At 56.0% G+C, this 57671-nt stretch carries 48 protein-coding genes and 1 rRNA gene (1 of these 49 running past the window's edge); 24 read left to right on the top strand and 25 right to left on the bottom strand.

Annotated elements, in window-relative coordinates; genetic code table 11:
- The 4 genes from FHR99_RS00245 to aceK all read left to right on the top strand — a co-directional run.
- Positions 1-853: the 3' portion of an isocitrate lyase gene (locus tag FHR99_RS00245; RefSeq protein WP_183408539.1), read on the top strand. It extends 746 nt beyond the left edge of the window; only the last 853 of its 1599 coding nucleotides appear in the window; its start codon lies beyond the left edge, outside the window; it ends in the stop codon at positions 851-853.
- 190 nt (positions 854-1043) lie between these two features.
- Positions 1044-1550, top strand: coding sequence for a ribonuclease E activity regulator RraA (gene rraA, locus FHR99_RS00240; protein ID WP_183408538.1), 507 nt, complete (start codon positions 1044-1046; stop codon positions 1548-1550).
- Between the two features lie 37 nt (positions 1551-1587).
- Positions 1588-2622, top strand: a complete 1035-nt coding sequence (locus FHR99_RS00235) for an LLM class F420-dependent oxidoreductase (protein ID WP_183408537.1) — start codon at positions 1588-1590, stop codon at positions 2620-2622.
- A 230-nt stretch (positions 2623-2852) separates the two neighbouring features.
- Positions 2853-4571, top strand: a complete 1719-nt coding sequence (gene aceK / locus FHR99_RS00230) for a bifunctional isocitrate dehydrogenase kinase/phosphatase (RefSeq protein WP_183408536.1) — start codon at positions 2853-2855, stop codon at positions 4569-4571.
- A gap of 85 nt (positions 4572-4656) precedes the next feature.
- On the opposite strand, the gene aceF is transcribed toward aceK, so the two are convergent.
- From aceF to FHR99_RS00205, 5 genes are all read right to left on the bottom strand, one after another.
- On the bottom strand, positions 4657-6297 hold the full coding sequence (gene aceF / locus FHR99_RS00225; RefSeq protein ID WP_183408535.1) for a dihydrolipoyllysine-residue acetyltransferase: 1641 nt from the start codon (positions 6295-6297) through the stop codon (positions 4657-4659).
- 17 nt (positions 6298-6314) lie between these two features.
- Positions 6315-8990 carry a pyruvate dehydrogenase (acetyl-transferring), homodimeric type gene (gene aceE / locus FHR99_RS00220; RefSeq protein WP_425488587.1) on the bottom strand — a complete coding sequence of 892 codons (2676 nt, stop codon included), beginning with the start codon at positions 8988-8990 and terminating at the stop codon, positions 6315-6317.
- Positions 8991-9391: 401 nt separating this feature from the next.
- Positions 9392-12241 (bottom strand): insulinase family protein, encoded by a 2850-nt coding sequence (locus FHR99_RS00215; protein ID WP_183408534.1) that lies wholly within the window; start codon positions 12239-12241, stop codon positions 9392-9394.
- On the bottom strand, positions 12238-13314 hold the full coding sequence (locus FHR99_RS00210; RefSeq protein WP_183408533.1) for an AI-2E family transporter: 1077 nt from the start codon (positions 13312-13314) through the stop codon (positions 12238-12240). The genes FHR99_RS00215 and FHR99_RS00210 overlap by 4 nt, the downstream gene beginning before the upstream one ends.
- 14 nt (positions 13315-13328) lie before the next feature.
- Positions 13329-13562, bottom strand: coding sequence for a sulfurtransferase TusA family protein (locus tag FHR99_RS00205; protein ID WP_183408532.1), 234 nt, complete (start codon positions 13560-13562; stop codon positions 13329-13331).
- Positions 13563-13758: 196 nt separating this feature from the next.
- On the opposite strand from FHR99_RS00205, the gene FHR99_RS00200 reads away from it, so the two are divergent.
- A complete protein-coding gene (locus FHR99_RS00200; protein WP_183408531.1) occupies positions 13759-15237 on the top strand; it encodes a M48 family metalloprotease in 1479 nt (492 codons plus the stop codon).
- A gap of 306 nt (positions 15238-15543) precedes the next feature.
- On the opposite strand, the gene nadA is transcribed toward FHR99_RS00200, so the two are convergent.
- The 3 genes from nadA to FHR99_RS00185 form a co-directional block, all read right to left on the bottom strand.
- On the bottom strand, positions 15544-16590 hold the full coding sequence (gene nadA, locus FHR99_RS00195) for a quinolinate synthase NadA (protein ID WP_183408530.1): 1047 nt from the start codon (positions 16588-16590) through the stop codon (positions 15544-15546).
- A 94-nt stretch (positions 16591-16684) separates the two neighbouring features.
- Positions 16685-18280 (bottom strand): DUF1501 domain-containing protein, encoded by a 1596-nt coding sequence (locus FHR99_RS00190; RefSeq protein ID WP_183408529.1) that lies wholly within the window; start codon positions 18278-18280, stop codon positions 16685-16687.
- Between the two features lie 2 nt (positions 18281-18282).
- Positions 18283-20232, bottom strand: a complete 1950-nt coding sequence (locus tag FHR99_RS00185) for a DUF1800 domain-containing protein (RefSeq protein WP_183408528.1) — start codon at positions 20230-20232, stop codon at positions 18283-18285.
- Positions 20233-20530: 298 nt separating this feature from the next.
- Here FHR99_RS00185 and FHR99_RS00180 point away from each other — a divergent pair, with 298 nt between their 5' ends.
- Positions 20531-21172, top strand: a complete 642-nt coding sequence (locus FHR99_RS00180) for a MarC family protein (protein WP_183408527.1) — start codon at positions 20531-20533, stop codon at positions 21170-21172.
- The gene (locus FHR99_RS00175) at positions 21169-21633 is read left to right on the top strand and encodes an acyl-CoA thioesterase (RefSeq protein WP_183408526.1); all 465 of its coding nucleotides are present in this window, start codon (positions 21169-21171) and stop codon (positions 21631-21633) included. Before FHR99_RS00180 ends, FHR99_RS00175 begins: the two co-directional genes overlap by 4 nt.
- On the opposite strand, the gene FHR99_RS00170 is transcribed toward FHR99_RS00175, so the two are convergent.
- Positions 21608-22399 (bottom strand): sterol desaturase family protein, encoded by a 792-nt coding sequence (locus FHR99_RS00170; RefSeq protein ID WP_183408525.1) that lies wholly within the window; start codon positions 22397-22399, stop codon positions 21608-21610. The two genes, FHR99_RS00175 and FHR99_RS00170, sit on opposite strands and share 26 nt — an antisense overlap.
- On the bottom strand, positions 22386-22595 hold the full coding sequence (locus FHR99_RS00165; protein ID WP_183408524.1) for a hypothetical protein: 210 nt from the start codon (positions 22593-22595) through the stop codon (positions 22386-22388). Before FHR99_RS00165 ends, FHR99_RS00170 begins: the two co-directional genes overlap by 14 nt.
- Before the next feature lie 102 nt (positions 22596-22697).
- On the opposite strand from FHR99_RS00165, the gene FHR99_RS00160 reads away from it, so the two are divergent.
- The 4 genes from FHR99_RS00160 (at position 22698) to FHR99_RS00145 (ending at position 27504) form a co-directional block, all read left to right on the top strand.
- Positions 22698-23651, top strand: coding sequence for a M23 family metallopeptidase (locus FHR99_RS00160; RefSeq protein WP_183408523.1), 954 nt, complete (start codon positions 22698-22700; stop codon positions 23649-23651).
- The gene (locus FHR99_RS00155; protein WP_183408522.1) at positions 23555-24037 is read left to right on the top strand and encodes a bactofilin family protein; all 483 of its coding nucleotides are present in this window, start codon (positions 23555-23557) and stop codon (positions 24035-24037) included. The genes FHR99_RS00160 and FHR99_RS00155 overlap by 97 nt, the downstream gene beginning before the upstream one ends.
- Before the next feature lie 153 nt (positions 24038-24190).
- Entirely contained in the window at positions 24191-26803 is a 2613-nt protein-coding gene (locus tag FHR99_RS00150; protein ID WP_183408521.1) for a TonB-dependent receptor, read from the top strand.
- Between the two features lie 194 nt (positions 26804-26997).
- A complete protein-coding gene (locus FHR99_RS00145) occupies positions 26998-27504 on the top strand; it encodes a porin family protein (protein WP_183408520.1) in 507 nt (168 codons plus the stop codon).
- Between the two features lie 26 nt (positions 27505-27530).
- On the opposite strand, the gene FHR99_RS00140 is transcribed toward FHR99_RS00145, so the two are convergent.
- Complete coding sequence (locus tag FHR99_RS00140; RefSeq protein WP_183408519.1) at positions 27531-28691, bottom strand: iron-containing alcohol dehydrogenase; 1161 nt, start codon at positions 28689-28691, stop codon at positions 27531-27533.
- A gap of 141 nt (positions 28692-28832) precedes the next feature.
- Between FHR99_RS00140 and FHR99_RS00135 the strand changes: the two genes are divergently transcribed.
- The 5 genes from FHR99_RS00135 to FHR99_RS00115 all read left to right on the top strand — a co-directional run bounded on the left by FHR99_RS00135 (position 28833) and on the right by FHR99_RS00115 (position 32123).
- Positions 28833-29144: a DUF2789 domain-containing protein gene (locus FHR99_RS00135; protein WP_183408518.1), complete on the top strand. Its 312-nt coding sequence runs from the start codon at positions 28833-28835 to the stop codon at positions 29142-29144.
- Between the two features lie 95 nt (positions 29145-29239).
- Positions 29240-30178, top strand: coding sequence for an alpha/beta fold hydrolase (locus tag FHR99_RS00130; protein ID WP_183408517.1), 939 nt, complete (start codon positions 29240-29242; stop codon positions 30176-30178).
- The gene (locus tag FHR99_RS00125; protein ID WP_183408516.1) at positions 30179-30877 is read left to right on the top strand and encodes a class I SAM-dependent methyltransferase; all 699 of its coding nucleotides are present in this window, start codon (positions 30179-30181) and stop codon (positions 30875-30877) included. It begins immediately after the preceding gene.
- Positions 30878-30940: 63 nt separating this feature from the next.
- A complete protein-coding gene (locus tag FHR99_RS00120) occupies positions 30941-31399 on the top strand; it encodes a VOC family protein (RefSeq protein WP_183408515.1) in 459 nt (152 codons plus the stop codon).
- Positions 31400-31436: 37 nt separating this feature from the next.
- Entirely contained in the window at positions 31437-32123 is a 687-nt protein-coding gene (locus FHR99_RS00115; protein WP_183408514.1) for a PaaI family thioesterase, read from the top strand.
- Here the strand turns inward: FHR99_RS00115 and FHR99_RS00110 are convergent.
- Entirely contained in the window at positions 32120-33943 is a 1824-nt protein-coding gene (locus FHR99_RS00110) for a DUF3604 domain-containing protein (RefSeq protein ID WP_246386421.1), read from the bottom strand. The genes FHR99_RS00115 and FHR99_RS00110 overlap by 4 nt on opposite strands.
- Before the next feature lie 139 nt (positions 33944-34082).
- Here FHR99_RS00110 and FHR99_RS00105 point away from each other — a divergent pair, with 139 nt between their 5' ends.
- On the top strand, positions 34083-34745 hold the full coding sequence (locus FHR99_RS00105; RefSeq protein WP_183408512.1) for a hypothetical protein: 663 nt from the start codon (positions 34083-34085) through the stop codon (positions 34743-34745).
- Here the strand turns inward: FHR99_RS00105 and FHR99_RS00100 are convergent.
- Together FHR99_RS00100 and FHR99_RS00095 are read right to left on the bottom strand one after the other, a co-directional pair.
- Positions 34671-35774: an SDR family oxidoreductase gene (locus tag FHR99_RS00100; RefSeq protein WP_183408511.1), complete on the bottom strand. Its 1104-nt coding sequence runs from the start codon at positions 35772-35774 to the stop codon at positions 34671-34673. The genes FHR99_RS00105 and FHR99_RS00100 overlap by 75 nt on opposite strands.
- 138 nt (positions 35775-35912) lie before the next feature.
- Positions 35913-36431, bottom strand: a complete 519-nt coding sequence (locus FHR99_RS00095) for a DUF411 domain-containing protein (protein WP_183408510.1) — start codon at positions 36429-36431, stop codon at positions 35913-35915.
- 186 nt (positions 36432-36617) lie between these two features.
- Between FHR99_RS00095 and FHR99_RS00090 the strand changes: the two genes are divergently transcribed.
- Positions 36618-38402 carry a DEAD/DEAH box helicase gene (locus FHR99_RS00090; protein ID WP_183408509.1) on the top strand — a complete coding sequence of 595 codons (1785 nt, stop codon included), beginning with the start codon at positions 36618-36620 and terminating at the stop codon, positions 38400-38402.
- 45 nt (positions 38403-38447) lie between these two features.
- Here the strand turns inward: FHR99_RS00090 and acnA are convergent, their stop codons facing one another.
- Positions 38448-41087 (bottom strand): aconitate hydratase AcnA, encoded by a 2640-nt coding sequence (gene acnA, locus FHR99_RS00085; RefSeq protein ID WP_183408508.1) that lies wholly within the window; start codon positions 41085-41087, stop codon positions 38448-38450.
- Positions 41088-41211: 124 nt separating this feature from the next.
- On the opposite strand from acnA, the gene FHR99_RS00080 reads away from it, so the two are divergent.
- Complete coding sequence (locus tag FHR99_RS00080) at positions 41212-42423, top strand: methyltransferase (RefSeq protein WP_183408507.1); 1212 nt, start codon at positions 41212-41214, stop codon at positions 42421-42423.
- 8 nt (positions 42424-42431) lie between these two features.
- Here the strand turns inward: FHR99_RS00080 and dmpG are convergent, their stop codons facing one another.
- The 6 genes from dmpG to FHR99_RS00050 all read right to left on the bottom strand — a co-directional run bounded on the left by dmpG (position 42432) and on the right by FHR99_RS00050 (position 48820).
- On the bottom strand, positions 42432-43460 hold the full coding sequence (gene dmpG / locus FHR99_RS00075; protein WP_183408506.1) for a 4-hydroxy-2-oxovalerate aldolase: 1029 nt from the start codon (positions 43458-43460) through the stop codon (positions 42432-42434).
- A gap of 17 nt (positions 43461-43477) precedes the next feature.
- The gene (locus tag FHR99_RS00070; RefSeq protein WP_183408505.1) at positions 43478-44392 is read right to left on the bottom strand and encodes an acetaldehyde dehydrogenase (acetylating); all 915 of its coding nucleotides are present in this window, start codon (positions 44390-44392) and stop codon (positions 43478-43480) included.
- A 126-nt stretch (positions 44393-44518) separates the two neighbouring features.
- Positions 44519-45304, bottom strand: coding sequence for a fumarylacetoacetate hydrolase family protein (locus FHR99_RS00065; protein WP_183408504.1), 786 nt, complete (start codon positions 45302-45304; stop codon positions 44519-44521).
- The gene (locus FHR99_RS00060; protein WP_183408503.1) at positions 45297-46127 is read right to left on the bottom strand and encodes an alpha/beta fold hydrolase; all 831 of its coding nucleotides are present in this window, start codon (positions 46125-46127) and stop codon (positions 45297-45299) included. The genes FHR99_RS00065 and FHR99_RS00060 overlap by 8 nt, the downstream gene beginning before the upstream one ends.
- A gap of 11 nt (positions 46128-46138) precedes the next feature.
- Positions 46139-47350, bottom strand: coding sequence for an acyl-CoA dehydrogenase family protein (locus tag FHR99_RS00055; protein WP_183408502.1), 1212 nt, complete (start codon positions 47348-47350; stop codon positions 46139-46141).
- 162 nt (positions 47351-47512) lie between these two features.
- Entirely contained in the window at positions 47513-48820 is a 1308-nt protein-coding gene (locus FHR99_RS00050; protein ID WP_183408501.1) for an AmpG family muropeptide MFS transporter, read from the bottom strand.
- A 74-nt stretch (positions 48821-48894) separates the two neighbouring features.
- Between FHR99_RS00050 and FHR99_RS00045 the strand changes: the two genes are divergently transcribed.
- The 3 genes from FHR99_RS00045 to FHR99_RS00035 are packed head-to-tail and all read left to right on the top strand — an operon-like array spanning position 48895 to position 52096.
- Positions 48895-49785 (top strand): ABC transporter ATP-binding protein, encoded by an 891-nt coding sequence (locus tag FHR99_RS00045; RefSeq protein WP_221200395.1) that lies wholly within the window; start codon positions 48895-48897, stop codon positions 49783-49785.
- 4 nt (positions 49786-49789) lie between these two features.
- Entirely contained in the window at positions 49790-50803 is a 1014-nt protein-coding gene (locus FHR99_RS00040; protein ID WP_183408500.1) for an ABC transporter permease, read from the top strand.
- A gap of 45 nt (positions 50804-50848) precedes the next feature.
- Positions 50849-52096 carry a DsbA family protein gene (locus tag FHR99_RS00035; RefSeq protein WP_183408499.1) on the top strand — a complete coding sequence of 416 codons (1248 nt, stop codon included), beginning with the start codon at positions 50849-50851 and terminating at the stop codon, positions 52094-52096.
- A 64-nt stretch (positions 52097-52160) separates the two neighbouring features.
- Here the strand turns inward: FHR99_RS00035 and FHR99_RS00030 are convergent, their stop codons facing one another.
- Both FHR99_RS00030 and FHR99_RS00025 read right to left on the bottom strand, forming a co-directional pair.
- Positions 52161-52574: a PaaI family thioesterase gene (locus FHR99_RS00030; protein WP_183408498.1), complete on the bottom strand. Its 414-nt coding sequence runs from the start codon at positions 52572-52574 to the stop codon at positions 52161-52163.
- 9 nt (positions 52575-52583) lie between these two features.
- Complete coding sequence (locus tag FHR99_RS00025) at positions 52584-53609, bottom strand: AraC family transcriptional regulator (protein ID WP_281388499.1); 1026 nt, start codon at positions 53607-53609, stop codon at positions 52584-52586.
- 98 nt (positions 53610-53707) lie between these two features.
- Here FHR99_RS00025 and FHR99_RS00020 point away from each other — a divergent pair, with 98 nt between their 5' ends.
- The gene (locus FHR99_RS00020; protein WP_183408496.1) at positions 53708-54877 is read left to right on the top strand and encodes an alkane 1-monooxygenase; all 1170 of its coding nucleotides are present in this window, start codon (positions 53708-53710) and stop codon (positions 54875-54877) included.
- A gap of 121 nt (positions 54878-54998) precedes the next feature.
- Entirely contained in the window at positions 54999-55889 is an 891-nt protein-coding gene (locus tag FHR99_RS00015) for an LLM class flavin-dependent oxidoreductase (RefSeq protein WP_183408495.1), read from the top strand.
- Between the two features lie 40 nt (positions 55890-55929).
- Here FHR99_RS00015 and FHR99_RS00010 read toward each other — a convergent pair whose 3' ends face one another.
- Positions 55930-56970 carry a 1-acyl-sn-glycerol-3-phosphate acyltransferase gene (locus FHR99_RS00010; RefSeq protein WP_183408494.1) on the bottom strand — a complete coding sequence of 347 codons (1041 nt, stop codon included), beginning with the start codon at positions 56968-56970 and terminating at the stop codon, positions 55930-55932.
- Positions 56971-57429: 459 nt separating this feature from the next.
- Positions 57430-57545, bottom strand: a 5S ribosomal RNA gene (gene rrf / locus FHR99_RS00005).
- Positions 57546-57671 lie beyond the last annotated feature (126 nt).

Genomic DNA, 57671 nt, shown 5'->3' with positions numbered 1-57671 from the left:
GCTGGGCATCGACGACGGCGTTATCGTTGCTCGTACCGACTCTCTTGGTGCTGGCCTGACCAAGCAAATCGCGGTAACCAATGAGCCGGGCGATCTGGGCGACCAGTACAACAGCTTCCTCGATGGCGAGTACATCGACGACGCATCTCAAATCAACAACGGCGACGTTGTGATTAAGTCTAACGGCAAGCTGCTCAAGCCGAAGCGTCTGCCTTCTGGCCTGTTCCAGTTCAAGCCGGGCACTGGCGAAGACCGCGTTGTTCTGGACTGTATCACCAGCCTGCAGAACGGTGCCGACCTGCTGTGGATCGAGACCGAGAAGCCCCACGTTGGTCAGATCGCTGGCATGGTAAACCGCATCAAAGAAGTGGTTCCCAACGCCAAGCTGGTTTACAACAACAGCCCGTCCTTCAACTGGACCCTGAACTTCCGCCAGCAGGTATTCGATGCTTGGGAAAAAGAAGGCAAAGACGTTTCTGCCTACGATCGCGCCAAGCTGATGAGCGAAGAGTACGACAACACCGAGCTGGGCCAACTGGCCGACGAGTGGTGTCAGAACTTCCAGCGCGACGCGTCGCGTGAAGCTGGTGTATTCCACCACCTGATCACTCTGCCGACTTACCACACTGCGGCCCTGTCTACCGACAACCTGGCCAAAGGTTACTTCGGCGACGAAGGCATGCTGGCCTACGTAGCAGGTGTTCAGCGTAAGGAAATCCGTCAGGGCATCGCCACTGTTAAGCACCAGGATATGGCTGGTTCTAACATCGGTGACGACCACAAAGAGTACTTCGCTGGCGAAGCTGCTCTGAAAGCCGGCGGTAAAGACAACACCATGAACCAATTCGGTTAATGGTGTACGCTACACCGTAAGGTCTGAAAGGGGTGACATTTGTCGCCCCTTTTTTGTTTCGGGCTTTTTAAACCCCCCGTCATTGCGAGCAAAGCGAAGCAATCTCTCTGGACTTGTGCCACATTCAACAGATTGCTTCGCTTTGCTCGCAATGACGAGTCTCTAACTACCCAACGCGTTTGGAGGTTTTATGACAACCATCTCTACCCCCGATCTCTGCGATGCCTATGGCGAAAAGGTGCAGGTTGCCGAGCCGGTATTTCGCCACTACGGCGGCTGCGAAAATTTCTACGGCGAAATAGCCACTGTTAAATGTTTTGAAGACAACTCCAAAGTCGGTGAATCCCTGCGCACCAATGGCGAGGGCAAGGTGCTGGTGGTTGACGGTGGTGCCTCACCCCGTCGTTCACTGCTGGGCGACAAGTTGGCGCGCATGGCGCTGGACAATGGCTGGAAAGGCATTATCGTGTACGGCTATATTCGCGATCTGGAAGAGATCGCAGATATGAATATTGGCGTGATGGCGCTGGGCAGTATTCCGCGCAAAACCGAAAAGCGCGGCGAAGGTCGCACGGGCGTGAATCTGCAATTTGCTGGCCTCACAGTGCAACCCGGCAATTTCATCTATGCGGATCGCACCGGTGTTATTGTTGCTGACGAATCACTGAAACTGACCGATCTGGGTGATGAGGGCTGAAGCCCAGCCCGAATATAACAAGTCGCAAGGAGTGAGTATGAAACTGGGAATGATGCTGGGTTACTCCGGCAAGAAACTGACTATCCCGATGGATCTGATCAAGAAAGCTGAATCCCTCGGTTTTGACTCTGTATGGACAGCGGAAGCCTATGGCTCCGACGCCGTCAGCCCCGCCGCCTGGATTCTGGCCCAGACCACCAAGATTAAAGTGGGCACCTGCATCATGCAGATGCCGGCGCGCACCCCTGCCATGGCGGCGATGACTGCCAATACGCTGGATCACCTGTCTGATGGCCGTTTTCTGGTGGGCCTAGGTGCTTCCGGCCCGCAGGTGGTTGAAGGTTGGCACGGCGTGCCTTACGGCAAACCCGTCACCCGCGCCAAGGAATACATCCAGATCATGCGCAAGATCTTCGAGCGCGATGCACCGGTTGAGTTTGACGGCAAGATGTATCAAATGCCGGTGAAAGGTGAAGGCACTACCGGCCTCGGCAAGCCGCTGAAATCCATCCTGCACGGCAACACGAATATCCCTATCTATCTGGCGTCTATTACGCCAGCCGGTCTGGCCAACTCTGCGGAAGTGGCTGACGGTGTGTTCCCGGTGTTTATGATTCCCGAGAAATTCGACGTACTGAAGAAAGATCTGGACCGTGGCTTTGCCAAAAGCGGCCGCAGCATGGACAACTTCGACGTTGCTCCCACCGTGGGTGTGGTAATGGACGACAATCTCGACGGTTGCCGCTACTTCATCAAAGACTTCCTGTCCCTGTACATCGGTGGCATGGGTGCCAAGGGCAAGAACTTCTACACCGATTACGCTACCCGTCTGGGTTACGGCGATGCGGCGGAGAAGATTCAGGATCTGTATCTGGCTGGCAAGAAAGACGAGGCCCGCAATGCAGTACCAGACCAGCTTGTTGATGAAATCGCGCTGGTCGGCCCGGAAGCCCGCATTCGTGAGCGCGCTCAGGACTGGAAGGCCGCCGGCGCGCGAGGCGAGGTCGGCACTTTGCTGATCAATGCCCAGCAGCCAGAAGTGTTGCCTATTTTGGCAGATGCTCTGCTGTAAGGGCTAGATCCCACCGTCATTGCGTACCCACAACGCTTCGCGGGGCATGCTAAGCGCTAGCGAAGCAACCTCAACCAGTCTCTGCCAGATCCAAGAGATTGCTTCGTTCCTCGCAATGACGGAGTGTTTTGTCGGCGTAAGGCCCGGGAGATTGCTTCACTGACGTTCGCAATGACGGATCGCGCCACCTTCGCTATCATCCCCTTTTAGCTTTCGGAGCCCTTCCTCCAGTGACTACCGTAACTCGTCGCCTAGCACTCGCTATTCTCAATGGCTTTGACGCCTTCTTCGCGGAATACAAGAACATCACCCTCGGCGCCCAGGCACGTTTTGAAGCCGCTGACTGGCAGGCTGCCCAGATTGCCATGCGTGACCGACTGGAGCTGTGGAAGCAAAAACGTAAAATCGTCGCCGAGGCGGTCACGACGATTACCGCTGGCTGTATTTATGATCGCGAGAACTGGGAAATTGCCAAAGCGGAGTTCTCAGAGCTTATCCAACACCATCCGAACTTTGAAATTGCCCAATCTTTTTTCAATTCCATCTACTGCTATATCTTCGAGCACGAAAAGGTGCGTGATCAGCACGCCTTCGTCTCTGCGCCACAAGGCTATAAACCCGAAGGCAGCGAGCGCATAATTCATGTGTACCCATTTCGCGGTGACGGTCGCGATGTGGTTCGCGAAATGCTCGAGAACTGCCACTTCAATATTCCCTGGGAAGATCAGGAACGCGATATTGGCTACATCATGGATGTGGTCGAACGCGAATTGCTGCCCAAGCTCGACACCGAAAATTATCGGGCGCGCGCAGAAACCCTCGAGTCCCTGTTCTTCCGCAATAAGGCGGCCTATCTGGTTGGCCGAGTGGTCTGCGGCGACCAAAGCATTCCGTTTGTACTGCCCATTCAAAACAGTGGCGAGGGCTCGGTCTATGTCGACACCCTGCTCTATGATCCCGACGATATCAGTATCGTGTTCAGTTTTGCCCGCAGCTACTTTATGGTCGACGCCTCGATCCCCTCAGAATACGTGGCCTTCCTGCACAAGCTGATGCCGCACAAGGAGGTGTTCGAACTCTATAACGCCATGGGTATGCCGAAGCACGGCAAGACGGAATTCTTCCGCTTTGCGGTGGATGATACCTTGAGCAGCGATGCGCCTTACATCATCGCACCGGGTATCAAGGGTATGGTGATGCTGGTATTTACCCGCCCGGATTTCGACTACGTCTACAAGGTCATCAAGGATCGTTTTACCCCGCCCAAGGAAATGACACAGGAGCACGTAAAAGCCTGCTACAGCCTGGTAAAACGCTGGGACCGGGGCGGTCGCATGGCCGATACCCAAGAGTTCAACAACCTGGCGTTTGACCGTCGTCGTTTTTCTGACGAACTGATGGCCGAGCTGATCAAGGAAGCGCCATCAAAAATCGAAGAAAGCGGCAACGCGCTGGTGTTAAAGCACGTCTATATCGAGCGCAAGATGACGCCTCTCAACCTCTACCTGAAAGAGTGCGATGACGATCAGCTCTACAGCGTAATGGATGAATACGGCAACGCGATCAAGCAACTTGCCTCAAACAATATCTTCCCCGGCGATATGCTGCTGAAAAACTTCGGGGTAACCCGTCACGGTCGCGTCGTATTCTACGATTACGACGAAATTTGCCCGCTGCTGGACTGCAATTTCCGCTCGCTGCCGGAACCGCAAAACGACGAACAGGCCATGGCGACCCAGCCCTGGTATGAAGTTAAACCGGAAGATGTTTTTCCGGAAGAATTCCGGCTGTTTTTCTCGGGTAACCAGCGGGCCAAGAAGGTTTTTGACGAGCTGCACAGCGATCTGTACGACCCGGAGTGGTGGCAGGACTTGCAGGACAAGATTCGCAATGGTTTTGTGCCGGATCTGTTCCCTTACCGAAGAAAGCAGCGTTTTCAGCAACGCTGACATACCCTCACCCCAGCCCTCTCCCAGAGGGAGAGGGAGAGGGAGAGGGAGAGGGAGAGGGTGAGGGTGAGGGTGAGGGGGCTCCTTACAGAAGCAAGCGCCGAATATCTCCCAACACCTCATTCAAAGTGCTGAAGAATCGCCCGGCATCGGCGCCATTGATAGCGCGATGGTCATAAGAGAGCGACAAGGGCAGCATTTCCCGCGGCACAAACTCCGAACCATTCCATACCGGCTTCACCGTCAGTTTTGACACACCGAGAATCCCTACTTCCGGGGTATTCACAATGGGCGTAAAGCCGAGACCACCGATATTGCCGAGACTGGAAATGGTAAAGCAACCGCCCTGCATTTCCTGAGGCTTGAGTTTGCGATCCTTGGCCTTCGCTGCAAGTTGAGCGGTTTCTTCAGCCAACTCCCACAGGGATTTTTTGTCGACGTCGCGCACGACCGGCACCACGAGACCGGCGGGCGTATCCACCGCGATACCGATATGAACATACTGTTTAAAGACAAGCGTCTCGCCGTTGTCCGCCAGAGAAGCGTTGAACTTCGGATTGGCTTTCAATGCAGCCGCGCAGGCTTTCAGTAGGAAAGGCAGAGGAGTCATTTTCACCCCTTTCTTTTCTGCTTCCGCCTTAAGCCCCTTGCGAAAGGCTTCGAGCTCGGTGATGTCTGCGTCATCCCATTGGGTAACGTGCGGCACATTAAGCCAACTGCGATGCATATTAGCCGCAGTGAGCTTGTGCAACTTGCTAGCCGGCTCGGTAACTACGTCACCAAACTGCGCAAAATCCACTTCAGGTACCGCAGGAATACCAGCTCCGGCACTACCGTTGGCGGCAGGTGATTTGTTTTCCACCAGATTTTTGACGTAAGCCTGCAAGTCTTCTTTCAGCACGCGCCCTTTGGGACCGCTGCCAGTGACGGCTTTAATGTCGATGGAAAACTCGCGCGCCAATTTACGCACCGCCGGGCCTGCATAGACTTCGCCGCCTGGGGCCTTACTGGCCTTCTCAGCCAGAGCGGGCGTTTCCGATTTAGGCTTTTCTGCGGATTTTGGAGCGTCAGCTTTGCTGTCAGGCTCAGGCTTTGGTGCTGGCTTTTCTTCTGCTGCAGGCTTTTCTGAAGTCACACTACCCGCCACCTGCATCACCAGCAGATCATCACCCTTCTTCGCTTTCTCACCAACGCTTAAGGCAATGGATTCAACTTTTCCGCTATAGGGCGAGGGGATTTCCATGGACGCCTTGTCGGACTCCAGCACCACCAGCGAATCACCTTCGCTGATCTCATCGCCTTCCGCCACACAGACTTCAATCACATCCACTTCGTCATCGGTGCCGATATCGGGTACTGTGACGGTTTGCGAAGCGCCACTACTTTCCGCATCCGAGGCACTTTCAGGTTGAGCCTCTTCAGCGGCAGGCTTGTCCTCGGTTTTTGATTCAGCGGCAGCCGGCTCCGGTTCTGCCGATTCGTCGCTTTCGCCGGTAAGCTCGATCTCAACCAGATCATCGCCCTCGCTGATGCTCTGCCCTTCCTTCACCAAAATAGCCGTGATCTTGCCAGCCTTCGGGCAAGGCACTTCCATTGAGGCTTTATCGGATTCCAGCACCACCAGCGAGTCTTCAGCCGCAACCTCGTCACCCACGGCCACGCTGATTTCAATGACTTCCGCGCTCTCGGAACCGATATCGGGAATCTTGATAGTTTCTTTACTCACGATTCTGTCCTTAACGCTCACGCGTAGAGTGGGTTGGGTTTATCCGGGTTGATGCCCAGCTTCTGAATCGCCTTGCTGACGACAGATCTTTCAATCTCGCCCTCATCAGCCAGCGCCTTCAAGGCTGCCAAGGCAACAAAACTGCGATCAACCTCAAAGTGATGACGCAGTTTGGAGCGCGTGTCAGAACGCCCAAAGCCATCGGTCCCCAAGACCACAAAGCGCTTGTTGATATAGGGGCGAATCTGCTCACCGTAGGATTTGATGTAATCCGTCGCGCAGATTACCGGCCCATCGCGGCCGTCCAACATCTGCGACACATAAGGCACCTGTGCCTCTTCATCCGGATGCATCAGGTTAAAGCGCTCGCAATTCGCGCCATCGCGCTGTAGCTGGTTAATGCTGGTTGCACTCCACACATCAGCGGCTACGCCGTAGTCGGCGAGGATTTCAACCGCCGCTTCCACTTCGCGCAAAATCGTGCCGGAGCCCATCAACTGAACTTTGTGCTTGGCCTTCTTCTGCTTGCTTTCGCTGAGCAGATAGAGCCCCTTGATAATGCCCTCTTCACAACCCTTTGGCATTTCCGGGTGATGATAGTTTTCATTCATCAGCGTGACGTAATAGAACACGTTTTCCTTGTCCTGATACATCCGCTTCATGCCATCTTGCAGAATGACAGTCAGCTCGTGGGCGTAGGTCGGATCATAGGACAAACAGTTGGGGATCATATTCGCCATCAGATGGCTGTGACCGTCCTGATGCTGCAGACCTTCACCGTTGAGCGTCGTTCGCCCGGAGGTCGCGCCCATCAGAAAGCCGCGCGCTTGGGAATCACCCGCTGCCCAGGCCAAATCCATAATCCGCTGAAAGCCGAACATGGAATAGAAAATATAAAACGGAATCATCGGCAGACCGTGATTCGAGTAGGAGGTTGCCGCTGCCAGCCAGGCGGAGAAGGCACCGGCTTCGTTAATCCCCTCTTCCAGAATCTGACCGCTTTTGTCTTCCTTGTAGTACATGATCTGGTCAGCGTCATGAGGCGTGTAGCGCTGGCCCTGTGAGGAGTAAATACCGAGCTGACGGAACATGCCTTCCATACCAAAGGTGCGCGCCTCATCGGGAACGATAGGCACAACCACCTTGCCCACGCCTTTGTGTTTCACCAAAGACGACAGGGTTCGAACAAAAGACATGGTGGTGGAAATTTCGCGCTTGCCACTGCCCTTGAGCTGGCCGTTGAGATCCTCCAACGTCGGCACCTGCAGCGCGTCGAAATCCGCCTTGCGCGCCGGCAGATAACCGCCAAGCTCCTGACGGCGCTTGCGCATATAGACCATTTCCGGACTGTCTTCCGCCGGGCGGTAGTACGGCACTTCTTTTAGTTCCGCATCGGAAATGGGTACAGCGAAGCGATCGCGGAATTTTTTCAGGCTTTCCAGATCGAGCTTTTTAACTCCGTGGGTTTCATTCTGGGCTTCACCGCCCTTGCCCATGCCATAGCCTTTTACGGTCATGGCAAGCACAACGGTAGGCTGACCTTTATGTTCCACCGCATTGGCGTAGGCCGCGTAAACTTTGTAAGGATCGTGGCCACCACGATTGAGGTACATGATGTCGTCGTCCGACAGATCCTTCACCATCTCCAGCAACTCAGGGTATTTGCCGAAGAAATGCTCGCGGGTATAGGCGCCACCATTGGCCTTGTAGTTCTGCAGCTCGCCGTCGCAAACTTCATTCATGCGACGCTTGAGGAAGCCGTCTTTGTCTTTTTCCAGCAGTGGATCCCAATGCCGCCCCCAAATCACCTTGTTGACGTTCCAGCCGGCACCGCGGAATACACCTTCCAATTCCTGAATAATTTTGCCGTTGCCGCGCACCGGCCCATCCAGACGCTGCAGGTTACAGTTCACAACAAAAATCAGGTTATCCAGCTGCTCGCGCCCTGCCAGCGCAATCGCGCCCAAGGATTCCGGCTCATCACATTCACCGTCACCGAGGAAGCACCAGACCTTGCGGTCGCCCTGCTCTACCAGGCTTCGACTTTCCTGATACTTCATCACATGAGCCTGATAAATCGCCTGGATCGGGCCAAGGCCCATGCTCACGGTCGGGAACTGCCAGTAGTCGGGCATCAGCCACGGGTGGGGGTAGGACGATAGACCATCGCCATCGACTTCACGGCGGAAGTTATCGAGCTGGTCTTCGTTGAGTCGCCCTTCGAGATAGGAACGGGCATACATGCCGGGAGCGCTGTGCCCCTGATAGTAAATCAGGTCCGGTTTATCACCGCCGCGGAAGAAATAATTAAAGCCAACGTCATAGAGCGTTGCGGCAGAAGAGAAAGACGAGATGTGGCCACCCAGACCTTCGTTGTTGTCGTTGGCGCGCATCACCATCGCCAGCGCATTCCAGCGAATCAGAGAGCGAATACGACGCTCCATAAACAGGTCGCCGGGCATTCGCTTTTCAGCGGTGGGTTCAATGGTATTGCGAAAGGGCGTGGTAATGGCCGGGGGAAGTTTGGTGCCTTGCTGGGCCGCATGGCGCACCAGCATCTTCAGCAAGTAAGCGGCTCTCGCCTTGCCTTGGTGGCGCAATACCCCGTCAAGCGCATCCAGCCATTCTTCCGTTTCCTGGGGGTCTAAATCGTCGCGCAGTTGCTCGCGCAGTTCTTCAAGCTCTTGCAGCATGAAACCGTCCTTCCATCGAGTGTCAGTGTGATGGGTCGCCTTAGACCCATTGTGGCCTGTGTAACCACCTTCTGCACCTTCGATTTCGCGACGCGCGGGAATCCGCCGTCAGACGACTGAATGGTTGCCTGAGTGAAGGTAATCACCTGGCCAGCTTGCGGGTTATCGCCTTGTGGGCTGATACACGCGTTTTGTTTGTGTTCGAATTCGTGATGACCGAAAACGTTTTGTTCATATACAAAAACGGGCCGGTCAGGCCCGTGATACATGTAAAAATTTTACAGTGAATTCAGAAACATGCAAGTGCAATAACGGCCACCCAGAGTAGTCACCGCTAACATCTGATTTTACAAGCGCTTACCAAGAACACCCAACTACAAGCTTTGTAGCAATACTACAAATCAGTGTTTCAGCGGCGGGTGCTCGTATAAAAAGAACTGCCGCTTGCGCCCCACTTGCCCGGGCCCATCCAGTTTCTGAACGCCCAGATTTTTCTCTCCGCGCGCGCCACCGGCCTGCAACCACAAGGAGCGACGAGAGTCTTCCTCAAGAATGGCCAGCAATTCGCGCTTCCAGGTATCAAAGCCCATCTGATCAAGCACATCCACCAGCTGCTCACGACTGTTAAAGCTGGTGTAACCATCCATCAGATCTCGCCAGAATTGATCACCCGCCTCCCACAGATTGCGCGGCTGCTCCAGCAGCTTCACCCGCAGCGCCTTACGGTTGCGCTCGTAGGTCTGCTCGTCAATCCCGCTCTCTTGCCAGTTATCAAGGAAAGCACGGAAGCGTTTCTGCAAATCGGCGGTATCGGTCACCGGAGACTGCACCACAAAATAGAGCGCAGGTACCTCGCGCACGGGGTAGGCGCCACCATAAACCACGTAACCCAGTTGATCGCGGGTACGCAGTTCATTGAAGAAAGCCGGCCCGATCATCTGCCCGGCAATACCCATAACAATGCGGGCACGGTGCCCGGGGTTTGGCGCCTGCAGATACCAGAGCAGCGCCGAGTCATTGTGCTCAAGCGAATAACTTTCACCAAAGTTACCTTCTGGAATCCGGCGCACCTGTTCAGGCTGGGCGTCTGGCACTCTGTCGCCCAGCAGGAAGTCGGCAGCGACACGGGCAAATTGACGGGCATCACTTTCGCTGTAATTACCATGTGCCATCAGATAGAGCTGCGTGGCCGACATGACTTCGCGGCTGTAGGCTTTCACTTCCTTCATACCCAGTGACTGCACCGCCTGCAAACGCTGCTCGGTAGTAAAACGGAAGCGCTGTAGCTGCTGGGATAGCGCACTGGAAAGGTAGCGATAAGGGTCTGCATGGCGCTGGTTTTCCAGATCGCGAATGTAATCCATCTTCACTCGCAGGAAGCGCACCTCATCCCACTCAGGGTTAGCAAGCCGGCTGGCGAGACTGTCGAGCAACATGCCCTGCTTGTCGTTAAACCCACGTAACTCCAGACCGATTCCATCCCAGCGAGCCTGCAGGCTGTAATCCAGACCAGCCAGTTGAGCGGAATAGGCAAACGCATTCAATTCATCACGCACCATGCGCACCCAAAGCTCGGCTGCGGCCTGCCGAGTCGCATCGCTGCTGGCGCTCGGTGAGCGGATCAATACATTCAAATTGCCTTTTGGCAGAGAAAATCGCTTGTCGAGCATATGCCAGACACCGATCCGGCCGGTGCTCACCACCTGGCGGGGCACCTCACTGCCTTCACCACTCTTGATCGACAAATCACTGGCGATAAAAGGATTGGGCTTGGGCAGCGCCAAACCGGCAACGCCGGCGCGAACCTTCCAACGCTCCAGCTCTGCGGCGGTGGGCGGGGTTACCTTATAGGAAACATTGTAGAGCTCCGACGTTTTTTCACCTTCAAGCTCCGGCCGAGTTATCGCAATAATGGCTTTATCGGGAGTCATTGCATTGACCAGATCCTGAATCAGGTCCGGATCAAAATCCGTCATTGCATAGTCGCCGCGAATCAGATCGGAAGGCGAAAAGTAATGAAGATTATTTGCAAGCTGGCTGACCTCGTGGATTTCACTGGGTCGCGTGCGAAAATCAAACTGCAGGCGCGCAATGTCGGTCAGCTCCTGAAAGCGCCACTGTGCCACGCCTTCGCTTTGAATCAGCGCGATCGCCTCAAAAACCATATCGGTCACGGTATCCACCGCCGCCATACCGGCAGGCGTCAGTTCAATACTGATATTGAACACGCTACCACCGTGGTATTGGAATCCGGCACCGGCGCGCAGCCCTTCAGCCCAGCCATTTTTCTTTAAAACATACAGCAGACTACCCTCGCCTTCGTGTCCCAGCAGATGACCGAGATAGTTCAAAGGTTTTTTGTGGTATTGCGCGCGAACATCCGGCAATTCAAAACTCACCGACAGCTCTCGCATTTCACGGCGCGGTTTCAGTTCAAAGCGCAGCGGTGTTTCCTCAACCAATGGCACTTTGATCTCTGAATCGCTCAGCTTGCGGTTTTCTATTTCCGAAAAGCGGTCGACTACCATCGCCTGCAACTCATCCAGATTTTCACGACCGATCACGACCAAGCCCATGCGGTTGGCTGAATAGTGGTCCTCATAGAAATCCAGCAGATCCTGCCGCAAGGCCTCCTCACCGCGCCCACCCAACAGCGTCGACAGATTGCCTACCGTAAATTTCGTAAAGGGGTGGTCCGAATTGGCGAGCTCCTTGAAGACATCCAGCGCCCTGCGATAGTCATTTTGAATTCGCGCCTGATATTCAGAATTCACCGCGTTGACTTCACGACCAACAAACTCCGCGTTAAACAGGGGTGCGGAGAAAAACTGGGCAAAGCGATCCAAGGCTTCGTCGAGATGGGCGGCCCCAATATCAAAAAAGTAGTTGGTGTGCTCGAAGGAGGTATAGGCGTTGTGAGAGCCGCCGTGGGACGAAATAAAGGATTGATACTCCCCCGCATCCGGGTATTTTTCAGTCCCCAGGAAGAGCATGTGCTCAAGAAAATGCGCTAGTCCTTGCCGGTCTCGCGGATCATGTCGACTGCCGACATTGATATCCAGCGCGGCGGCAGCTTTATCGATGGACGGATCAGAAATCAGCACGACCTGCAGATCATTATCGAGCCGCAGATAGCGCACATCGCGACTATCGGTTTGCGGCAGAACGATATTGTTGTCAGGTTTTGCACCGCAGGCGGTCAGTACGACCAGTAAACACAACAGTGACCAGCGCAGTGGCGATTTCATCATCGACTAACGTCTCCCATAATTGATGAGCTATTCGGTGTTGGCCAGGCATTGAGAATGGCTTTTACAAGCGTCGCCAGCGGAATGGCAAAGAACACGCCCCACAGCCCCCACACACCACCGAACACCAGTACCGACAGAATGATGGCGACTGGGTGCATATTGACGACTTCAGAGAACAGCAAGGGCACAAGCACATTGCCATCCAGCCCCTGAATAATGCCGTAAACCAGCAACAGGGTATAAAACTCCGAGCCCACGCCCCACTGCAGGTAGCCGACTATCACGACCGGTATGGTGACCACGGCGGCGCCAATATAGGGAATGACCACCGACAAGCCCACCAGCAAGGCCAGCAGAGCCGCATAGTTCAGGTCCAGCCAGATAAAGCTGATATAGGTCGCCACGCCAACAATAACGATCTCAATACCCTTGCCGCGTACGTAATTCGCGACCTGATCGTTCATCTCAAGCCAGATTTTCGCCATTAGCGGGCGACGATGCGGCAGGAAATGTTTGAGCCAGCCAAGAATGAGGTCTTTGTCTTTGAGAAAGAAGAAAACCAGAATCGGCACCAGCACCAGATAAATCAGCACACCGACGAGGTTTGGAATCTGACCGATAGAAAACGACACCACCTGCTGGCCGAGCTTGCCGACTTCCACCCCTGCCACACCAATCAGCTCCCTGACTTGAGCTTCAGAAACCAGATCAGAGCGCTCCGGTAATTGCATCAACGCTTTCTGCAGTTCGCGGAGCAGCAACGGCAACTCCTGAACCAAGCTGGTGAGCTGATTCCAGACCAGCGGCATCAGGCCGAAGATAAAACCGAAGAACAGACTCATGAACAGCAGATAGGCGACGGTGATCGCCACCCAACGCGGCACGCGCCAGCGCGTCATCTGGGCGATGACACCCTGCATCATGAAAGCAAAAACCAGTGAGGCAATAACCGGCGCCAGAACATGTCCGAGGGTAATGATCAGCACCAGCGCCGCGATTATCAGCAGCAAAAGTACAACGGTTTCTTCTTCGGCGAACAGCCGGTCAACCCAATTGCGTATGATGCGCAGCATGCCTTTTGTCCTGATCAGGATTTTTCAAGAATATAACGGTACTCGCCGTCCTGCTCTTCTGACAGCAGCAGTGCGTGTCCACTCTGCTCTGAGAATACCGTGAAGTCGCGTACAGAACCGGCATCGGTTGCCAGCACTTCAAGGCGCTCGCCGCTGGCCATGCGATTCAGTGCCTGTTTGGCTTTTAACAGTGGCAGCGGGCAATCCAATCCGCGCGCATCCACACTGACATCACAAGGCTTGTTCATCTGATACTCTCTACGACTCACACCAACAACAGCGAGAAGTATACCGACACAACCCAAGCGCGCCCAGCGCGCCCGGCGTGGCGCCGCACTCAGTTTGGCACTTTTTACGATTCCGAAGGTCTGAACAGTTCAGCCTTGTTTTCGGTACTGACAAGGCGATAAAGTTCCCTATCATCTGCTGAGTAGCAAGAATCTCGTGGTTAAAGCACTTCTTCTTATCCTCATATCCCTGTCGTCGCTGGCGCTCTCTACCCCGTCGAGCTATGCGCAGACAGCGTATGCAGCGAGCAACGGTGCCAGCAGCGATGCCTATAACCTGCCCGAACTTGGCGACGGCAGCTCCAGTCAATTCAGTCTGGAGCAAGAACATGAACTGGGACGAGTCTGGCTCAAGGCCTTTCGCAGCCAGGTAACAACGGTTTCTGATCCGCTGATGCAGGATTACATCGAAAACCTGACCTATCAGCTCGCGCGGCACAGCCAGCTCAGCGACAAACGACTGGAGCTGGTGATTGTCGACAGCCCTGAGCTCAACGCCTTTGCCGTACCCGGCGGCGTGGTCGGTATAAACAACGGCCTACTGACCTATGCGGAGAACGAATCTCAGTTGGCGGGTGTACTCAGTCACGAACTGGCTCACCTGAGCCAACGCCACTTCGCTCGATCCCTCGACAAACAGAAAGCCGGCAACCTGTCGATGATGGCAGGTCTACTGGCGGGTATCGTGCTTGCAGCAACAACCGGCAGCGATGCAGGTATGGCTGCAATTGCAACGGGACAGGCCGCCGCCATGCAATCGCAATTGCGATTCAGCCGTGAACACGAACAGGAAGCCGACCGCATCGGTATGACAACCCTGGCCAAAGCTGGCATGGATCCGGGTGGCATACCCAGCATGTTCGAAATTATGAATCGGCGCCTGCGCTTTAACAGCAACAAGCCACCGGAATTTCTGCTGACTCACCCTCTGACCGACTCACGGATCAGCGACAGTGAAAACCGCGCCCGCCAGTACCCCCGCGAGGTGTACACTGACAGCCTTAATTTCCAACTGATGAAAAAGCGCGCCGAGCTGTCTCTGGCCGGAAACAAGCGCGAGCTGCTGACCCAATGGCAGCACAATCTGGAAAAATCACCCAGCGAAGCCAATACCTATGGTGTCGTCATTGCGCTGATGGCCAATGACTCGTGGGATGAAGCCGATCGCACGCTGAAACCGCTAATCGAGGAAGACCCTAACCGCATCACCTATGTGGTGGCTCAAGCCAATATTCTGGCGGGGAAAAAAGCATTTTCAGAATCCGCAAATCTGCTGCGCAAACATCTGGATCTGAACCCAGGCAATAACGCCCTGACCATGACACTGGCCGACGTGCTGCAGCGTATGGGTCGCCCCCACCAAGCTGAAGAATTGTTAAGCGACCACAGCAAGCGACGCCCGGAAGACCCGGCACTGTGGTATCAATTGGCTGAAGTACACGGCCTGTCCGGCAATATTCTCGGGGTGCATATGGCGCGGGCCGAGTATTTTATTCTGCGGGGTTATCTGGATAGCGCCGAGAAGCAACTGCACTACGCTTGGCCACTCACCGAAAACAACAATGTCGCCCGCCACCGAGTGCGCAAGCGCTTAAAGGATTTACAGGAACTACGGGAAACACTGAAGAAGTTTTGAGAGCGACGGTGGTGAGTTCTACCGCCAACAGCCACTGTAATTGCTTGCACACAACACTTCGCGGGCATGGCAATTAATCTTCATCAACATGTCAGCGACAGGTCGAGATCACCGCGTCGCTGTGCTCCTCGTGATGACTGAGGGTTTTATCAACATCCGCCTTATAGCCGCCGTCATTGCGAGTGTAGCGAAGCAATCTCCCTAAGCACTCTGCCAAAGGATTGATATTGCTTCGCTATGCTTATCGCGCCCCACGAAGTGCTGTGGCTACGCAATGACGCCGGGGATATAAACCAAGGCGGCGAATCAAAGATTCTTACTGGCAAAATCCAGCATGCGGTCCAGCGGCACCAGCGCTTTTTCAATCAGCGCCGGCTCAACAAAGACTTCATTCAAGCCTTTATCCAAAGCCTCGGCCAGATTATCCAGCGCATTCATGGCCATCCACGGGCAGTTGGCGCAGCTGCGACAAGTCGCCCCATTACCCGCAGTCGGCGCAACCAGAAATTCCTTGTCCGGCACCAGCTGCTGCAACTTGTAGAAAATGCCCTGATCCGTCGCCACGATAAAGCGCTCGTTGGGCAGTTCGCGGGCCGCGTTGATGATCTGGGTCGTTGAGCCCACCACATCCGCCAGCTCTACTACCGAGGCCGGAGATTCCGGGTGAACCAACACCGCGGCGTCTGGGTAGACGGCCTTCAGATCCATCAACCCCTTGGCCTTGAACTCGTCGTGAACGATACAGGCGCCATCCCACAACAGCACATCGGCACCGGTTTCCTTCTGCACATAGCTGCCAAGATGCTTGTCCGGGGCCCAGAGAATTTTCTGGCCTTGGGAATCGAGGTAGTCCACCACTTTCAGGGCAATACTCGACGTCACAACCCAGTCAGCACGGGCTTTAACGGCCGCAGAGGTATTCGCATACACCACCACCGTACGGTCCGGGTGGTGATCACAGAAAGCGGAAAATTCATCGGCGGGACAGCCGATATCGAGTGAACAGGTCGCTTCAAGGGTAGGCATCAGCACGCGCTTGTCCGGCGACAGGATCTTGGCTGTCTCTCCCATGAACTTGACGCCAGCGACGACCAGCGTGGACGCAGGATGATCACGTCCGAAGCGGGCCATCTCCAGCGAGTCAGACACGCAGCCACCGGTCTCTTCGGCCAAGGCCTGAATTTCCGGATCGGTGTAGTAATGCGCCACCAGAACAGCGTCACGCGCCTGTAATAGTGCCTTGATACGCTCAATCTGTTCGTCGCGATTGGCACTCGACTCGGTCGTCTCAGCATCGAGACTATCCAGATGATCGCGCACCCACTGCTGTTGAGGAGTTACCTGCTGCTCCATACAACCCAACCCGTTGTTACAACCTAGCGCGCTAGTTTATCAGGAAAGTTTCTTGGCTGGCAGCCTCGCGGGCAGACGCCGGGCTGGCGTCAGCTCAGCCCAGACCCGGCAATGACGGCAAGGGCAGGCCCGGCTCAGAAGGCTCTTCTTCGCTAGACTGCAGGGCAAGATACGCACTCCGAACATCCGAACCCGTGGCAAAATTCTGCAAATTCGGGAAAAGGTCCGACATATTGTCATCCTCAACCCCAAACCAGCTGCACAGAGTGGCCAGATATTGATCAACCGAGGTGGTCGGAATCAAGCGCCCACGGCCATTGCGCTGGGCGGTATCGCTCTCGCCGCTCAAAGTGAGATCGGGCCAGTCACCCAGCACGCGCCCCCCGTCCATACCACCGCCCAGCAGGATATTGTTGCCCGCCCAGGCGTGATCAGTGCCATCACCGTTATTACCCAAGGTTCGCCCGAAATCGGACAGTGTACCGACCATCACCTGATCGGCCAGCCCGAGATGGTCCATTGCCGTAGTGAAATCGCTCAGAGCGAGACTCAATTCGCGTAACAACAGGGGGTGTTTCGAGGTCAGTGCGGAGTGATTATCGAATCCGCCTATCCCTACATAAAAGATTTGCCGGTTGAGACCAAGCGACTCCGTCGACAACTTGATCATGCGAGCAACGGCTTTCAGCCCCCGCAACGCTTGCCCCGACAGGCGACCCTGTAGATTTAAGGAATCCTCCCCCGTCGCATCTTCGTCATCGGGGTTCGAAAACAGCTTTTGACCATAGGAATTATTCAAGTCATCGAATGCAGCTGCGGTTTCCGCGAACTGCTCGGAGATAATATCCGACAGATCCGCCGTCTTGCGATTGGCCGCGTGCAAAACACGGCGAATGGGATGATCGCCATCAACGCCTTCGTTCAAAGAACGAAAAACATCGACGTTGAAATTGCCCGTAAAAAGCCGCTGCGCATTAGGCGACATTACAGCAGCACTGCTGAAACTGCCCGTTTGTAGCCGGCTATTGCCACTGAACGATACATTCAGACCCAGTGGCGAACCACCGTTCACACCCGACAGCTGGTGGACCTCCCACAGATCAGCCAAACGCCCCGCCCAACCATTGGCGCTGAGATTATCAGCCCAGCCCGTTTCCATCGCCCTTGTTTGATGATTATGGGCATAGAGAAACGGCGGAAGCGGAGTCGAGTGCAGCTCTTCTTTAACCACAGGCTGAATCAGGCTTCCGACATTGGCCACCACCGCTGCGCGCTTATCCGCATAAAGCTGAGCCAGCTCGGGCATCAGCGCATTAAAGCCAACGCCATCAAACTGATAAAGACCGTTGAGGTATTTCTGGGCATCGGTCATCAGGCCGGGGGCGTCATAGGGATTGCCCGAGTTTTTTAGATCCCGGCCAGGATTCCGGATGACATCACTTATCGCGACTGAACCGCGGCTGGCCGCATAGGTATCGTGACTGCTGGTGCCCGTGCCACGTGGCACCGTCATATTAAAGGCGTCGTTACCCCCGTAGAGGTACACAATCACCAGCGCCTTATAGTCGTCAAAGGCGGGAGCCGCTGCCCGGGCCAGCCCGGAATATAGCGTGCCGACACCGCCAGTCGCGGCCAGCGCGCTACCACCGAGCAGAGTCTGTAAAAAGTTTCGACGATTCATCTCGGTCATGCTCAGTTCCTCGCCAGGTAGTCAGGAGATAGCGCGATGTACTGCACCATGTAATTCACGATTTTATGAACACGCTCACTCTCGCTGCCCCAGCGAAAACGGGAGTCGGTATCGAAGTAGTCAATCAGCGCCGCGCGTTCGGTGTCGGGAATAACCTGGTTGCCGAGCAACAGCAGCTCCAGTGTTGCCAAGGTTGCACTAATGGCGCGCTGACGAGCGGTGCGACGACTGGCATCCTGATCGCTGCTGTCGAGCCCCTCGTAAACGCCATCCTTGACCCCATCCAGAGCCACATCGAAGGTTTCCAGCATGGGGCTATAGTCCACCAGCACAATTTGATCCCGATTCATCCAACTGTCGGTATCCGCCACAAACTGCTCGATGCTGCCGGACTTTGCGATCAGCCGATTCACCTCCAGCAAGCTATTGTTATCCGTCTGCAACAGGGCCTGCATACCCGCAATATTGGCCGGGGTACGCAATTGCAATTCGGGCAACACCAGTGCTCGCCCATCGGCCCCGTCGTGATAAAAAGCATCCTGCGGCACAAAATCCGGGCTGTAGAAATTGAACACTGACGGCGAACGCAGTGCGGCCTGCCCCAGATCCCAGGCAAAATCCGAACGGAAGTAATAGGCGCCATTTACTGCCGGCGTGCTGCCTTCGACTTTATTGTTGTACCAACCGTCGAGTGGCCGCGCGGAAAAGGCGCGCAGCAACCCCGTATAAGCCAACAGAGGTTCGGCGACTTTGCCACGCTGCGGCTGCCGGGCCTGATTTTCATCTCGCGCTTCCGGGTCCAGCAGGATGGCGCGGACGACAGCTTTCAAATCACCGCGTTCACCAAAGCCATTATTTTCAAAAACGCTGGCAACTCGCTCTACATAGGCAGGAGAGGGATTGGAAGAGACCAGTCGCTGAATCAGCTGACGGGATATAAAAGGCGCGGTATTGGCGTGCTGGAATAATATATCGAGCGCGGCATCCAGATCCGCACCTTCCGCCAGCCCTTGTGCAATCACCTGCCCCAACACGCGCTTTTCTTCGGATTCGTGCTGGTCGGCGTTAAATTCCATAGGGTGAATCAAGCTGCCTTCGTCATGTCGAATACGGCCGTAATTGTCACCGTTAAACTGCAGGTCCCAACCGGTCATGACCTTCGACAGCTCTTCAATATCGTCCTGAGTGTAGGTCGGAACCAGCTGACCGTTCGCATCTGTTTTTGGCGTGCTATCCAGATTGAGCTGGTATAGGCCGATGGTGAACAGTTGCATCAATTCGCGGGCAAAGTTTTCATCGGGCTTGGTCAGCCCACCGTCCGCTTTGCGGTTGCCTTGATGGGACAGATAAATCCCCATTGCCGGGCTGCGTGCCACATCGCCGATCAGTTCGCGGAAATTACCGAAGGCATGGCTGGCCAGAATATCGAAGTAGTGCGCCAACGCTTCCGCACGATCATCCAGCGGCGCCTCCGAGTGAGACACCACCAGAATCTGGCTGAGCGCGTAAGCCACTCGCTGACGAAGTTGGTCCGGTGCCTGCAAAGCATTCTCGAACCAGGCACTGTTCTGGTAGTGAAGGCTATAACGCGATGCGGCGCCGCTGAACACTGGCTCGCCGGCAGCGGCCGCCAGATTGTCCGGATACCAGTCCGCATCCGGCTCCAATGCAACGGCAAGCTCAATCATTCTCTGCAGGTGCGAAAGGCGGTCATCGCTCGGATCGTCATAGGCGGAAGGCGCGTTAAGTTGTGCGTCGACCCAGGCCTCTATTCCCTGCCGACGAATATCTGAAACCAGCGCGGTGCTGGGGCCGAAACTCGCCTGTCGCGCCAGGCGAAAGGCCTCAAACAGTTCCGGGGGCGGTGCGGGGCTGGTTTCACTCACCAGCGGCGGCGGAGTGCTGCTGGAATCGCTATTACAGGCAGAGAGCAAAGCCACAGACAGAACCATGGCCGTACACCGTATCGCTCGGTGCACGCAAACAGGCGGTAATTTCACGTGTTTTTTCCCGAAGTTGCGCGGCAAGCCTTTGCCCCGCGTTACTAATCGTTTTTGTTGTGTTTTTGTTTTTAGCCACACCTCGCTACGAGCGCTGAGGCATTTTTTAAACCCTACCCCAAATCTGCAGCTTGGTCTTCACACACTGCGCCAGCCGTGATCCGTCTCACGCTTTGTCACTTAGCTATCTTGGACGAAACCAGCGTTATCGAGCTGGACGCTTTCTCGCTTTGCCAGTAAGGTTGCCGCCATGACTGAATACGCTGCGGTGGCGCTGACCACCTTTTTCGCAACGGTTGGCCCGATTGACGTGGCGACCATGTTTGCGGCCTTTACCGTTGCACTCTCGCGCAAGGAACGGCGGCGTATTGCCTATAAATCCTCCGCAATCGCCCTGATCATTCTGATTGTTTTTGCCCTGGTCGGCCGGTTTATTCTAGACAGTCTGGGGATCTCGCTGGCGGCCCTGCGCGCTGCCGGCGGCATTCTGCTGTTGTTAATTGGTATCGATATGGTCTTTGCCCGCCCCTCTGGCGCAACCACCACCACTGTGGATGAAGACAACGAGGCAATTGAAAAGCACGATATCGCCGTATTCCCCCTCGCTACGCCATTGATTGCCGGGCCCGGTGCGATCGGCGCCACCCTGCTGCTGATGGCAGAAGCTCAGGGCAACTTGATGCATCAAGCGATTGTGATCGGATCACTGGCGGTTATCGTGCTACTGACCCTGATCTCGATGCTGATGGCCGGCGAAATCAACCGCTTTCTCGGCGTCACCGGCATTCAGGTTATTACGCGGGTCTTTGGCATTTTGCTAACCGCGCTGGCGGTGCAATTCCTGTTTGACGGTATCGGTCAGGCACAGCTGTTTTCTCTGGGCGGCGGATGAACAACTCACGCTGGGACTACCCCCAACCCTTTGTACTCGATTTCACGGTTGCCTCTGAGCATATCGACGTGCTGCAACACCTCAACAACACCGTCTACGTTGAATGGTGTCAACGAGCGGGCTGGGAGCATTCCAAAGCACTGGGGCTCGGGATTGAACACTACCGCGAACTCAATGCAGCCATGGCTATCCGCCATGCAGACTACGACTACATCAGCGCAGCCTATCTCGGCGACGAACTGGAACTGGGCACCTGGCTGACACACTGTGACAATCGCCTGCAGCTGGAGCGCAGCTTTCAGCTACGCCACAAAACCACCGGTAACACCCTGCTGCGCGGGCGCTGGCAACTGGTCTGCATCAGCCTGTCAAACGGCAAGGCAAAGCGGATGCCAGCGGTGTTCAGGGATATTTACGGTGGCGCAGTGATCACGGCTAGCGAGGAAAGGGACCTCGGCTGAAAGGCTGGGTTAACAATGACCACAGGCTCTGCCGGGAAGTTTCGCGGAATGCATCAAGCCCTGCTTCAACCTGCTCGTCTCCGAGCCGCGCACGAGCACAATAACTGCCGAAGCAGCGATCCCACCACGACACGGTAAAACCGAAATTGCGATGGTGCTCATCCGGCTCCGGTGAGTGATGTATCCGATGCATTTCAGGCGTCACCATTAGACGGCGCAAATACGGTTCCCAGCGACGCGGCAAGACGACATTGCCATGATTAAATAGCGAGGCTGCATTGAGGGCGATTTCAAAGACCACCACTGCCAGTGGGCTGGCACCGATCACCCACACCGCAGCCATCTTGATCAGCATCGACAACAAAATCTCCAGCGGGTGAAAGCGCACTCCCGTGGTCACATCAATCGCCGTATCACTGTGGTGCATGGCATGCAGGCGCCACAGCCACGGCCAGCGGTGAAACAGGCGATGTTGCCAGTAGATCAGCAGATCCAATATCACCAGCGCCGCGCCAAACTCCAGCCATCCCGGCAGCTCCACACGATTGAAAAAGCCCGTATTCTGGGCTTGCGCCTGCCACGCGACTCCCACAGCGAGTACCGGCAGGGTAAGACGCAGTAAGGCGGTATCGATCAGCATCAGCGTTAAATTAACCCAGCGACGGGAAGTGCTTCGCCCACTGCGGTGGGGGCGCAACCATTCCCAAGCGAACATCAGTGCCAGCACGCCACCAAAGGTGAGTAGTCGCCAGCTATCCGCGCTCATCTGCCGCTCCATGAAACAAAGTCATCACCTCCAGAAATGTTTGGTATATAAGCGGATCTGCTCCTAAATTGCTCGCTTCCGGGTCAAAAAGCTTGCCAAAGTGCGCTTTCTGGTTAAAATTTGCGCAGCCTAACAGAGCCAGAATGATAATAAGCGGCCCGAACACAGGATTGCGCATTGCCGTGAGCTGCTTCACAATAGCGGCCCAAATAGGTAAAAGTACCAATAGAAATCTGCCGCGCACACCCAGATGCCCGTTTTTCAGGGCGTCAAAGTGCCAAACGATAGAGTCCAAGAAATGCGAGACAGATACACCGTCACGATTACCGATTACCGAGGTGCCCGTCACTTCAACTTAAGCCAGCTGATGCGCCGTATGCTGGGCGCAGTTGGTACCGTGGTCACATTAGGGTTTGTGGTTGGCGCCTTTGCCATCTACATGCTCTCCAGCAAGGTTGCTGCGCTCAACTCGGATCTGAAAACCCTTGAAGACTACCAGTCACATATCAAGGAACAGAACATGCAGTTGCTGCGCAAGCAGAAAAGCCTGCTCCATGCGGTTGAAGAAAAAGCCGACGCCCTGACCCGCATGAGCGATGAACTGGGTGATCTGGAGATCCTGATCGGCCTCAAACCTCAGGCGTCTAACACGATTTCTGACCGCCTCGACACCGCCACCCTCACTGCCCAGCAGAAACGCCTGATGCTGGAATCCATCCCCAGCGGCCTGCCCCTGAAGAACACCCGTCTTACCAGCGGCTACGGCATGCGGGTTCATCCGGTGCTCAATCGCAAGGCCATGCATGGCGGTCTGGATATGAGCGCCCGGGTCGGGACACCGGTATACGCCACCGCTAACGGTGTGGTTGAGTGGGCCGCGCCCCACAAAAGCAGTGGCCTTGGCAATATGATCAAGCTCAACCACAACTATGGGTTCAGCTCCACCTTCGGCCACCTCGACAAGATACTGGTGAACGTGGGTGACTATGTGCAGCGCGGCGACCTGATTGGTCACACTGGCAATACCGGGATGAGCAGCGCTCCTCACCTGCACTACGAAATTCGTTATCTTCATCGCAGGCTGGATCCCAAACCATTTACGGATTGGTCATTCGAGAACTATGATGTGCTGTTCGAACGTGAGGAGAATATAAAATGGGATTCCTTGGCCGAGTCGGTAAGGAAGGCGGTGATCAGCCCGGAACGACTGTTGTTGCAGGCGGAACCAAAGTTGTCGGCGATCTCCAACTAAACGACGACTTTCATCTTGACGGCTGCATGCAGGGCACACTGCGCTCCAGCCTGAATGTTTCCATTGGCTGCCATGGCGAATTTGACGGCGAGATTGAAGCCAAGAAAGTCATGATCAGCGGTCGGGTCAACGGCACCATCGATGCCGAACGCCTTGAGATTGTCAGCACCGGTCGCGTCACTGGCGAGATCAATGTCACCGAGCTGGTAATTGAGCCCGGTGGCCAGTTCAGTGGTGTGAGCCAGATCAAACAGGCCAGCCAGTCTGAACCCCGCCAGCTAACCTACACTGACCAAGCCGAAGAAACCGGCACGGAGCAGGAAAGCGCGCTGAATGGCAACGACGACGAGCACAGCGAGCGTATCACTCCCAGCGTTAGCGTCTGACCAAGCGCTAGTGTCTTATTGACCCCACGGGGGCTCTCACCTGAATGGATGATTTGCCCCCTCCCCACTCCCCCTAGAATGTTATCGACTACCCGCTTTCAGGATACCAATAACATTTGATCAGGCTTGGTCCTGACCACGGGGCAAACATCGATGACATACTCCCACCTGACGCGCGTCGCTCTGCCGCTGGCGCTGCTGCTGAGTGCCGCTTCGCTGAGCAGTGCACAGGACTCGAACGCACCAGCGAATAACGCGACTCAATCCCAGACTGCCAGCAAACGCACTTTCACCGGCACACTGGAGGAAGTTGTAGTAACGGCCCGAAAACGCGCCGAGAGTATTCAGGAAACCCCAGTCGCGGTCACCGCCATGAGCGGCGACGACTTGCGTGCCCAAGGCATCGTCAATACCACCGAGCTGGCGAAATCCGTACCCAGTTTGCAGATCAACGACAGCACTAGCACTCAGATATTCATTCGCGGGATTGGTCAGCGTGCCGGCCTGATTCGCCAGGACCCTTCAGTGAGCGTCTATCTGGATGGCATCTTTATTCCCCGCGCGGACGGCCAGCTGCTCGATACCATTGATATCGACAGTGTTCAGGTACTGCGAGGGCCTCAGGGTACCTTGTTCGGCAAAAACAATACCGGCGGCGCCCTGGTCTTTACCCTGACCAAACCGTCTGACTACCAGCGCGGCTACGTTGAAGCCGCACTGGGCAATTACAACAGCCAGCGTTTGCGGGCTGCCTACGACTTTCCGGTCAATGACGAGTTTTTCACGCGCGTCGCGATCAATAGTTACCGCCGGGACGGCTTTCTGGAAGATTTATCGACCTCCAACAATCAGTCCGTCGACCGTCTGTCAGCGATATTTCAGACCCGCTGGCTGGCCAGCGACTCGCTGACGATGGATACCTTTACTTTCCTGGGAAAAATCGACGAACGCTACCCGTCCTACCACTGCAAACTGGTCAATGAAGAGGCGCTGTTTGTCGACGGGCTGGGCATTCTCTGGGCAGGCGATACCGACCCATCCAATCCTCGCGCCTACAAAGACAATTGCCGGGCCAATGATCGGGACGCCCTGCCCGACCTGACCACCAATATGGGGCCGAGCCAGCGTCACACCAAAAAGCTCGACACGCTGATGTTTGGCACCACCTTTGACTGGGCGATCAGTGACACTCATGAGCTGAAAGCCATCCTCGGTTGGCGCGACGCGGTCAAAACCGGGCCACAGACCAACAGCGACGACGGTGGCCCAGAAATTTACCAGAAGGCTTTGATACTCGGCGAAGGCGACCAAGAATCGCTCACTATCGAATTCCAGCTCAATGGCAGTGTGTTCGACAGCCGCGTCGACTATACCGCCGGGCTGTTTTGGCAGGATGAGTTCAAATCTGAAAGATTTACCACCGGCGGCCCGCTGATTGGTGCGGAAGCGATTAACCTGGCGCAATTGGCCGCGGGGCGCTCCCCCGGCGCAGTTCCCGCCATTCTCGCGACACCAACGCCGCTGGTAGCAGCCCTGCTGCCGCTGGAGACCGTGCAGGACTTCGCCATTGACGGCACCACCAGCGCAATCTTCAGCCAGGCAACGTGGCATGTCACCGAAAATCTGGAAGTGACTATTGGCGGGCGCTACACGGAAGAAAAACGCTCATCAAAACTGGTGACACGCTCCGCCGACAACGCCGCCGTCAGTGCCATTCTCGGCGCCAACCCCCGCTTCACCACGATTGACCCGACCCTTGCAATCCACTCTTTTGCGGGCAGCTGGCTGGAAGATCCCATTAGACTGGCCAACGATATTGTGATGTCAGCAGTTGGCGGCAATGGCGATATTGCCGCGCCGCTGGGCGCACCGGTAACAGATCGCAAGGATGCCACCTTCCGACAATTCACCCCCATGGCATCGACCTCCTGGTTTGTACCTCAAGAATGGCTGGACGATACCGGTCTGGATTCCCTGCTGCTCTACGCCACCTGGAGCAATGGCTTCAAATCGGGTTTTCTGGAGCCAAGCGGTCAGGACGGTTTGGTCGTGGTAGAGCCGGAACAACTTGAAAACCGCGAAATCGGCTTCAAGATCGACGCCTTCGAGCGCTCGGTGCGCTTCAATGTCGCCCTGTATTCCATGATCTTTAAAGACATGCAGCTGATCACCGTGCAGACCGACTCCGCCAACACGCTGGTGGTGACCTCGCAGAACGCGGGTAAATCCATGATCGAAGGGGGCGAGATGGAGCTCATGTGGCTGCCTTCCGCACAAACCATGGTGACGCTCAGCTACAGCAACAATAACTACAAGTTTAAGGAATTCCTCGATCAGGACCTTAAAGCGCTGGCTGTCAGCGGTCAGAATGTCATCGTCGATCGCAGCGATGAACAGTTCCCTGTTTCACCGGAGCAAACCGCCGCGCTCGGCATTCAGCATACTTTTTTGACTGCGATGGGCCTGTTTACGCCACGCGTCGATTTCAGCTACAAAAGCGAAATCTATCTGGGCTTTGACAACGGCTCCTGGGACGTACGCCATACCAACCCGGAAGGTGTTTACTCGGAAGCCTACGCGCTGATGGATGCACGCCTGACCTGGTCCAACAACGATGACGACTTGAGCATCGCCGCCTATGTTAAAAACCTGACCGACGAACGCTACGAAATTGGCGCAGTCGCTACCGGCGACTCTATCGGCACCTTTTCTCAGGCGCTGGGTGACCCGCGCTTTTACGGTGTTGAAGTCAGAAAAACCTTCTGACGCCGACACAAAGCTCCAGTCATGCCGGGACCGTTATGCGCGCGTCCCGGCGCCTAAAAAGTGTGATAAACCTCTAAAATTCAATCAGTTCCCGGCCATTTCCCAGTCAAATTCACAAAGAATCCCGCTGTTATTTGCACCATCCTGAGGCACCATGCTCCGCAACTAGTCAACATCATGTGTGGAGGATGCTCATGAAGAAAATGATCTGTTTTGCCGCCGCCGGTCTGATCGCTGCGGGTGCCAGTGCCCAGCAAAGCCAGCCCGAACTCTACGGCAGTGCATCATACGGCCTGGTAGAAACCGAAGTGGGTAGTGTCGACTTCGATACCCCAACCCTGAACCTCGCTTTTGGCGGTAAGTTCAACCCGAACTTTGCACTGGAAGGTCGTCTGGGTTTTGGTGTCGATGACGATACCGAAAACGGTGTGGAAGTTGAAATTGACAACTTTATGGCCATTTACGCCAAACCCATGCTGCCAGTCTCTGATGTAATTACTCTGTACGGCCTGCTGGGTCTTGCAGAAACCGAAATCGATACCAACTTCGGCAACGAAGACGACGATGACATTAGCTACGGCCTTGGCATTAGTGCTCGTTTGAATAACGGTATCGACCTGTTCGGCGAGTATGTATCGCTGTATGACGACGATGACGTTGAAATCAGCGGCATCAACCTCGGCGCCAGCATGCGCTTCTAATCGACGGCTATAGTCTGGGTCGGCCATCAGGCCACCCAGACTTTCTCATACAGCGCAATAATCTCTTCTTTTTCTGGAATACGCGGATTGTTAGCTGGTGAACCCGATGCCAATGCCTGCTCCGCCATTAAGGGCATCAGTTCCTTCCAACGATTCTCGTCAATCCCAAATTCCCCCGGCGACGGCACCTTTAACTCTGCACAGAGCTGACGCAAGCCAGCAACCAGCTTTTCAATCGCCACCTGATCGCTATCGGAGGTTTCCGCATAGGCCATCGCCCGCGCGCAGTCCGCATAGCGGGCAGGCGCACCGGACACCGACCAGGCGGTAACTTCCGGCAACAACATGGCATTACTCAAGCCATGGGGTACATGAAAGTGAGCGCCGATGGGGCGACTCATGCCATGGATTAAGGTGACAGAGGCATTGGAAAAAGCGATCCCACCCTGAGTCGCCGCCAGCATCATCGCTTCGCGCGCGACTTTATTGCCGGGTTCTGCACAGGCCAGCGGCAGGTTCTCGACAATGGTGCGCATGCAGCTCAGGGCAATCGGGTCGGTAAAGGGATTGGCTTTGCGACTGACATAGGCTTCAAGTGCGTGACAGAGACTGTCGAGCCCCGCATCGGCGGTCAGCCGGTAAGGCATGGTCATCGACAATTCATAGTCGACGAGCGCGGCGACCGGCATCAGCCCCAAGCCCATGCACAGCATTTTTTCCTGTGTTTCAGAGTCTGTGGCAACCGCCGCGCGCGTAGCTTCAGACCCCGTGCCGGCCGTAGAAGGTATCGCGATAACCGGCAGGCCATCGTCGAGGGTGGCCGGCACTTTATAATCGCGCAATTTGCCCGTGCGGGCGGCCATCACCGCGATAAATTTGGCCGTATCAATGGCGCTGCCGCCGCCCAAGGCAATAATGGCATCGTGATCACCTTCATTCAGTGCAGCTAACCCGGCGTCGATGGATTCGGTAGTCGGGTCCGGTACCACCCCCGAAAATTCACGCAGCGTCATGCCCTGCTCTGCCAACGACGACGCCAGCGCCTCGGCATGCCCTTGCTGCTTCAGAAACTCATCGATCACCAGGAAGGGCCGACTCAGGCCAAGGCTTTTCAGCACATCGCCCACCTCTTTGCGCGCGCCTGCACTCACTCGCAGAATTCGCGGTAACAGCAGCGTTGAATCCATTGTCTTCTCCAGAACATCCGCCGGCTTAACTTGTAACCGGTCATTATAAGCAGGCCCTGCGATAGACCACTTCGATCCGAATAACGCAGCGGCTTTTTGCTAGCATGGAGCATGCTACCACTGAGAACGAGGAACTGCTTGATGGAACCCGGTGTTCACAGTATCAACTCACTTTTCAGGCAACTCGGACTGCCTGACGGTGATAAAGAAATCGAAAGATTCATTCTTTCCCACCAACCCATCCCCAACGGCGTCTGCCTGCAGGATGCCAATTTCTGGTCGTCCTCTCAGGCCGATTTTCTGCGTGAGGCCATCAGCGAGGATGCAGACTGGGCCGAAGTTGTGGACGAGCTCGATGCCCGCCTGCACAACTCGCCGCTGAAAGCTCAGCCCGGCAAACCCTGGCTCAGCGAGAACTGCCGAGCCTACCTGCCGGAGATGCTGGGTTACTGACAAAGCGGGCGGCAAAGCGCAGAATCCACAGCCGCCCCTAAACAGCCCGGCTGCTTTACCGGTATACTCCCGAGCTTGACTAGGGAGGTGTGGTCTTGCGTCTGGTTATCGCTTTTCTGATTCTTGCAGTGTTGCTGGTGTTGCCACTGCTGGCACCGCGTTTTGAAAATCATCAGCCTCTGGTGGAATACCGTCAGGAACGGGGCGTGTCGTTAGTTGCTTCCGACAGCGGCACCACGCGTTACCAGACCTGGGGCGACTGGAAAAAGGCCCGCAAGCCAGTCGTGGTGCTGATCCACAGCTTTAACGGCTATCTCGAAACCTGGGAACCGAATGTGGACGCATTGGTTCGCGAAGGCTACCGGGTCGTCGCTTATGATCTGTTTGGTCGCGGTTTATCCGACCGGCCCTTGAAGCCCCATACCCTCGACTTGTTCCGCGAGCAGCTAGTCGCTCTGCGCAGCACTTTAAATATCGATGGCCCCATGCATCTGGTCGGCGCTTCCTTCGGCTGTGTGATTGCCACTGACTACGCCCTGCATCATCCGGAACAGGTAAAAAGCCTGTCACTGACCGGGCCCGCCGGCTTCCCGGATGAAAAAAATGCCGCTCAAGAACTCGCAAAAAAACCTTTTCTCGGCGAATATATTTTTTATTACGCAGGCAAACCGCTGCTGCTCTCCAAACTCAACAGCTACCTGCTGAATCTGGAAGATAATCCTTGGGCCAAGGCTTACTGGAAAGTTTACGACAGCTACCCGGGCGTCAAACGCGCGGCACTTTCAACCCTGCGCTACTCTCCCGTACTCGACTACACCGAGGGCTGGCGCCGCTTAGGCAAAACGGAAATTCCGGTGCAGTTTATCTGGGGACGACAGGACAGCAGCTTCCCCTATTATCATCGCCGCGTCGTGGAGAAATTGATTCCACAGGCCGAAGTTGTGGCTATCGACAGCGCCGAGCACTGGGTAAACGTGGATCAGCCGCGTGAAACCCACCAGGCCATCACGGACTTTCTACGCGGAATCCGGTGAATGGCACACAGCGACTGCCAGCAAGAACAAGACATTCTCAGCTCGTGGCAAGTCAATGCAGCGCCATGGGAAGAAGCCATCCGAGAGCGCCGTATCGCCAGTCGCGAGCGCATTACCAACGCCGCCATCGTCCACACCATCACTGAACTCAAGCCAGCGACGCTACTCGATATCGGTTGCGGTGAAGGCTGGCTGTGCCGCGCACTGACCGGACGGGGCATCGAGTGCGCCGGGATTGATGCCACCGCCGAATTGATTGATATGGCCCAACGACAGGGCGGCACCTATCGCGCGCTGGACTATAGCGCTCTGACAGCGGATCAATTAGTCGACATCGGGCTGCAGCCTGTGGACTGCGCCGTGTGTAATTTCTCGCTGATCGGCAAGGAATCCACTGAATCCGTGTTTGCCAATGCCCGCCACTTTCTCAAGCTCCATGGCTATCTGGTGGTTCAAACCCTGCACCCAGTCGCCGCCTGCGGCGAGCTGCCCTATGTTGACGGCTGGCGCGAGGGCTCCTGGCACGGTTTTCCAGACAGTTTCCGCCAGCCTGCCCCCTGGTATTTTCGCACTTTGCCAACGTGGCAAACCTTATTTACGGACAATGGTTTTCAACTGGAGCAAATGCAGGAACCCAGCGCTCCGGATGCTGATTCGCCCGCTTCCTTGATTCTGGTGGGCAGGTTAATCCAAGGGTAATTTATCGTCGCCACGCCCTGTGCAAGAATCCTTGGAGATAACAACATCCACTGAGGAATTATCATGGCCATGCGCTTGAACCATATGGAGCTGACCTTCCCCGAAGGCACGCTGACCGCCGAATTCAAACAGCAAATCACCGATTTCTACCGCGATCTGTTCGGCTGGAATACGCTGGATCTGGAGATCATGGATCAGAACGCCCTGCTGCTGATGCTGGACAGTGATGTCAGTCAGTTTATTTTGCTCGCCGAAAGCCCCAAGCCCATGCAGTCGCCCGGTTACGATCACCTCGGTCTGCTGTTTGATACCCGCGAGGAAGTTGACGCACTCTTGGAAAAAGCCAAGGCCATGCAGGCGGTGAATAGCGAGATTCAGATTAAGGAATACGACGACATGGTAGAAGGCGGTACCATTGTGCACTCCTTTTACGTCAGACACCTGCTGCCAATCTGGTTCGATGTTCAGCACATCGGCTATGAAGATGGCGCCGAGCCCGCCCGGAAGTGGCACTATGGCTGAGGCACCGACAGGGTCCGACAAGCCGTCTGGACGCCAAATGCTAGAAGACCTGCACAATCCCTTTTTACCGCTGGATGAGCGCACTCCGGCTACACCCCTGTGGGAAGCCAAGCGCGAACTGGCCCAAGCTGTGCGCGATTATACCGAAGCACTGATGACCTCCGCCGCCACCCCCAAACAGATGGCGGATATGAGCCAATGGCTGAGAGAAGCTACCGCCCAGCTGGAGCAGTCGCCTCGGATTTACGGTCGCAATGGCTACACCGAAGCGGGCGAAGGCACCTTTGGCGAAGTCTTTCAGGAAGTCGGCCCCCTCTGTGGTCACAGCAACCCAATCGCGCCACCACTGGAAATGTGGGCCGAGGGTGATACGGCCTATGCTCGCGTCAACATGGGCTGGCGCTACGAAGGACCTCCCGGGTGCGTGCACGGAGGCTTTGTCGCCGCCTTGTTTGATGAGTTTCTCGGCATGGCCCAGTTTATGGGCGGCCATCCGGGTATGACCGGTACCCTGAGCATCAAGTACCGCCGTCCAACCCCGCTGAACGTACCACTGGAATTGTCAGCGTGGATTGAGCGCTCCGAGGGCCGCAAGACCTTCGTCAAAGGGAAACTTGAGGCCAACGGTGTCGTAACCGCCGAATGCGAAGGCATCTTTATTCGCCCGACTCAACCCGTCACCGAACTGCGCGACGCCGTCATGAAGGAACAGCCCGAAGGTTAACCTTCGGGCTGATACCAGATCGCTGACGACACCGCCCGCTCCTGAATGCTGACAGGTTCCGGTGCGCTTACACCAAGTGCTTTGGCATCGTAGGTCGACCAGCGCGGTGTTGGAATCTCAATCACGCGCGTGTAGTAAAACGCTTCCTGCTCAGGATTAAAGGTTGGGTCTTCCCACACCGCCGCCAGTTGCGTGGCGCCGATCGTATTGCGATAGCTGGCGTCAGCCACGTCTACGGTATTGCCCACAGGCGCTATCGAGCCATCGCTGGCGCGGCGCGCTTCATCCGACAAGGCAACATCAAAAATATGCTCGTGTGAGCGCCCACTTTCATCCACCCAGCCTTTAATGATCTGCAAACGATCGAGGTTACCGCTTTGCGGATCTTTGGCCGCCCAGACCGCAAATCGCGGCGTTTTACCTGCCGGCAGTTTCAGATCCCCGCCCATTGGCACACCGGTTTTTTCTGCCAAGGCAATGCGGTCGCTGCGCTGCGGCAGATCCTGCTCATAGTCCCAGCCGCCAAAGAATCTCAGGGTGATACGCGGCCCGGAGGTCGCGTAGGTCTCCTTGCGCACCATTGCGTCAAAAATGGATTCGCGGGTATTTTCCTCTGCCCACACGGCCGCCAGCCCGGCGGCACTCCAGTACGGACCAATCAGTTCTTCCGGCAGAAGGTAGGCTTTACCTAAACGCTGAGCGGCGCTGCCATCCATAATCGGCAGTTTGCCGTGGTAACTGTCCTCTTCGACAGAGGAGCTGGCGTTGTGGCTGTCGCTACTGCCAATCACCCCAAAACGATAGGGGTTGAAACCCTCCGCGTGGGAGAACTCCATCCCCCGACGCAAGGCATCGCGGATATAGCTTCCTTTAGGCTCCGAGAACGTCGGCTCTTCGCGCAACACGCGGGTATAGAGTTCGAAACCGGCAAACGGATCATCGGGCGACAATTGGGGATGCGTTTCTGATGAACCTTTAACCTGAAAAATTTCGCTGACCGGCTCGTTGCGCATTCGCCGTTCGGCGTAGTCAGCATTCAACGCGCTGCCGTCAAAAGCCACCTCGTCGTACATCAGCCCGTTACTGACGTTGCCGTTATGAGGAATGGCCATCACCGCCATCCCCTTCGCTCGCTGACTTTCGAGGGCTGTCCACAGATCACGGGGGTCTTCCGAATCCACAGAACTGAACGGCAGCTCTGGCACTTGCCGTCCGCGATAAATCACGTTGCGGTGCAAATTGAAACCGTCCGGCATCGAGCTCCACTCGTAGCCGATAAAGGTGGTAAAAACGCCCGGCTGGTAGTGACGCTCTGCCGCATCAATAATCTGCTGCCAGGCGGCGCGAGAAATCACCTCGGTGCCTTCTCCTGCGATATCTTGCAGGCTGAACCCCATGTTGGTGCGGATAAAGGCCAGTGTGTTGCGAACGCGGCTATCGTTCAGCAAGCGGGTGCGCAGGCCGCGCGCCGACAGAGGCAAATCAGGATCGCGGTGACGCACCACGCCTAGGTATTCCCCGTGATCGGTTACCGCAGCAAAATCCAGCGGTCGGCTGATTCGAATACCGTACCCCGCACCGTGTTCAATCTCGCCTCCTTTGGTAAACCGGTAGGCGTCGTCCGGAAGACTGCGCACGCCCATCATAAAGGCATCGGTCGACAGGCTGGTGTGGATGTGCAGATCGCCCCAGAAGACGTTGCGCTCGGGGTTGGCGGGCACCAAAGGCTTGTCGGGCACGGGATGGGCCGTTGCCGCATCAAACGCGGGATGAAGGCTCGGATCATCCATTCGACCGCAGGCGGCTAAACCAAAAGCCATACACAGAGCAGGAACAAGCAATCGACTAGACATGGAATCCGCAGCCACCAATTAAAACGATTGATTTATTCTCTTCACACACCCGAACGAATGCAAGCCCCAACAGGCAAGCCCCCATTAAATTTTCTACACTGTTGGCATGACTCTACGCTGCGCCCTGCTCCCCTACACGATCGCCGCTTTGGTGCTCACCACCATTCACCTGTGTTTTCTGTTATCGCTCAATGAAGGCCATGTTCACAGCTGCGTCCCTTATTGGTCAGACTGCGTGAGTATCAGCAAATCCGGCCGCTACGGCAGCGCTTACTTTGTCTTCAAGGGAGGCATGATTCCAGCCTGCGTGCTGCTGGCGCAGTTCTGGTGGCTGACACAAGGATGGCTCACCGCACATAACAGCCCCAAGCGCTGGCTCGGCGTGGTTGGCCTTATCGCCTCGCTGGCCCTGCTGCTCTACACCCTGTCACTGGGGCACAGCGGTGATCATTTCCGCACGCTGCGGCGTTTCGGTGTCGTACTGTTTCTCGGGCTCAGCTTTATCAATTTCGCAGCGCTGGCGCAGGCATTAAAAACGATAACCACGCGGCCACAGCTGGCTCAGGCCGGTCGCACTCTGGCTCGAGCCTGTGCCGTTATTCTAGGCATCGCGCTGTTCTCACTACTGCTCGACGCCCTAATGGGGGACGACTACGACCGACTCGAAAATGCCTTTGAGTGGTGGCTGATTGTGCTACTGATCGGCCTGCTGATTTACACCGGCCGTCTCTGGCAGCAACAGTCCTTCACGCTGACCATCGGGCGCTGAGTCACACGGGCTGAGTAGCTGACGGAAAAAGTCACAGGTGGTTTCATTCAGGCTCCGATAAGACATACCCAAGGCCTCGCGGCTGCGGGTATTATCCACAGCGCAGCGATACCCCACATTACGACTGATGAATTTGCGCGTTTGCCCCACCGCCGGCGCCAGCAGCCAGACCAACCATTTCGGCAGTTCGCGTTTTGGCAATTTCACTCGGTCGCCAAACTCCCCCTCAAGCGACTGACTGATTTCCAAAATGGTGGTATTGCTGCCACTTATCACGTAACGGCCATGCATATCTGGCAGCGTTGCGGCTCGCAGATGCGCCTCAGCAAGATCGCGCACATCTACCACTACCGCACCAATACCCGGCGCCCCAAACCTCAACTCGCCGCGCGCCAGCTGCCCCATAATAGCGAACGACTCCGACGTTGCATTGGGGTTCAGACCCGGCCCCATCACCAAGGCTGGATTTAACACGACGAGTCGCCAGCGCGATTGGGGCTCGGCCATTTCCCAAGCTGCCTGTTCGGCAAGGGTCTTGGAATAGTGATAAGGATTGTGTTCGAGTGACGAGGATGTATTCCAGTGCGATTCATTTAGCCCCGCCTCAGGCGCATTGGCACATTCAATATTGTCGCTGAAAATGGCCGCACAGCTGCTGGTCAGCACGACACGCGTCACCGACGGCGTCCGCTCGACGGCATTCAGCACATTGCGTGTGCCCTGCAAGGCAGGATCAATCAGATCGCGCTGGGGGTTGGAAACTTTCGTGGTAAAAGGAGAGGCCGTGTGAACCACGATGCTGCAACCCTGCATCGGTTCATCAAAGGCGGTTGCATCAAACAGATCTGCCTTGTAGAACGTGAGTGAGCCCGCGCTCGAGTCTGCCAAGGCTCGCAAGTGTCCGACCTTTTGCCGGTCATCTGGATTTCTGACCGTAGCACGAACATGATGCCCCGCCTCCAGAAAAGCCTTCACTACCCAACTGGCGACATAGCCGTTGGCCCCGGTTACCAAAACGTGTTCTGCCATCCTCTGCACCCGTGCTGACGTTTGAATGAATGGTCATGCTAAGAGGGTGCAGCGGGTACAAACTTGTCCGGAGGAACCGAAGGGATTCAACTGGCGCCAGCGCCTGAAACGACGCTGGACCGTGATGGCGGGAGAGGACTACTGTTCGCTTGCGCTGGCAACGTGACGGAACACCTCACTGCTGCCGTCGGCTTTTAACAACAGGACATCGTAGGGGGTAAAGCGATCACCCACTTCCATGCCTGGGCTGCCAACGGGCATGCCCGGCACGGCCAGCCCAATGGCGCCTTCGGGCGGCGCCTCAAGAAACTGTTCAATATCACGAGCCGGGATATGCCCCTCAAACACAAAACCACTGGGCGAAACGGCGGTATGGCAGGACTGATACTCACGAGCAATGCCCTGCTCGGCTTTCAGTGCGCCGAGATCATCCGGGTGATGCACGGCCGTGGAGAAGCCCGCATGCTGGATATGCTCAACCCACTCTCCACAACAGCCGCAGGTCGGGCTTTTGTATATCTGAAAATCCGCACCGGCATCGCCAGTGGCCAGGCCATCCTGATCCACACCATCGCTGGCGGTGGGCGGCGAAGCCTCCTGACAGCCCACGACGAAAAACACCAGCAGCAGAGTAAAAGCCGAACGTAACAGCGTCATGGTCATCTCCTTCAATTCTGTGGCAGCAGCATCTATGCTTTGTAATGACGAGTCAAGCGACGGGGTACGAATAAACTGGTGGTATACCGCAATTACGCGTATAATCTCCGCCCTTTTGCCCGCCCCCGCCCAGGGCTCAGCCGCTGGCTCCATGAGCCCGTCAGCCCGAATCACCAGGAAATGTGAATGACCCAATCTGCCCCCGCTACTTTCGCGGACCTCGGCCTGCCCGCCAACCTTCTTGAAGCTTTGTCTCAGGTTGGCTACGAGCAGCCCTCTCCCATTCAGGCGCAAGCCATCCCCAGTCTGCTGCAAGGCAAGGATCTGCTGGGTACGGCCCAGACCGGCACCGGCAAGACCGCAGCCTTCGCGCTGCCGGTACTCGCCAATATTAACGTGTCGGTGCGCAAACCGCAGGCACTGATTCTGGCGCCAACGCGTGAACTGGCCATACAGGTTGCAGAGGCCTGCAAGACCTACGCCTCCAAACTGCCGGGCTTTCGGGTTCTGCCTGTTTACGGCGGTCAGGGAATGGGCATGCAGCTCAAGGCCCTGCGTGAAGGTGTTCACGTCATCGTCGGCACCCCGGGCCGGGTTATGGACCATCTGCGCCGCGGCACCCTGTCGCTGGACGCCCTGCAAACTGTCGTGCTAGATGAAGCCGACGAAATGCTGCGCATGGGCTTTATCGACGACGTAACCTGGATTCTCGATCAGACGCCAGAGCAACGTCAGGTAGCGCTATTTTCCGCGACCATGCCACCGCCGATTCGCAAAATCACCAAGCAATACCTGAACGAGCCGGTGACTGTCGCCATCGAACCGGAAGAGCGTACTGTCGCCCGCATTGAACAGTGGGCCTGGCAGGTATCCGGCACTAATAAACTCGACGCCCTGACCCGCATACTCGAGGTCGAGGACTTCGACGGTGTGATCATGTTTGTGCGCACCAAAAACCAGACCGTCGAACTGGCAGAAAAACTGGAAGCACGGGGCTATCGCACCGGCGCCATCAATGGCGATATGACGCAGCAGTTGCGCGAGCGAACCATTGAACATCTGAAAACCGAGCGCATCGATATTGTGGTCGCCACCGACGTCGCGGCGCGCGGTATCGACGTGGCGCGGATCACGCACGTGATCAACTTTGATATTCCCTATGATGCCGAAGCCTACACTCACCGCATCGGCCGCACCGGGCGTGCCGGGCGCAGCGGCAAGGCGATTCTGTTTGTGGCACCGCGCGAAAAGCGCATGCTGAAAACCATCGAGCGCGTTACCGGCCAGAGCGTAAACTGGCTGGAACTGCCCACCCGCGAAGCAGTGAATCTGAAGCGCATTGATGAGTTCAAAAACATCATCAGCAGCACCCTAGAAAGTGAAGACCTGACCTTTTTCTGCGATCTGCTCGACAGCTATCTCGAAGAATCCGGCGCGGATCCCGCGCGAGTTGCCGCGGCACTGGCCTTTATGGCCCAGCGCGATCGCTCCATCATTCCGCCACCGGCACGCAAGGAGCGGGAGTTCGAGGGCAAGTCCAAGCCGGTATTGCATGAACCGACGCTGGCTCCCGAAGACGTGGCCATGGAAACCTTCCGTATGGCGGTTGGCAAACAGCACAATGTCACCAAGGGCGATATCGTCGGCGCGATTGCGAATGAAGCAGGCATTGAGAACCGTTACATCGGCAAGATCCGTATTTTTCAGGACTACAGCATTATCGAGCTGCCAGACGGCATGCCCAACGATCTGCTGGCGCACCTGCGCAAGGTGCGCGTGCGTCAGCAGCCGATGATGCTGGAGCGTGCGGGTGACGAAAAACCCAAGCGCGGCCCAAAGAAGCCCGGCCCCAAAAAGCCGGGCGGGAAAAGCGCCGCAGGCAAGAAAGCCGGCGCGAAAAAAACCGGCAAATCGAATGACGCCGGTCCGAAAAAACCCAGCGGTGGACCGCGCAAGCGACCCAAACCGTAAAGATAAAGACTGGAATGTGGCCCTTCCATTGAAGGGCCTGCAGTATCAGTTTTTCTGCAGCTGGTGCAGTACGTAGTGCAAGATGCCGCCGTGGCGGAAGTAGTCCATCTCACTCACGGTATCGATTCGACAGCGCGCCAGTGCCTCGTGGCGGTTACCATCATTGCGGCTGACCACAATCTTGACCTTCATACCTGGCTCAAGCACATTTTCCAATGGTTGAATATCGACGGTCTCGTCACCGTGCAACTGCAGCATTTCACTGTCATTCTCAAGCTGCAGCGGGAGTACACCCATACCCACCAGATTGGAGCGATGAATCCGCTCGAAGCTTTCTGCAATCACCGCTTTAACACCCAGCAAGTTCGTACCCTTCGCGGCCCAGTCGCGGCTTGAGCCGGTGCCGTATTGCTCACCGGCAAAAATGACCAGCGACGTGTCGCTCTCCTGATACTTCATGGCAGCGTCGAAAATACTCATTTCTTCGCCGTCTGGCATAAAACGCGTATAGCCGCCCTCGCGATCCACCATTTTGTTGCGCAGACGAACGTTGGCAAAGGTGCCGCGCATCATTACCTCGTGATTGCCGCGCCGCGATCCGTAAGAGTTAAAATCTTTTGGCTCGACCCCGCGCTCACGCAAGTAACGACCCGCCGGACTTTCGAGGGCTATCGCGCCCGCCGGCGAAATATGGTCCGTGGTCACGCTGTTCCCAAGAATCGCGAGGATGCGCGCGCTTTTAACGACGGGGAACTCGCTGAGAGGTTCGCCAAGATCATCGAAAAAAGTCGGGCAGTGGATATAGGTGGAGTCGTCCTGCCAACCGTAGGTTTTACCGGAGCCGGCATCCAGCCCCTTCCATACCTCTGTACCTTCAAACACGCCTTCGTAAGCGGCCTGGAACATCTCACCGTCAATGGATTTACGCACTGACTGAATCTCGTCATTGCTCGGCCAGATGTCCACCAGATAGACCGGCTTGCCATCACTGTCTTCGCCCAACGGTTCAGACTGCAAATCGATCACCGTGGTACCGGCCAATGCGAAAGCCACCACCAGCGGCGGAGAAGCCAGCCAGGCAGCGCGCACATTGTTGTGGATTCGCCCCTCAAAGTTGCGGTTGCCCGACAATACCGCACTCACCACCGCGCTCTTGTCCGCAATCGCTTTATCGATCGCCTCGGGCAAGGGGCCGGAGTTGCCGATACAGGTGGTGCAACCATAACCCACCAGATTAAAGCCGAGCGCATCCAGGTCTTCCTGCAGCCCGCTTTGAGCAAAATAGTCACTCACCACCTTGGAGCCGGGCGCCAGTGAGGTTTTAACCCAGGGCTTAACTTTTAGCCCTCGCTTGTTGGCCGCCTTGGCCATCAGCCCCGCCGCCAACATGACATCCGGGTTGGAAGTATTGGTACAGGAGGTGATCGCAGCGATCACTACTGCCCCTTCAGGCATATCAAAGCCCATCTCCGGCACCGGGATTTGATCCGTTTCGCTGCGATCAAACTCGTGGATGCATTCGGTGATGGCTTTCTTCAATCCACTTAAGGAAACCCGATCCTGAGGTCGCTTGGGGCCAGCCAGACTCGGCTCTACCGTGGCCAGATCCAGCGTCAGATTGGCACTGAAGACCATGTCTACCGCATCATCGCGCCAAAGCCCCTGAGCCTTGGAGTAATCTTCCGCCAGTTGCAGGGTGGCGTCATCGCGACCGGTCAGACGCAGGTATTCGATGACCTTTTCATCGACCGGGAAGAAACCACAGGTGGCCCCAAACTCCGGGGTCATATTGGCAATGGTCGCGCGGTCAGTCACCGCCAGATCAGCAAGCCCCGGCCCGTGGAACTCCACGAATTTGCCAACCACGCCGTGCTTGCGCAGCATTTCCACCACCGTCAGTACCAGATCGGTGGCGGTCACGCCCGCTTTCAAACGCCCACTCAACTCTACGCCAATCACCTCTGGCAGCAACATGGAAACCGGCTGCCCCAAAAGCGCCGCTTCTGCCTCGATGCCACCGACACCCCAACCCAGTACACCCAGGCCATTGATCATCGGTGTGTGACTATCGGTGCCCACCAAAGTATCCGGATAGGCTTCTTTCTCGCCATCGACTGCGCGCTGCCACACCACCTTACCCAAAAACTCCAGATTGACCTGGTGACAGATACCGGTGCCGGGCGGCACGACCTGAAAATTTTTAAAAGCCTGCTGGCCCCACTTCAGGAAACGATAACGCTCGCCATTGCGCTCCATTTCCAGTTTAACGTTGTCCCCAAAGGCGCGAGAAGAAGCGAAGTGGTCAACACTCACCGAGTGGTCGATAACCAGATCCACCGGCACCTGCGGGCTGATCACGGAAACATCCCCCCCGTTTTTGGCAACCGCCTCACGCATGGCGGCCAGATCCACAATCGCCGGCACGCCGGTAAAATCCTGCATCAAAACCCGCGCCGGGGAGAAGTTGATATCGGTCCCTTGGTGGGGCTCGTCTACCCAGTGCAGAAAGGCATCGATATCCTGCTGATTAGCTGAACCACCAAAATGCCGCAGCTGATTTTCAAGCAAGACTTTGAGCGAGTTGGGCAAGCGCTTGACGCGGGGATCCTTGAGTTTATCGAAGGCGTAGTAGCGGTAGGTTTCACCGCCGGATTGCAAATGGGCACTGAAGGGATTCTGGCTCATACGGTCTGCTCCTTTACGGCTGGCCGGCAATTCGCACGCGCGGGCCTTTCTTATCGATAGCAACTGTTATCATAGGCTACCTTAACCAATACGCACGCAAAAGCCGAACCGATGCGCAGTAAATATGCCCGCTGAACGACTTCTTCAACTGACGGAATTGCTGCGTGAAAATGCACAATACTGGCGTTGTCAGCCTTTTATGGCGGCGCCCGAGTGGGCAGACGATAGCCCCCTCACCGATCACCTGAATGCCATTGATGATGCTTCGCTGCTTGCCGCGCAGGCCTGTGACGAGGCATTGATAAGCGCTCTCACCAGAGTACTACCCACCCAGTGCGAGGCCATCAAGCAGCTGTGCGAGCTGCCGGCACCAGACCTTACACGTCGCTCGCCCGGCAACGGGCTAAGCAAAGAGCCCAGTCATGTACCCGGTCGCAAATGGGCACAGATTTGCGCTTTTTGTGATGCGCTGCCGGCACCGGAGCACCCGCTGCTCGACTGGTGCAGCGGCAAGGCCCATCTGGGTCGTGAGATTCACACCCGCCACGGTCAGCCGGTGACCGCGCTGGAAATTGACCCGATATTGGTTGAAGCGGGCAATACACTGTCCGGTAACGACCCGATTCACATTCACCGCTGCGATGTCCTGTCACCGGAAGCTCGACACTTTCTGGATACTAATCAGCAGATTGTTGCCCTCCACGCTTGCGGTGAGCTGCATCGTAAACTCTTGCGCGACGCCGTGGCCGTGGGCTGCGAACAAATCAGCTGGTCACCTTGTTGCTATCACAAGTTTTTGCCCGGCGAATACTCGCCGCTATCGCAACTTGGACAGGCCCAGGGCTTGAATCTCACCAGCGCGGAAATTCGCGGCGCGGTACGCCAAAACTCCACAGCCGGTCACGCGGAAAAACAGCGTTTTGTGGAACACCAAAGCTGGCGATTGGGATTCGATGCGCTGCAGCGTAGCGTGCGCGGTAAAGACACCTACCTGCACACGCCGCCGCTAAACCGACTCAATCAACCAAAAACCTTTAGAGAGTTTGCAGAGCAAGCCGCGCGTTATCGGCAGATTCAATTGCCGCAGCAACTTGATTACCCAGCCTTTGAAAAACGGGGCCGGGAACGCTACCAAATCGTCGCGAGGCAGGAGCTAGTGCGGGAACTGTTTCGCCGGCCGTTGGAGTTATGGCTGGTGCTGGATCAGATGATGTTTCTGGAGGAAAACGGATACCGTTGTCGGTGGGTGGCGTTTTGTGAAACAGAGCTGACGCCGAGGAATATCCTGGTAGATGCGATAAGAACTCCCTCTCCCACCGGGAGAGGGTTGGGCTGAGGGCAAGCTTAAAGCTTGCCCTGCTCCTTGGCCATATCCAGCGCCAGATCTTCGATCATATCTTCCTGACCACCAACGGTGCGGCGACGACCCAGTTCCACCAGAATATCCCGTGAAGAAACGCCATACTTCTTGCTGGCGCGCTGAGCGAACAGCAGGAAAGACGAGTACACACCGGCGTAACCCAGCACCAGCGCATCGCGGTCGATTCGGATCGGCTGATCCATAATCGGCGTTACAATCTCTTCGGCCACATCCATGATCTTGTAGAGATCGATACCGTGCTTCAGGCCCATGCGATCGGCTACTGCGGTAAACACTTCGAGCGGGGTATTACCCGCACCGGCGCCGAGGCCCGCCACAGAACCGTCGATACGGTTGGCGCCGTTTTCAACGGCCACCAGCGAGTTCCACACACCCAGGCTCAGGTTGTGGTGAGCGTGGAAGCCCAACTCGGTTTCCGGCTTGAGTTCGGCGCGCAGCAGGCTGATGCGCTTTGCCACGTCATCGGGCAGCATATAACCTGCGGAATCGGTGCAGTAAATGCAGTTTGCACCGTAGCTTTCCATTAGCTTGGCCTGCTCCAGAATTTCTTCCGGCTCAATCATGTGGGCCATCATCAGAAAGCCAACAGTATCCAGGCCCATATCCGCAGCCATATGAATATGCTGTTCGGAGACGTCGGCTTCGGTGCAGTGGGTCGCTACGCGAATGGTGGTTACGCCACAATCAACCGCCATTTTCAGGTGATCAACCGTACCGATACCGGGCAGCAACAGCGCTGAAATTTTCGCGTTCTTCACTGCGCCGCATACCGCTTTCAGGTATTCCTCATCGCTGTGCGCGGGGAAGCCGTAGTTCACAGAAGCGCCGCCCAAACCATCGCCGTGGGTAACTTCAATCAGGGGCATACCCGCATCGTCCAGTCCCTTGGCAACCGCTACCATTTCGTCGAGGCTGATCTTGTGCTGCTTGGCGTGCATGCCGTCGCGCAGACACATATCGTGCAGAGTGACTTTCTTACCGTTCAAATCCATGCTGCAAATCCTCTCTCTTAAGCGGCGACCGGCTTGGGCTCGAAGCGGCCCGCCAGAATTTCCTGAGCGTACATTTCCGCGGTGCGCAGACCGGCGGCGGTCATGATGTCCAGATTGCCCGCGTACTTGGGCAGGAAGTCACCGAGGCCTTCCACTTCCATAAAGATGGAGACGCGCTTGCCGTCAAAGACGGGGCCGTTTTTCAGTTTGTAACCGGGCACGTACTTCTGCACTTCCACAATCATTTCATCCACGGACTTGCGGATGGCATCCTGATCCGGCTCGTCTTCGGTCAGGCAGTGGATGGTGTCGCGCATGATCAGCGGCGGCTCGGCGGGGTTGATAACGATAATCGCCTTGCCCTTGCCAGCGCCACCGACGGTTTCAATACCGTTGGCGGTGGTGCGGGTAAACTCGTCAATGTTTTTACGGGTGCCGGGGCCGGCAGACTTGGACGACACGGTCGCCACAATTTCGCCGTAGGTCACTTTCTGCACGCGAGACACGGCAGCCACCATCGGGATAGTCGCCTGACCACCACAGGTCACCATGTTGACGTTCATGGCTTGCGCCTCGACGGCTGCCTGCAGGTTAACCGGCGGCACGCAGAAAGGGCCGATCGCCGCGGGCGTGAGGTCGATCATAACCGCACCCTGCTCATTCACCTTGCGCGAGTTTTCCGCGTGAACGTAGGCAGAAGTCGCATCGAAGCAGATCTGCACGCCATCTTCTTTCATCGTGGGCAGCATGCCGTCCACACCCTCGGCGGTGGTCTTCAGACCCAGTTCCTGGGCACGGGCCAGACCGGGAGAATCCGGGACTACACCCACCATCCAGACTGGTTCGATATACTCACTGCGCAGAGCCTTGATCAGAAGGTCGGTACCGATATTACCGGGACCGATAATTGCTGCCTTGATTTTTTCAGCCATGATTGCCTCTTGTTACAGAATTCCTCTCACCCTGCCCCTCTCCCAAAGGGAGAGGGGACGCACCGCCTTAGCCTGGGCAGTAACCTCCCTCTCCCTCAGGGAGAGGGCCGGGGTGAGGGTTGTATTTCACACAAACTGACAGCTCGCGCTGCCAACACCTTCCAGAACCATTTCCATTTTGTCGCCGGCCTTCACATCTTCCAGCGGCACCAAGGAACCGGACAAAATCACTTCCCCAGCCATGAACGGAATATCGTAGGCGCCCAGCGTATTCGCCAGCCAGGCCACCGCCGTCAGCGGGTTACCCTGCACTGCACTGCCCAGCCCTTCACTCAGAAACTCGCCATTCTTTTTCACAACGACCTTCAGGTTGGGCAGATCCACCGTGCGCGGATCAACTTTTTCTTCGCCCAGCACGAAGACACCACAGGATGCGTTATCCGCGACGGTGTCCTGAATCTTGATCTTCCAGTCCTTGATCCGCGAATCAACGATTTCGAAGCAGGGCATGATGTAGTCGGTGGCATCCAGCACGTCCTGCTCGGTCACTCCGGGGCCGACCAAATCCTTTTTCAGTTTGAAGCCAATTTCGGCTTCCGCGCGCGGCGCAATCAGGTTACCGGCCACCGGAATATCTGCACCGTTAGCGTATTCCATTTTGTCGGTCAGAAAACCAAAGTCCGGCTGGTGCACACCGAGCATGTCCTGCACAACTTTACTGGTCACACCGATTTTCTTGCCGATAATTTTCTCACCCGCTTCCACCCGGCGGCTCACCATGCGCAAGGAGATGTAGTAGGCATCATCGATGGTGATATCGGCTTCACGCTCGGTAAAGGGCGTAAGCGTGGTCTGGGTGGTCAGCGCGGTGTACAGCTCGTCACCCAGGGCTTCCTGTTTCGCTTTATCCATTACGCAAGAAATCCAGTGTCATACGGTTAAACAGATCCTTGTGCTCCACCATCACCCAGTGGCCACACTCGGAAACGATGGTCAGGCGAATGTTTTTGCACTTTTTGGTGAGCTTGGCGATGCCGGTTTCCGGCATCATGTTTTCGTTCGCGCCCCAGAAGGCAATGATGGGACAGTTCAACTCACCGAGGCGGTCTTCGACATTGGGCACCACCATGGTGTTGATCACCTGCATGTTCTGCTGCTGGAAAATGCCCCAGCGCTCGTTTACCAGTTGCTCGTCTACGTGCTTCTCATCAAACACCAGCCCGCGGCGGATAAACTGCTCCAGCGCTTCTTTGTTCGGCCCACCGGTAAACACTTCCTTCATAATCGCCATGCCGGGCATATTGAAGTAGGAAGGCTGTTCTTCGATACCACCGGGTGCCATCAGATTCAGAGTTTTCACCTGCTCCGGATAGGTCAGCGCATAGCGGATAGCAATGGCACCGCCGAGGGAGTTGCCGATCAGGTGAACTTTCTCCACACCGATCACGTCCAGCGTCTGCTTCACGCACTCCACAAAGAAGTCGATGTGGTATTCCACATCGTCGGGCTTGTCGGAATAACCGTAGCCGATCAGATCCGGCACGATGGAACGGAAACCGTTCTCCGCCAGAAAAGGATAGTTGAACTTGAAGTTGCTGTGGCCGCTGGCACCGCTGCCAGAGCCGTGCAGAAATACCACCGGCTCACCACTGCCCTGATCCAGATAATGGATAGTGTGGCCGTTGGCCAGCTTTGCGTATTTGCCTTCCGGCAGTCCTTCAACCAACTGGGGCATCGCTCGTATCCTTACAGGTTCAGGTCGGTATTATCGTTACCAAACTGTACACCGCCAAAGTTGTTGGCGTACATGTTCACATTATTGGCTACGTGAGCCTGACTGGCCATGATGTCCAGATGGCGCTCCAGTACACCATTACCCAGGAAGATACCCTTGGAGCCTACCGCTTTCAGCATACGAGCCGACAGCTCGGCGCAGCGATCCGCCACCACCGCCGAATCAAAGCGGTACTGTACGCGGTCATCGATCGCAATCGGCTGGCCGGCGCGGGCGCAGTCCATCATCGCATCGAAGTTGGAGAACATGGTGCGCTTCATTTCCACGATGGCGGTTTTCACATCGGCGGCCAGGCGCCGCGCAAAGGGGTCGTCTGCCATTTTCGCCGGACCCACCATGCGGGTTTTGGCGGTTTCAATGTAAGACGCCAGCGCGCCTTCTAATGCGCCCAGCGAGGCGGTGCAAACGGCGCGCACAAAGACCTGACCAAAGGGCAAACGGAACACCGGGGCGTCGTTCACGGCGTTGCCGGGGTTGTCGCAGTTGTGACCGTCGAGCAGCTTATGCGTGCGGTGCTCCGGAACAAACGCGCCATCGACGCGGATATCCTGCGAACCGGTGGCCTTCAGGCCCACCACATGCCAAGTATCGATAATTTCGTAATCAGATTTGGGAACAAGGAAAGTGCGGTAGTTGCGCATATCAAAGGGCGCACCCTCTTCCGGCACTACCGCACCGAGGAAGACCCAGTCGCAGTGCTCGCTGCCGCTTGAGAAGCCCCACTGGCCGCTCAGCTTGTAGCCACCGTCGACTTTTTCTACCTTGCCAACCGGCGCATAGGAAGAAGAAATCAGGGTAGTCGGATCATCCTTCCACACATCCTGAGCCGCCTGATCGTCGAACAGAGCCAGCTGCCAGTTGTGCACGGCCACCACACCCAATACCCAGGCGCTGGACATGCAGGCCTCGGCAATTTTCATCTGCACCGCGTAAAACACCTGCGGGTCAAGGGCATAACCGCCCCACTGCTCCGGCTGCAGCATTTTGAAGAAGCCCGCAGACTGGAAGTCAGCAATGGTTTCATCGGGAATACGGCGGAGTTCGGCGGCTTTTGCGCTGCGCTTACGCAGGGCGGGTTGCAGGGCTTCAGCCCGTTGCAGCAGTGTTTGCGCCAGTTCTGAAGTCAGCCCTTTGTCGTTATCAACACGAACGGTACCGTCCATCGCCATTACTCCCGGTTATCACTAAAGGCGAAAATTCTAGCGGATTGGCGGCGGGCGACTATAGTCCAAATGGGCCATATTCCGGGCGGGAAACCGGCCAGAGCCCCGGCAATTACTGCCCACAGGGCAAGGGTTTAGACAACTCTACGGCGGTAATCAACGCTAACTTAACTGGCCCTTTGCCTCGCGCCGGGCCAGCACCGGCACAAGAAGAATGGCCGGAATACCAACCGCCGCTGCCACCAGAAAAAACCAGGTGTAACCGCTGGCATCGACAATCAAGCCTGAAAAACCGCTGAAAAACTTGCCCGGCAGGGTCATCAGTGAACTGAACAGGGCATATTGTGTTGCTGTGTAGGCACGATTAGTCAGCCCGGAGAGGTAGGCGACAAAAGCGGTAGCCGCAATGCCGCCGCTGATATTATCGGCACTGATCACGACCGCCAGCGCGCGAATATCCGGCCCCAACTGAGCCATAACAGCAAACAGGATATTGGTGGACGCCACCAGCACCGCGCCCAGCATCAATGGCCGGTACACGCCCCAGCGCACCACCAACACGCCACACAGAAAGGACCCGGCCACACTCATGAAAAAGCCAAAGACTTTCGCCACCGAAGCAATCTCGGATTTGCTAAAGCCCAAATCGAGGTAAAAGGGGTTGGCCATAATCCCCATCGTAATATCACTGAGCCGGAACACGGCGATAAACAGCAGAATAACCAGCGCAAAAGAACCATTGCGATTAAAGAAGTCGGTGAAGGGGCTGATAACCGCATCGCTGAACCACACCCCCAGATCCGTCAGCCGGTCCTTGTGACGACCAAAAATAGGGGCCGGCAAATCCCGTTCAGGCTCGGCAACCAGCAAGACGGTAATCACGCCAACCCCCATCAGGGCAGCCATCGACAGATAGGCCAGCAGCCAACTGCCAAAATCCGCGATAAATAAAGCCCCTGCACCGGCGACCAGCAGCGCCACCTTGTAACCGAATACGTAACTAGCCGACATGGCGCCCTGATAATGAGTAATTACTGCCTCAATGCGATAGGCATCAATGGCCACATCCTGAGTCGATGAGGCAAAAGCCACCAGCAGGGCCAGTAGCGCCACCTGCGCCAGATTATCGACCGGGTCAACAAACGCCATCCCCGCCAGACCGGCAGCGATACCCAACTGCCCGAGCAGCATCCAGCTTCGACGCTGACCCAGCTTGCGACCAATCACCGGCAGCACCAGTCGATCCACGACGGGAGCCCACAGCACTTTGATGGAATAGGTAATCCCGATCCAACCAAAAAAACCAATCGCGCTGCGGGCAACTCCCGCATCGGTTAACCACGCGGTCAGCGTTGCAAACACCAGAAGAAAGGGAAGCCCAGCGCTAAAGCCCAGAAAGAACATAGCCAACACGCGCGGATGCGTGTATATCCGGGCGGCGTCCAGCCAGCCTATTTGCGAATTCTGCATGATCCAGAGGGTCGACGAGTCAGGAAAAGACCCATGCTATACTGCGCCGCTTGTTTTCGCGAGGACTGCGCGTGCTGGAATCCACAACGCCAATTCTGGAAGTTCGAAACCTGACCAAGCACTACCGACTGGTGCAGGCGGTGAAGGGTATTTCCTTTAGCATACCTACCGGAATCTGCTTCGGCCTACTCGGCCCGAATGGTGCGGGCAAATCCACCACCATCGAAATGATTGAAGGTATTAAGAAGCCTTCCAGCGGCGAGATTTTGTACAAGGGCGCACCGCGCGGTGAGGATTTTGCGCAACAGTGCGGCATTCAATTCCAATCCACCGCCCTGCCGGATTTTTTGCTGGTTCGGGAAGTTCTGGCCCTCTTCCACAGTTTTTACGACAAAACACTGGCCATCGACGAGCTGGTCACGCTGTGCGATCTGGGTGAATTTCTCGATCAGGAAGCCAATCGGCTCTCCGGCGGCCAAAAACAGCGCCTGCTGTTGGCCCTCGCTTTGATTAACGATCCGGAAATTGTCTTTCTCGACGAACCCACCACCGGCCTCGACCCGCAGTCCCGGCGTCGGTTCTGGCATTTGATTGATCGCATCAAAAAACAGGGCAAGACTGTGATTCTCACCACCCACTACATGGACGAAGCGGAATCTCTGTGCGACGACTTGGTGATTATCGATCACGGTAAGATTATTGATCAGGGCTCACCTCAGGCCTTACTGCAAAAACACCTTCCCCACCGTCAAGTATCCTTACATACGGAAACAGTCATCGAATCGGCGGCGGTTACTGGCGACGTCAGCGCGACGCCGGGCGTCGTCACCATTGATACACTGAGCGTTGAAAAAACCCTACAGGAATTGATGGCTTTTGATCTGGATCTCTCGACCCTTCGCGTTCACAACCCAACGCTGGAAGATCTCTTCATTAAACTGACCGGCCACGCCCTAAGGGATTAATCGCATGCGCAAGTTCTGGGCGCTATTTACCGCGCGCAATATGGAGTTTTACCGGGACCGGGCGGCCCTGTCCTGGGCTTTTATTTTCCCGCTACTGATCATCGTCGGTTGCGCACTGGTCTTTTCCAAACCTGATCAAACCCTGATTCGCCTCGGCCTGCTGGGTGAAGCCCAAAGCTATAACGATCTGGCTATAGCGCAACAGAACTACACCGACATTACCGAGTACAGCGCCAGAGAGCGGGCACTGGAACAGATCGCCCATCACCAGATTGATCTTTTGGTCAGCCGTGAGAACGATGGCCTGCGCTATTGGGTCAACCCGGAATCCTCGCCCGGTCTTGCAGCCCAACAATTGTTACGCGCACTGGATGGCGACAAAGCGCTGCACGAAGAACAGCTTACCGGTCAGGCGGTGCGTTACGTGGATTGGGTGATGCCCGGCGTACTGGCCATGAATATGATGTTCGCTTCATTGTTCGGCATCGGTTACGTCATCGTTCGATATCGTCAAAACGGCGTGTTAAAGCGCTTTCAGGCCACTCCCGTAAGCGCATTGCAGTTTATCGTGGCTCAGGTCGCATCACGGCTGATGATTGTGGTGGTGGTCAACGGACTGATTTTTGTCGGCTGCGATTATTTTCTGAACTTACTTATGCTCGGCGACTACAGCCTGCTATTGCTGATCGCCCTCGCCGGCGCATTGTCGCTGTTATCACTGGGGCTGGTCATTGCCTCGCGTACCGCCAGCGAGGAACTGGCTGGTGGCCTCCTGAACACCCTGACCTGGCCCATGATGTTCTTCTCGGAGATCTGGTTCAGTCTGGAAAACGCACCGGGCTGGATTCAATCCATGGCCAACGTGATGCCCCTGACGCATGTCGTTAAAGCCGCCCGTGCGGTGATGATTGAAGGCGCCGGCTTTGCGGCGATTGCCCACCATCTGCTGGCGCTGTTGATCACAACCTTACTCTGCCTGCTGCTGGCCGCTCGACTATTCCGCTGGCAGCGAGAATAAGGCTTTAGCTAACATCCAATAAGAGCCCCACGCACAAGGAGCCCCATGAAACTGCCACCGCGACTGATTCGCCATCTAGCCCACTCTCAAAGTCCACTGAACCGCTGGCGGGTAAGATGGGAAAACGGCCTGCTAAAATCACCGGCTATCGAGTTCTACTACGAACCCGGTGATCCGCATTCACATCTGGCGGCCCAATTGCTGCCCCGTGTGCTTGAGCAAACACTCACACCGGTCAAGATTTTCATTGTCAGCCAGCAGGAGAGCCCGATTTATCCGGAGCTTGCGCGTCAGCGCCAGTACAATGTACTAGACGCACAACGCATCGCCCCAGCCTATGACCTTTCCTTCCCAGCAAATGCTCAGGTGGTATCAGAACACCAACGCCAGATTGCAGCCCAGCAATTGCTCGCAGTCGCCGCTGAGCCTGAACGTTTTGTTGCCGAAGAAGCCCGCATCGCCCGCACGCTGTTTTCGGGCGACGAAATGAAGGAGGCGCTGCGTGAAGAAACGTCAAAACAACTCGCACGCAACAACGCCCGGCGCGAAAAGCTGGGCCACTATTTACCCGGAATGTGGCAATTCAACGGCCAGTGGTTCTGGGCAGTAGACCGCTTCGATCGGCTGGTCGCCGCCGTGGCAGCCAAACGGCTATGGCAAGGAAACGGCCCGGCCCTGCCCTTTTCACCCGAAAAAGCCGCACTACCGAATATACCCGCCAATACACCAGTGGAATGTTTTCTCAGCTTCCGCAGCCCCTATTCGTTTATTGCGGCAACGGTTTTGCAGCGAAAGCGCGAATCCCTTAACGCAGCGCTGGATATTAGGCCGGTACTGCCAATGGCGATGCGCGGCTTCAAGGTTCCGCTGGCGAAACGGCTCTATATTCTGCGAGACGCAGCGCGGGAAGCCTCCAGCCTGAATATTGATTTTGGTTTGTGCGCCGACCCGATAGGTGACGGTGCAATACGCGCCTTGAAAGCCTTCACCACCGCAGGCTCGCCAGAACAGAAGCTGGATTTCATCGTATCGGCAGGACAGGCGGCCTGGTCGGAAGCCAGAGATCTAGCTACAGATCAGGGTTTGCGACATGCTTGCGACGACGCGGGCCTCACCTGGCGCGAAGTTCATCAGGCGCTGAACACGGCGAATATCGACTACGCAGAGAACAACCGCAATGCCTTATTTGAGGCCGGGTTGTGGGGCGTCCCGAGTTTCCGGATGGGAGAGTTCGCCATCTGGGGACAGGACAGATTGTGGATGATTGAAGAAGTTGTGCGCCGCCAGAACTGACACAAGCGCTGGCTGCCTTGAAGTCTGCCAGCGCAGCTAGAATTGTGAAAAATCCGATCGGCTATCAATTGCCATCCCGCTTCGGCGGGATGGAATAGGTGCCAGTAACATGCGCTACCGGTTCTTGAGAACCTTCCGAGTACAGGTAGACCTCTCCCACGGCCAGCACCTTACCCAGCTTGATTAATCGGCATTCAGCCACCAACGCCCTATCCGCAGCAGGTTTTCGCAGGAAGTTGATATTGAGGTTGGTGGTGACCGCCAGTGCGACAAGACCAATTTCGCCCAGAATAGCGACGTATAACGCAGCATCCGCGAGCCCCATAAGCGTTGGCCCTGAAACCGTTCCACCCGGTCGAAGGTGAGAGAAGTCGATTTCCTGACGTAACATTGAGCCTTTGTTGCCCACTGTCAGCACATCCACTTTCGCCTGCGGAAAAGACTCCCGCATAAATTCCCTGATTGCGTCTACCTGCATCTGCTTCCCTTATTGTTTGATGATGCTTTGCTTTCGAACTGCACTCGGGGTTTGCCCGGTCCAGCTTCTGAAGGCGTGACAGAAATTAGCCGCCTCACTATACCCCAGCCGGTCGGCTACTTGCTCCAGTGTCAGCGTATGATCCGCCAGATACTGCTCAGCCAGAGCAAGCCTTAGCGACTGTTGAAGCTCTCGAAAACTGGTGCCCTCTGCACTGAGGCGTCGACGTAAACTGCGCTCACTGGTTTGCAACTGTTCACACACAGCGGTGATGCCGCGGAAACGGGTACGCGTAATTTCAGCCTTAACGATAGAGGAAAATTTATCCTCACCGGACTGTCGGGCGATCAATTCGCGGCACTGGCGCACACAGGCTGACCAGGTGATTGGATTAGCTTGTGGTAGAGGTTTACGCAACTCCTCCAGCGCGATCGTTGCGGCAGTGCGATCACTGTTCCACATCACATCGCAATCAAGCAAACGACTCAATAAGTCAGAATGAGCCGGGCGAGGAAGCGCCACCTCGACCCGCTCCACCGGTAGCCTTCGCCCGGCAATCTCACTCGCGATCATCAAGGTAACCATAAGATCGCGCTCCAGCACGAAGCCCTGTACCGGTCCTGATGGGTAGTCTTGCTGAATCCCAATCACCGCGCTGTCACCAATGGTGGAGACCCTGAGACCGGCGAAGCTGTGGGTCAATTCGATAAACTCCTGAGCCACTTCTAGCGCCTGCAATAAGTCCCGGCTGGTTGCCAAAGCCAGCCCCCACACGCCAAATACGCCGAAGTGGTAGCGCGTTCCAACGCGAAACGCCAGGTCTGGCCGCTCAACAGTGGCTAGCGTGGCCTCAATAAAACGGACCTCGTCGTCTCGGCTAATCAAGTGCCCGGGCGTATCGAGGTCACGCTTGGCCAAGCCCGTTGACCGGCACGCAGGCTCAGCATCAAGGCCAAGTTCATCCAAGGTCTGGCAGAGCAGTTGGAGCCCAACCGCCGGGCGGAGGGCCCGCGCTTTCTTGTGATTTTCATCCATACTGGCCGAAATTAACAATTTTTCAGGTCAATGACAACATGGGAAGGCCGATAGGAGGGGCGTAGTCTGATCATAAAACCAACAGGGGAGACTATTTAATGACCAGCGAAGCATCCATTGTATCGATTACCGACTTAACGCGGCGTCTGAGATGGTTATGGCTAATCAATGCTGCCGTCATGCCCTGGGTACTATTGATCGGCATTATCCCTGCCGAATTGACCGGCAATGTGGCGTGGCTGGCCATCGGCTATCCAATTTTCTACATCGGCGTTCCCCTGTTGGACCGACTCCTCGGTCAGGACCCCAATAACCACAGCGAAGAAGATGTGCCGGCACTGGAAGCCGACCCCTATTTTAAACGCGCCTTGTTTTTTGCTTTGGTCGGAAGCATCGCAGCCTGGTTCACCGGTATTTATTACGCGGCGGCCGCTGACCTTTCCTGGCTTGGCCTCTTTGCACTGTCGATTGCCTGTATGGGTTTTGGCGGTGGACTGATTAATCTCGGCCATGAGATGGGCCATAAGCGTGGCCGCAGTGACCGCGCCGGTGCCAGCCTGGCCTTGGGAATCGCCCTGCTCCCCCACTTCAATGTAGAGCACAACCGCGGCCACCATCGCGCGATTGCGACCCCGGATGATCATGCCTCTTCACGCCTCGGCGAAAACTTCTACCAGTTTATTCTGCGGGAACAGCCCAAAACCTGGATTCGCGGGTTTAGTCTGGAAAAAGAACGCTTGAACAAACTCGGCAAAGGCTTTTGGTCTCGCGACAATGAAATTTTGCCGGGCATAATTATCGGCGCTCTATTTATCTCTGCCGTTGGGCTGCTATTTGGCGCAAAAATCCTTGGCTTTGTTCTATTCGCCAGCTGGCTGGGTCATATGAATCTTTCACTGGCCAACTACATTGAACACTACGGCCTGCTCCGTAAAAAAGATGCGAGCGGCAGATACGAACCGCCGCGCCCCCAGCACTCCTGGAATCAGAATGCACTGATTTCGAACCTGTTTACCTTCCAGCTGCAGCGGCATTCAGATCACCACGCGCATCCCAGCCGCTCCTATCAGTGCTTGCGCCACTTTGAGGATGTACCTCAATTACCCTGGGGCTACTACGAGATGTTTCTGCTGGCCTACATACCGCCACTTTGGTTCCGGGTGATGGACAAGCGTGTCTTGGAATGGGCCGGGGGGGATCTCGACAAAACCAATCTCCACGAACCGAAACGCCACTATTATCAGCAACTGACTGAGCAGTTCGCCTGACCCTATCGTGGCTAAAACTGCGCCTGTACAACATTGTTAAACCATCCCCACGTTGTACAGGCGCCACTCCCGATCGATAATCTTTGTACCCGTTAGTTAACGATTATACGAAGAGCAAACCATGAAGATCGGGATGACCCTCCCTGTGACAGAACCCGGCTGGACCCGGGACATACTTCTCCAGTGGTGCGAAAAGATAGATAACGGTCCGTTCAGTAGCCTCGCACTGGGTGAACGCACCTGCTTTCCTAGCCCGGAAGTGATTACAACGCTCGGCGCTTGTGCAGTGTTAACTCGGCGAGTGCAACTCGTCACGACCGTCATCGTTCTGCCCACTCACAATCCGGTGATTCTCGCAAAGCAATTGGCAACCGTGGACGTGTTGAGTGGTGGGCGTCTGACTATTGGAGTCGGCACCGGCGGCCGGGAAGAAGACTACCGCGCGACAGGCACTCCCTTAACCGAAAAGCGCATCTCAGTGATGGAGAAGCACATCGAGACCATGAAGGCCGTGTGGCGAGGCGACAATTGCGTCGAAGGCGCTCTTCGTTCTGTGGAGCCCTACCCCATCCAACAGCCCCATCCACCTCTGTTGGCGGGCGTCATGGGCCCTAAGGGGATGGCCAGCGCAGCGCGCTGGGCGGACGGCGTCTGTGGTATGAGCATGACCGGCGAGGTTGCTGAAGCAGAACTGGCCTTTGACCAGATCCAGCAAGCCTGGACAAAGGCCGATAATACTCGGGCACCTGAATTGAACACGGCCTTTTGGTTCGCGCTAGGCGACAATGCAGACCATCAGGTGGAAACCCACCTGGAACGTTATTTTAACTGGCTTGATCCGCAATCTCGCGCAGCCATGGTAAAAGCCGGCGGCTTTCGCGGAACGCCACAAGTCCTAAAAGACCGGCTTAAAGCCTTCGCCGATATTGGTACAAACGAATTGCTCTTGATACCCACCAGCATCGATCCAGCCGAAGTGGATCGGGCCGCAGAAGTGATTGCTCAACTGTAGAAAGCTGCGCAGCGGTGTGGCTAAGACGCCGCGCTAGCATTTATGCTGAGTTAGGCGCCTGTGACTCGCGGTTCAAGGCAGCCACTTCGCGGTGCACCCGATCCCATTGCGATAACAATAAGGCTTTTCGGGCTTCACTATCATGGGGAATGTCGCAGGCTGAAACCCGCCAGAACCGGATACGCACCTCCGTATCCATCCAACCACCGTTGAACAACATGGCGAAACTCGCGGAACCTTCGAACCCTGCGTGTGCACAAAACAACAGATCTTTTTTCGGGGCTCCGTCCATCAACGCCATGGCACCAGCCATTCTCGGCGGCAAAACGTTATCCCATTTTTCTGCATAGTCCAGCAAGGAGTCATCTTCACGCTGCCGTAAACCCTCAACAATTCTGTCGCGTTTGGATTGCGAGAATCGGGTTCCCTCCATGTAGATGACGAGGCTCTCAGCGTCATTGGCGTCAGCCGCCAATTGCCGTATCGCCTGCAGCTCGGAGGACATATCGTCCGCCGTTCTGTTCAAAAATACGTTTGCGAGCCGATTACCGACAATATCCAAGCACGGATCCAGCAACAGCTCACGCTTCAACACATAGCGCACACCAAGCCCCAATGGCTTGGCGTAAAAAGTCACCGGGAAAATCGTATCGCCGATACTGGTATGGCGGGGCAATACGATCGCAGCAGGACCTTGCAAGGCATCCTCGCCGTCAACCACGAATCGTAGGCGAAACAACTTTTCGGCGGCTTTGCGCAGACTTTCTGCCCACCAGAATTGCAGCTTCCTGTTATTTTCGAGAAAAGATGCGCGGTCCCTACCCGTCGCTACGTTTGCCGCCCACAAGAGTGCGCTGACGACGATTCCGACGCTCTCACACAATAGATAAGTGGTGATAAAGCAAAGACACCGAAGTGCCGAACGCGCCTTGGGAAACAACCGTCCTGCAAGCCAACTTAGTGGGATCCACAGTGGTGCCAAACAAAGCATCAGGGTTGTTGTAAGGAAAATCAGGGGAACTGATACAAGCCTTCGGTAGAGCGTATTGTGGGTCAACCAAATCATTGATGGGTGGGCCATTCGTTATTTGTTTGGCTTTAGTATACGCAATTGGGGAGATTTGGATGGGGAGAGCGGGTAAATAGGTTTGAAGCTGACCTACATTGTGTTGCGAGCAGCGCTCGCAATCCCTTCGGGATGCCTTCGGCACAGAGCCGGCCCCATGACCAGCGGGAATGCTTTGGGTCCCAAGCTGGCACCTTCGGTGCAGGAGGTTGTTAGCATGCCCCATGAGCGCAGCGAGTGCTTTGGGTACACATGGGCCTTTGTAGTGGCAGCAGGTTATCGCGTCCTAAATAAAACACCCCGGACAGCTAATGCTGACCGGGGTGTTTTATTTAGAAGCCTGGCGAGGGCCTGCCCCGTGACCGAAGGGAACGCTTTGGGTCTGACCGTACGGTTATCGCGAGTTGCCCAAGGTGTTTTACGCGCATAGTAAAACGCCCAGACCGTTTCCGATCTGGGCGTTTTGATTTAGAAGCCTGGCGATGACCTACTCTCACATGGGGAAGCCCCACACTACCATCGGCGATGACGCGTTTCACTTCTGAGTTCGGGATGGGGTCAGGTGGTTCCACGTCTCTATCGTCGCCAGGCAAACTGGTTTGTGGTGTTGGAGTCTTACCGGCTACGTTAGCCTGCTCGTTCACACACAAATAGGGTGATGGTTAAACTGATAGCTTTTGTCTGAGTACATTCTGCTTTCTCGGTCGTGTAACAAC

Origin of the sequence: Litorivivens lipolytica (assembly GCF_014191715.1) — a bacterium.
Classification (GTDB): Bacteria; Pseudomonadota; Gammaproteobacteria; order Pseudomonadales; family Spongiibacteraceae; genus Litorivivens; species Litorivivens lipolytica.
Note: the sequence above shows the minus strand (reverse complement) of the source record. Positions and strands in the feature narration are given on the sequence as shown.

Bases quoted from the DNA above. Each gene is read 5' to 3' on its own strand.
- FHR99_RS00065 (WP_183408504.1), bottom strand. From the start codon at position 45,304: ATGGATAAAGCGAAACAGGAAGCCCTGGGTGACGAGCTGTACACCGCG.
- FHR99_RS00100 (WP_183408511.1), bottom strand. From the start codon at position 35,774: ATGGCAGAACACGTTTTGGTAACCGGGGCCAACGGCTATGTCGCCAGT.
- aceE (WP_425488587.1), bottom strand. From the start codon at position 8,990: ATGCTGCAAGAGCTTGAAGAACTGCGCGAGCAACTGCGCGACGATTTA.
- acnA (WP_183408508.1), bottom strand. From the start codon at position 41,087: ATGAGCCAGAATCCCTTCAGTGCCCATTTGCAATCCGGCGGTGAAACC.
- FHR99_RS00070 (WP_183408505.1), bottom strand. From the start codon at position 44,392: ATGGCTGAAAAAATCAAGGCAGCAATTATCGGTCCCGGTAATATCGGT.
- FHR99_RS00205 (WP_183408532.1), bottom strand. From the start codon at position 13,562: ATGAACAAGCCTTGTGATGTCAGTGTGGATGCGCGCGGATTGGATTGC.
- FHR99_RS00095 (WP_183408510.1), bottom strand. From the start codon at position 36,431: ATGACGCTGTTACGTTCGGCTTTTACTCTGCTGCTGGTGTTTTTCGTC.
- FHR99_RS00035 (WP_183408499.1), top strand. From the start codon at position 50,849: ATGAAACTGCCACCGCGACTGATTCGCCATCTAGCCCACTCTCAAAGT.
- FHR99_RS00015 (WP_183408495.1), top strand. From the start codon at position 54,999: ATGAAGATCGGGATGACCCTCCCTGTGACAGAACCCGGCTGGACCCGG.
- FHR99_RS00020 (WP_183408496.1), top strand. From the start codon at position 53,708: ATGACCAGCGAAGCATCCATTGTATCGATTACCGACTTAACGCGGCGT.
- FHR99_RS00110 (WP_246386421.1), bottom strand. From the start codon at position 33,943: ATGGCTTTTGGTTTAGCCGCCTGCGGTCGAATGGATGATCCGAGCCTT.
- FHR99_RS00175 (WP_183408526.1), top strand. From the start codon at position 21,169: ATGAACAACTCACGCTGGGACTACCCCCAACCCTTTGTACTCGATTTC.
- FHR99_RS00140 (WP_183408519.1), bottom strand. From the start codon at position 28,691: ATGGATTCAACGCTGCTGTTACCGCGAATTCTGCGAGTGAGTGCAGGC.
- FHR99_RS00160 (WP_183408523.1), top strand. From the start codon at position 22,698: ATGCGAGACAGATACACCGTCACGATTACCGATTACCGAGGTGCCCGT.
- FHR99_RS00060 (WP_183408503.1), bottom strand. From the start codon at position 46,127: ATGCCCCAGTTGGTTGAAGGACTGCCGGAAGGCAAATACGCAAAGCTG.
- rraA (WP_183408538.1), top strand. From the start codon at position 1,044: ATGACAACCATCTCTACCCCCGATCTCTGCGATGCCTATGGCGAAAAG.
- FHR99_RS00145 (WP_183408520.1), top strand. From the start codon at position 26,998: ATGAAGAAAATGATCTGTTTTGCCGCCGCCGGTCTGATCGCTGCGGGT.
- FHR99_RS00055 (WP_183408502.1), bottom strand. From the start codon at position 47,350: ATGGACGGTACCGTTCGTGTTGATAACGACAAAGGGCTGACTTCAGAA.
- FHR99_RS00050 (WP_183408501.1), bottom strand. From the start codon at position 48,820: ATGCAGAATTCGCAAATAGGCTGGCTGGACGCCGCCCGGATATACACG.
- FHR99_RS00105 (WP_183408512.1), top strand. From the start codon at position 34,083: ATGACTCTACGCTGCGCCCTGCTCCCCTACACGATCGCCGCTTTGGTG.
- FHR99_RS00215 (WP_183408534.1), bottom strand. From the start codon at position 12,241: ATGATGAAATCGCCACTGCGCTGGTCACTGTTGTGTTTACTGGTCGTA.
- dmpG (WP_183408506.1), bottom strand. From the start codon at position 43,460: ATGGATTTGAACGGTAAGAAAGTCACTCTGCACGATATGTGTCTGCGC.
- FHR99_RS00125 (WP_183408516.1), top strand. From the start codon at position 30,179: ATGGCACACAGCGACTGCCAGCAAGAACAAGACATTCTCAGCTCGTGG.
- FHR99_RS00170 (WP_183408525.1), bottom strand. From the start codon at position 22,399: ATGAGCGCGGATAGCTGGCGACTACTCACCTTTGGTGGCGTGCTGGCA.
- FHR99_RS00080 (WP_183408507.1), top strand. From the start codon at position 41,212: ATGCCCGCTGAACGACTTCTTCAACTGACGGAATTGCTGCGTGAAAAT.
- FHR99_RS00030 (WP_183408498.1), bottom strand. From the start codon at position 52,574: ATGCAGGTAGACGCAATCAGGGAATTTATGCGGGAGTCTTTTCCGCAG.
- FHR99_RS00025 (WP_281388499.1), bottom strand. From the start codon at position 53,609: ATGGATGAAAATCACAAGAAAGCGCGGGCCCTCCGCCCGGCGGTTGGG.
- FHR99_RS00090 (WP_183408509.1), top strand. From the start codon at position 36,618: ATGACCCAATCTGCCCCCGCTACTTTCGCGGACCTCGGCCTGCCCGCC.
- FHR99_RS00180 (WP_183408527.1), top strand. From the start codon at position 20,531: ATGACTGAATACGCTGCGGTGGCGCTGACCACCTTTTTCGCAACGGTT.
- FHR99_RS00235 (WP_183408537.1), top strand. From the start codon at position 1,588: ATGAAACTGGGAATGATGCTGGGTTACTCCGGCAAGAAACTGACTATC.
- FHR99_RS00115 (WP_183408514.1), top strand. From the start codon at position 31,437: ATGCTAGAAGACCTGCACAATCCCTTTTTACCGCTGGATGAGCGCACT.
- FHR99_RS00135 (WP_183408518.1), top strand. From the start codon at position 28,833: ATGGAACCCGGTGTTCACAGTATCAACTCACTTTTCAGGCAACTCGGA.
- FHR99_RS00120 (WP_183408515.1), top strand. From the start codon at position 30,941: ATGGCCATGCGCTTGAACCATATGGAGCTGACCTTCCCCGAAGGCACG.
- FHR99_RS00210 (WP_183408533.1), bottom strand. From the start codon at position 13,314: ATGCTGCGCATCATACGCAATTGGGTTGACCGGCTGTTCGCCGAAGAA.
- FHR99_RS00185 (WP_183408528.1), bottom strand. From the start codon at position 20,232: ATGGTTCTGTCTGTGGCTTTGCTCTCTGCCTGTAATAGCGATTCCAGC.
- FHR99_RS00150 (WP_183408521.1), top strand. From the start codon at position 24,191: ATGACATACTCCCACCTGACGCGCGTCGCTCTGCCGCTGGCGCTGCTG.
- FHR99_RS00190 (WP_183408529.1), bottom strand. From the start codon at position 18,280: ATGACCGAGATGAATCGTCGAAACTTTTTACAGACTCTGCTCGGTGGT.
- FHR99_RS00010 (WP_183408494.1), bottom strand. From the start codon at position 56,970: ATGGCCCACCCATCAATGATTTGGTTGACCCACAATACGCTCTACCGA.
- nadA (WP_183408530.1), bottom strand. From the start codon at position 16,590: ATGGAGCAGCAGGTAACTCCTCAACAGCAGTGGGTGCGCGATCATCTG.
- FHR99_RS00155 (WP_183408522.1), top strand. From the start codon at position 23,555: ATGGGATTCCTTGGCCGAGTCGGTAAGGAAGGCGGTGATCAGCCCGGA.
- FHR99_RS00040 (WP_183408500.1), top strand. From the start codon at position 49,790: ATGCGCAAGTTCTGGGCGCTATTTACCGCGCGCAATATGGAGTTTTAC.